51 protein-coding genes and 1 pseudogene (1 of these 52 running past the window's edge) are annotated in these 56411 nt (G+C 60.1%); 24 read left to right on the forward strand and 28 right to left on the reverse strand.

Going from position 1 to position 56411, the window contains the following annotated elements; translation table 11 throughout:
* Window positions 1-179: 179 nt before the first annotated feature.
* Window positions 180-1130 carry a DUF1853 family protein gene (locus tag ACIP1X_RS03745; protein WP_159815315.1) on the reverse strand — a complete coding sequence of 317 codons (951 nt, stop codon included), beginning with the start codon at window positions 1128-1130 and terminating at the stop codon, window positions 180-182.
* A gap of 115 nt (window positions 1131-1245) precedes the next feature.
* Between ACIP1X_RS03745 and ACIP1X_RS03750 the strand changes: the two genes are divergently transcribed.
* From ACIP1X_RS03750 to pepN, 6 genes are read left to right on the forward strand one after another with little or no spacing between them, the layout of a single operon-like run.
* A complete protein-coding gene (locus tag ACIP1X_RS03750; RefSeq protein ID WP_003224174.1) occupies window positions 1246-2136 on the forward strand; it encodes an NAD(+) kinase in 891 nt (296 codons plus the stop codon).
* A complete protein-coding gene (locus tag ACIP1X_RS03755) occupies window positions 2136-3107 on the forward strand; it encodes a metallophosphoesterase (RefSeq protein WP_053119407.1) in 972 nt (323 codons plus the stop codon). The genes ACIP1X_RS03750 and ACIP1X_RS03755 overlap by 1 nt, the downstream gene beginning before the upstream one ends.
* Window positions 3104-3973, forward strand: coding sequence for a rhomboid family intramembrane serine protease (locus tag ACIP1X_RS03760; protein WP_400749454.1), 870 nt, complete (start codon window positions 3104-3106; stop codon window positions 3971-3973). Before ACIP1X_RS03755 ends, ACIP1X_RS03760 begins: the two co-directional genes overlap by 4 nt.
* Before the next feature lie 33 nt (window positions 3974-4006).
* The gene (locus ACIP1X_RS03765) at window positions 4007-4267 is read left to right on the forward strand and encodes a YeaC family protein (RefSeq protein ID WP_007919229.1); all 261 of its coding nucleotides are present in this window, start codon (window positions 4007-4009) and stop codon (window positions 4265-4267) included.
* On the forward strand, window positions 4264-5094 hold the full coding sequence (locus ACIP1X_RS03770) for a DUF2797 domain-containing protein (protein ID WP_053119411.1): 831 nt from the start codon (window positions 4264-4266) through the stop codon (window positions 5092-5094). Before ACIP1X_RS03765 ends, ACIP1X_RS03770 begins: the two co-directional genes overlap by 4 nt.
* A gap of 10 nt (window positions 5095-5104) precedes the next feature.
* On the forward strand, window positions 5105-7762 hold the full coding sequence (gene pepN, locus ACIP1X_RS03775) for an aminopeptidase N (RefSeq protein WP_400749456.1): 2658 nt from the start codon (window positions 5105-5107) through the stop codon (window positions 7760-7762).
* Window positions 7763-8289: 527 nt separating this feature from the next.
* On the opposite strand, the gene katG is transcribed toward pepN, so the two are convergent.
* On the reverse strand, window positions 8290-10563 hold the full coding sequence (gene katG / locus ACIP1X_RS03780) for a catalase/peroxidase HPI (RefSeq protein ID WP_400749459.1): 2274 nt from the start codon (window positions 10561-10563) through the stop codon (window positions 8290-8292).
* A gap of 273 nt (window positions 10564-10836) precedes the next feature.
* Between katG and ACIP1X_RS03785 the strand changes: the two genes are divergently transcribed.
* On the forward strand, window positions 10837-11208 hold the full coding sequence (locus tag ACIP1X_RS03785) for a hypothetical protein (RefSeq protein ID WP_400749462.1): 372 nt from the start codon (window positions 10837-10839) through the stop codon (window positions 11206-11208).
* A gap of 148 nt (window positions 11209-11356) precedes the next feature.
* Here ACIP1X_RS03785 and ACIP1X_RS03790 read toward each other — a convergent pair.
* Window positions 11357-11539 (reverse strand): annotated as a pseudogene (locus ACIP1X_RS03790) (hypothetical protein); the annotation flags it as partial.
* A gap of 233 nt (window positions 11540-11772) precedes the next feature.
* On the opposite strand from ACIP1X_RS03790, the gene ACIP1X_RS03795 reads away from it, so the two are divergent.
* Window positions 11773-12144, forward strand: coding sequence for a hypothetical protein (locus tag ACIP1X_RS03795; RefSeq protein WP_400749464.1), 372 nt, complete (start codon window positions 11773-11775; stop codon window positions 12142-12144).
* A gap of 143 nt (window positions 12145-12287) precedes the next feature.
* Here ACIP1X_RS03795 and ACIP1X_RS03800 read toward each other — a convergent pair whose 3' ends face one another.
* The 13 genes from ACIP1X_RS03800 to paaF all read right to left on the reverse strand — a co-directional run bounded on the left by ACIP1X_RS03800 (window position 12288) and on the right by paaF (window position 27979).
* Complete coding sequence (locus ACIP1X_RS03800; RefSeq protein ID WP_400749467.1) at window positions 12288-14498, reverse strand: LTA synthase family protein; 2211 nt, start codon at window positions 14496-14498, stop codon at window positions 12288-12290.
* A 357-nt stretch (window positions 14499-14855) separates the two neighbouring features.
* Window positions 14856-16919, reverse strand: a complete 2064-nt coding sequence (gene paaZ / locus ACIP1X_RS03805) for a phenylacetic acid degradation bifunctional protein PaaZ (protein WP_400749470.1) — start codon at window positions 16917-16919, stop codon at window positions 14856-14858.
* Between the two features lie 783 nt (window positions 16920-17702).
* Window positions 17703-18779 (reverse strand): 1,2-phenylacetyl-CoA epoxidase subunit PaaE, encoded by a 1077-nt coding sequence (gene paaE, locus ACIP1X_RS03810; RefSeq protein WP_400749473.1) that lies wholly within the window; start codon window positions 18777-18779, stop codon window positions 17703-17705.
* A 30-nt stretch (window positions 18780-18809) separates the two neighbouring features.
* The gene (paaD, locus tag ACIP1X_RS03815; protein WP_400749476.1) at window positions 18810-19343 is read right to left on the reverse strand and encodes a 1,2-phenylacetyl-CoA epoxidase subunit PaaD; all 534 of its coding nucleotides are present in this window, start codon (window positions 19341-19343) and stop codon (window positions 18810-18812) included.
* Entirely contained in the window at window positions 19330-20091 is a 762-nt protein-coding gene (paaC, locus tag ACIP1X_RS03820) for a 1,2-phenylacetyl-CoA epoxidase subunit PaaC (protein WP_400749479.1), read from the reverse strand. Before paaC ends, paaD begins: the two co-directional genes overlap by 14 nt.
* Before the next feature lie 8 nt (window positions 20092-20099).
* The gene (gene paaB, locus ACIP1X_RS03825) at window positions 20100-20381 is read right to left on the reverse strand and encodes a 1,2-phenylacetyl-CoA epoxidase subunit PaaB (protein WP_008079627.1); all 282 of its coding nucleotides are present in this window, start codon (window positions 20379-20381) and stop codon (window positions 20100-20102) included.
* Window positions 20382-20543: 162 nt separating this feature from the next.
* On the reverse strand, window positions 20544-21533 hold the full coding sequence (gene paaA, locus ACIP1X_RS03830) for a 1,2-phenylacetyl-CoA epoxidase subunit PaaA (RefSeq protein ID WP_400749482.1): 990 nt from the start codon (window positions 21531-21533) through the stop codon (window positions 20544-20546).
* 268 nt (window positions 21534-21801) lie between these two features.
* Window positions 21802-23127: a phenylacetate--CoA ligase PaaK gene (gene paaK / locus ACIP1X_RS03835; RefSeq protein ID WP_400749485.1), complete on the reverse strand. Its 1326-nt coding sequence runs from the start codon at window positions 23125-23127 to the stop codon at window positions 21802-21804.
* 99 nt (window positions 23128-23226) lie between these two features.
* Window positions 23227-24438, reverse strand: a complete 1212-nt coding sequence (pcaF, locus tag ACIP1X_RS03840) for a 3-oxoadipyl-CoA thiolase (RefSeq protein WP_400749487.1) — start codon at window positions 24436-24438, stop codon at window positions 23227-23229.
* Window positions 24431-24880, reverse strand: a complete 450-nt coding sequence (gene paaI, locus ACIP1X_RS03845; RefSeq protein WP_400749489.1) for a hydroxyphenylacetyl-CoA thioesterase PaaI — start codon at window positions 24878-24880, stop codon at window positions 24431-24433. The genes pcaF and paaI overlap by 8 nt, the downstream gene beginning before the upstream one ends.
* A complete protein-coding gene (gene paaH / locus ACIP1X_RS03850; RefSeq protein ID WP_400749491.1) occupies window positions 24867-26381 on the reverse strand; it encodes a 3-hydroxyacyl-CoA dehydrogenase PaaH in 1515 nt (504 codons plus the stop codon). Before paaH ends, paaI begins: the two co-directional genes overlap by 14 nt.
* 2 nt (window positions 26382-26383) lie before the next feature.
* A complete protein-coding gene (paaG, locus tag ACIP1X_RS03855; protein WP_400749494.1) occupies window positions 26384-27175 on the reverse strand; it encodes a 2-(1,2-epoxy-1,2-dihydrophenyl)acetyl-CoA isomerase PaaG in 792 nt (263 codons plus the stop codon).
* Between the two features lie 33 nt (window positions 27176-27208).
* The gene (gene paaF / locus ACIP1X_RS03860; protein ID WP_053119440.1) at window positions 27209-27979 is read right to left on the reverse strand and encodes a 2,3-dehydroadipyl-CoA hydratase PaaF; all 771 of its coding nucleotides are present in this window, start codon (window positions 27977-27979) and stop codon (window positions 27209-27211) included.
* A gap of 370 nt (window positions 27980-28349) precedes the next feature.
* Between paaF and paaY the strand changes: the two genes are divergently transcribed.
* From paaY to feaR, 3 genes are all read left to right on the forward strand, one after another.
* Window positions 28350-28946, forward strand: coding sequence for a phenylacetic acid degradation protein PaaY (gene paaY, locus ACIP1X_RS03865; protein ID WP_400749497.1), 597 nt, complete (start codon window positions 28350-28352; stop codon window positions 28944-28946).
* 146 nt (window positions 28947-29092) lie between these two features.
* On the forward strand, window positions 29093-30016 hold the full coding sequence (gene paaX, locus ACIP1X_RS03870; protein ID WP_008079637.1) for a phenylacetic acid degradation operon negative regulatory protein PaaX: 924 nt from the start codon (window positions 29093-29095) through the stop codon (window positions 30014-30016).
* Between the two features lie 84 nt (window positions 30017-30100).
* Complete coding sequence (gene feaR, locus ACIP1X_RS03875) at window positions 30101-31015, forward strand: transcriptional regulator FeaR (protein ID WP_400749500.1); 915 nt, start codon at window positions 30101-30103, stop codon at window positions 31013-31015.
* A gap of 3 nt (window positions 31016-31018) precedes the next feature.
* Here the strand turns inward: feaR and ACIP1X_RS03880 are convergent, their stop codons facing one another.
* The 5 genes from ACIP1X_RS03880 to ACIP1X_RS03900 form a co-directional block, all read right to left on the reverse strand.
* Window positions 31019-31540, reverse strand: a complete 522-nt coding sequence (locus tag ACIP1X_RS03880) for a cytochrome C (protein ID WP_282357852.1) — start codon at window positions 31538-31540, stop codon at window positions 31019-31021.
* Window positions 31541-31675: 135 nt separating this feature from the next.
* Window positions 31676-32197, reverse strand: coding sequence for a methylamine dehydrogenase light chain (locus tag ACIP1X_RS03885; protein WP_008079640.1), 522 nt, complete (start codon window positions 32195-32197; stop codon window positions 31676-31678).
* A 13-nt stretch (window positions 32198-32210) separates the two neighbouring features.
* Window positions 32211-32837, reverse strand: coding sequence for a methylamine dehydrogenase accessory protein MauD (gene mauD / locus ACIP1X_RS03890; protein ID WP_400749502.1), 627 nt, complete (start codon window positions 32835-32837; stop codon window positions 32211-32213).
* Window positions 32838-32840: 3 nt separating this feature from the next.
* Complete coding sequence (locus ACIP1X_RS03895) at window positions 32841-33380, reverse strand: MauE/DoxX family redox-associated membrane protein (protein WP_400749505.1); 540 nt, start codon at window positions 33378-33380, stop codon at window positions 32841-32843.
* A gap of 12 nt (window positions 33381-33392) precedes the next feature.
* On the reverse strand, window positions 33393-34541 hold the full coding sequence (locus ACIP1X_RS03900) for an amine dehydrogenase large subunit (protein ID WP_400749507.1): 1149 nt from the start codon (window positions 34539-34541) through the stop codon (window positions 33393-33395).
* A gap of 345 nt (window positions 34542-34886) precedes the next feature.
* On the opposite strand from ACIP1X_RS03900, the gene ACIP1X_RS03905 reads away from it, so the two are divergent.
* Both ACIP1X_RS03905 and ACIP1X_RS03910 read left to right on the forward strand, forming a co-directional pair.
* On the forward strand, window positions 34887-35279 hold the full coding sequence (locus tag ACIP1X_RS03905; protein WP_400645906.1) for a c-type cytochrome: 393 nt from the start codon (window positions 34887-34889) through the stop codon (window positions 35277-35279).
* The gene (locus tag ACIP1X_RS03910) at window positions 35276-36766 is read left to right on the forward strand and encodes an aldehyde dehydrogenase family protein (RefSeq protein WP_400749510.1); all 1491 of its coding nucleotides are present in this window, start codon (window positions 35276-35278) and stop codon (window positions 36764-36766) included. The genes ACIP1X_RS03905 and ACIP1X_RS03910 overlap by 4 nt, the downstream gene beginning before the upstream one ends.
* Before the next feature lie 54 nt (window positions 36767-36820).
* On the opposite strand, the gene ACIP1X_RS03915 is transcribed toward ACIP1X_RS03910, so the two are convergent.
* The 4 genes from ACIP1X_RS03915 to ACIP1X_RS03930 all read right to left on the reverse strand — a co-directional run bounded on the left by ACIP1X_RS03915 (window position 36821) and on the right by ACIP1X_RS03930 (window position 38613).
* On the reverse strand, window positions 36821-37018 hold the full coding sequence (locus ACIP1X_RS03915; RefSeq protein ID WP_212549283.1) for a helix-turn-helix transcriptional regulator: 198 nt from the start codon (window positions 37016-37018) through the stop codon (window positions 36821-36823).
* The gene (locus ACIP1X_RS03920) at window positions 37015-37389 is read right to left on the reverse strand and encodes a hypothetical protein (RefSeq protein ID WP_400749512.1); all 375 of its coding nucleotides are present in this window, start codon (window positions 37387-37389) and stop codon (window positions 37015-37017) included. Before ACIP1X_RS03920 ends, ACIP1X_RS03915 begins: the two co-directional genes overlap by 4 nt.
* 139 nt (window positions 37390-37528) lie before the next feature.
* Window positions 37529-38008, reverse strand: a complete 480-nt coding sequence (locus ACIP1X_RS03925) for a copper chaperone PCu(A)C (RefSeq protein WP_159814508.1) — start codon at window positions 38006-38008, stop codon at window positions 37529-37531.
* On the reverse strand, window positions 38008-38613 hold the full coding sequence (locus ACIP1X_RS03930; RefSeq protein ID WP_053119469.1) for an SCO family protein: 606 nt from the start codon (window positions 38611-38613) through the stop codon (window positions 38008-38010). The genes ACIP1X_RS03925 and ACIP1X_RS03930 overlap by 1 nt, the downstream gene beginning before the upstream one ends.
* A 327-nt stretch (window positions 38614-38940) precedes the next feature.
* On the opposite strand from ACIP1X_RS03930, the gene ACIP1X_RS03935 reads away from it, so the two are divergent.
* The 6 genes from ACIP1X_RS03935 to ACIP1X_RS03960 all read left to right on the forward strand — a co-directional run bounded on the left by ACIP1X_RS03935 (window position 38941) and on the right by ACIP1X_RS03960 (window position 44683).
* Window positions 38941-39921: a quinone oxidoreductase gene (locus tag ACIP1X_RS03935; RefSeq protein ID WP_053119471.1), complete on the forward strand. Its 981-nt coding sequence runs from the start codon at window positions 38941-38943 to the stop codon at window positions 39919-39921.
* A gap of 14 nt (window positions 39922-39935) precedes the next feature.
* Window positions 39936-40784: a TauD/TfdA family dioxygenase gene (locus tag ACIP1X_RS03940; RefSeq protein WP_053119473.1), complete on the forward strand. Its 849-nt coding sequence runs from the start codon at window positions 39936-39938 to the stop codon at window positions 40782-40784.
* Between the two features lie 83 nt (window positions 40785-40867).
* Window positions 40868-41920 (forward strand): 3-keto-5-aminohexanoate cleavage protein, encoded by a 1053-nt coding sequence (locus ACIP1X_RS03945; protein ID WP_400749516.1) that lies wholly within the window; start codon window positions 40868-40870, stop codon window positions 41918-41920.
* Between the two features lie 92 nt (window positions 41921-42012).
* Window positions 42013-43341 carry an MFS transporter gene (locus ACIP1X_RS03950; protein WP_400749519.1) on the forward strand — a complete coding sequence of 443 codons (1329 nt, stop codon included), beginning with the start codon at window positions 42013-42015 and terminating at the stop codon, window positions 43339-43341.
* A complete protein-coding gene (locus ACIP1X_RS03955) occupies window positions 43338-43676 on the forward strand; it encodes a Rieske 2Fe-2S domain-containing protein (protein ID WP_053119479.1) in 339 nt (112 codons plus the stop codon). Before ACIP1X_RS03950 ends, ACIP1X_RS03955 begins: the two co-directional genes overlap by 4 nt.
* Window positions 43673-44683 (forward strand): YeiH family protein, encoded by a 1011-nt coding sequence (locus ACIP1X_RS03960; protein ID WP_159814516.1) that lies wholly within the window; start codon window positions 43673-43675, stop codon window positions 44681-44683. The genes ACIP1X_RS03955 and ACIP1X_RS03960 overlap by 4 nt, the downstream gene beginning before the upstream one ends.
* A 61-nt stretch (window positions 44684-44744) precedes the next feature.
* Here ACIP1X_RS03960 and ACIP1X_RS03965 read toward each other — a convergent pair whose 3' ends face one another.
* Window positions 44745-45779 (reverse strand): AraC family transcriptional regulator, encoded by a 1035-nt coding sequence (locus tag ACIP1X_RS03965; RefSeq protein WP_053119483.1) that lies wholly within the window; start codon window positions 45777-45779, stop codon window positions 44745-44747.
* A 369-nt stretch (window positions 45780-46148) separates the two neighbouring features.
* On the opposite strand from ACIP1X_RS03965, the gene ACIP1X_RS03970 reads away from it, so the two are divergent.
* The 5 genes from ACIP1X_RS03970 to ACIP1X_RS03990 all read left to right on the forward strand — a co-directional run bounded on the left by ACIP1X_RS03970 (window position 46149) and on the right by ACIP1X_RS03990 (window position 53877).
* Window positions 46149-46715: an RBBP9/YdeN family alpha/beta hydrolase gene (locus ACIP1X_RS03970; RefSeq protein WP_400749522.1), complete on the forward strand. Its 567-nt coding sequence runs from the start codon at window positions 46149-46151 to the stop codon at window positions 46713-46715.
* Window positions 46716-46842: 127 nt separating this feature from the next.
* Window positions 46843-48855: a DUF1302 domain-containing protein gene (locus tag ACIP1X_RS03975; protein ID WP_400749524.1), complete on the forward strand. Its 2013-nt coding sequence runs from the start codon at window positions 46843-46845 to the stop codon at window positions 48853-48855.
* Window positions 48856-48896: 41 nt separating this feature from the next.
* A complete protein-coding gene (locus tag ACIP1X_RS03980; protein WP_053119489.1) occupies window positions 48897-50255 on the forward strand; it encodes a DUF1329 domain-containing protein in 1359 nt (452 codons plus the stop codon).
* Window positions 50256-50265: 10 nt separating this feature from the next.
* The gene (locus ACIP1X_RS03985) at window positions 50266-51339 is read left to right on the forward strand and encodes a WD40/YVTN/BNR-like repeat-containing protein (RefSeq protein WP_400749526.1); all 1074 of its coding nucleotides are present in this window, start codon (window positions 50266-50268) and stop codon (window positions 51337-51339) included.
* A 30-nt stretch (window positions 51340-51369) separates the two neighbouring features.
* Complete coding sequence (locus ACIP1X_RS03990; RefSeq protein ID WP_400749528.1) at window positions 51370-53877, forward strand: RND family transporter; 2508 nt, start codon at window positions 51370-51372, stop codon at window positions 53875-53877.
* Here ACIP1X_RS03990 and ACIP1X_RS03995 read toward each other — a convergent pair.
* A complete protein-coding gene (locus tag ACIP1X_RS03995) occupies window positions 53849-56287 on the reverse strand; it encodes a TonB-dependent siderophore receptor (RefSeq protein ID WP_400749530.1) in 2439 nt (812 codons plus the stop codon). The genes ACIP1X_RS03990 and ACIP1X_RS03995 overlap by 29 nt on opposite strands.
* Window positions 56288-56387: 100 nt before the next feature.
* Window positions 56388-56411 carry the final stretch of a FecR domain-containing protein gene (locus ACIP1X_RS04000; protein ID WP_400749532.1) on the reverse strand. 945 nt of this gene lie beyond the right edge of the window, so only the last 24 of its 969 coding nucleotides appear in the window; its start codon lies beyond the right edge, outside the window; the stop codon is at window positions 56388-56390.

Genomic DNA, 56411 nt, shown 5'->3' on the forward strand with positions numbered 1-56411 from the left:
GGGAGCGGGCTTGCTCGCGAAGAGGCCATTTCAAACACCAAAAATCTTAGGCCTGCCCCGGCACATTCGGCCAAAGATCCGACACCAGAAACAACCGCTCCGCCTCTCCCACAGGGGAATGCATTCCAAATGTGGGAGCGGGCTTGCTCGCGAAGAGGCCATTTCAAACACCAAAAATCTTAGGCCTGCCCCGGCACATTCGGCCAAAGATCCGACACCAGAAACAACCGTTCCGCCTCTTCCCAATCGCCCCGCGCATTCTCGGTCAGGCGCACCAGCAATTGCGCCGGCGCCATCGGTTCCAGTTCCTCCAGCCACGCCTGCAAATGCACTTCGCTCCAGGTTTGATCCGCCGGGTAATGCGCCGGCGCCAGCCACGCGTGACGGGGCAGGGGCTGCCAGCGACCGGCCGGGCGTTGCGCGACGAACGCTGGCCAATCCTTTTGATGCAACCAACTGCCGCGCAGATGCTGCGGGTGCGCGCCGCTTGGCGACTCAGCCTGACCGGGCCACGGATACAGCAGATAGCCGCCCAGCCACAATTGCGCGCTGAACGACTCGATATCCAGCGCCGCCAAGGCTTCACGGCTTTCCGGTCGCGCCGAGATCGGCAGCTGGTGACCGGCCAGGTGCGCCAGTTTGCGATCCAGCCGATCATGACAACCCGGCCCCAGCCATTGCGCCGAATCACGCCCGTCGCCCTGTTGCGGGCCGAGGTACAGCTTGATCGCCAGCTCCAAGTGATGCACGCCATCACGGTCACGCAGCAGCATGTCCAGTTCGCCGAGCGTATGGCCTTCGCGGCGGATCGGCAGGTTAGCGGCAATCAACTCGATCCCCGGAGCCTGCGCCACGGCAAATTGCCACAGCCGCTCGTAATACAGGCCCAGACGCCGCGTGCGCGCCTGCGATAACCAATGCAGCAAACCGTAGCTGTCGCGGTCGAGTTGGCGCAGCCAATGTTCGAGGCGATGCGGGTCATTCACCCAGTCGCTGCCGGCCAGCGGATGACGTTGCGGCCACGGCGTGGTGGCGAGCATCGGCGGGGCGAGGATCACCCACGCCAGATCCCGCACTTCCGGATGGCGCAATTGGTGAGGCAACTGGAGCAGGTCGGGAAATAGGATCATCTTGCGAGCATAGCCGTAAACACGAGCGCGCCCTTGAGGCTGAAAGGATTTTGTCTATCTGGCGCTTTCGCCCATAATCCTGTTTTTCGCGTTTTCGATTGTGCGCAGAGGTCCCATGGAGCAATTTCGTAATATCGGCATCATCGGTCGCCTGGGCAGTTCCCAGGTGCTGGATACCGTCCGCCGACTGAAACGGTTTCTGCTCGATCGTCACCTGCATGTGATCCTCGAAGACACCATCGCTGAAGTGCTGCCGGGCCACGGCCTGCAAACCTCGTCGCGCAAGATGCTCGGCGAAGTCTGCGACATGGTCATCGTCGTCGGCGGTGACGGCAGCCTGCTCGGCGCCGCGCGCGCGCTGGCCAAACACAATATTCCGGTGCTGGGCATCAACCGTGGCAGCCTCGGCTTCCTCACCGATATTCGCCCGGATGAACTGGAAGTCGAAGTCGCCAAAGTGCTCGACGGCCACTATCTGGTGGAAAACCGCTTCCTGCTGCAAGCCGAAGTGCGCCGTCACGCCGAAGCCATTGGCCAGGGCGACGCGCTCAACGACGTGGTGCTGCACCCCGGCAAATCGACGCGGATGATCGAGTTCGAGCTGTACATCGACGGCCAGTTCGTTTGCAGCCAGAAGGCTGACGGCCTGATCGTCGCGACGCCGACCGGTTCCACGGCTTACGCGCTGTCCGCCGGTGGCCCGATCATGCATCCCAAGCTCGACGCCATTGTGATCGTGCCGATGTACCCCCATATGTTGTCGAGCCGGCCAATTGTGGTCGATGGCAACAGTGAGCTGAAAATCGTCGTGTCGAAAAACATGCAGATTTACCCGCAAGTCTCCTGCGACGGGCAGAACCACTTCACCTGCGCGCCGGGCGACACCATCACCGTCAGCAAGAAAGCGCAGAAGCTGCGCCTGATTCACCCGCTCGACCACAACTACTATGAAGTCTGCCGCACCAAGCTCGGCTGGGGCAGCAAGTTGGGTGGTGGAGGCGACTGATGCTCGATCCCGCGCGCAGTTATGACCTGATTGGTGACGTGCACGGATGCGCCCTGACCCTCGAACACTTGCTTGACCGACTCGGTTATCACAAGCAAGGCGGGGTCTGGCGGCATCCATCGCGCATGGCCGTGTTCGTTGGCGACATCATCGACCGTGGCCCGCGCATTCGCGAGGCGCTGCACATCGTCCATGACATGGTCGAGGCCGGTCAGGCCTTGTGCATCATGGGTAACCACGAATTCAACGCACTCGGCTGGAGCACCCCGGCGCCACCGGGCAGCGGCAAGCAATTCGTCCGCGAGCACACCAAGCGCCACGCGCGGTTGCTCCACGAAACCCTGACGCAGTTCGAAGGCCATCCCGGCGACTGGCACGATTTCCAGCGCTGGTTCTATGAGCTGCCGCTGTTTGTCGACGCCGGACGTTTCCGCGTGGTTCACGCCTGCTGGGATGCCGGCCTGATCGAACCGCTGCGCGCGCTGTTCCCCAATGGCTGCATCGATGAGCATTTCCTCCAGGCCTCGGCGGTACCGGACAGCTTCGCCTGCACCGTGTTCGACCGTTTGCTGCGTGGCACCGACATGCGCCTGCCCGATGGTTTGACCATGACCAGCGGCGACGGTCTGGTGCGTTCGTTCTTCCGCACCAAGTTCTGGGAAGACGACCCGAAAACCTACGGCGACATCGTCTTCCAGCCCGATGCCTTGCCGGAACCGGTGGCGCAAACGCCGCTGACCTCCACTGAAAAGAATTCCCTGCTGCGCTACGGCGTCGACGAGCCGTTGCTGTTTGTCGGCCACTACTGGCGCAGCGGCAAACCGGCGCCGATCCGGCCGAACCTCGCGTGTCTGGATTACAGCGCCGTGCTCTACGGCAAACTCGTTGCTTATCGCCTGGATCAGGAAACCTTCCTCGATCCAAATAAATTTGTCTGGGTCGATGTTGAGCGGCCGGAGGTGCTGCAATGAGTTCGGTAGCGGTATTACGTCTGCCTTTAGGCGTGGATCTGAGCGGTTTCGTCAAACTGCTGCAACGCATGCAAGTGCCGCATCGCGTCAGTGAAGAGGCGGGCGAGCAAGTGTTGTGGGCGCCGTCGGAAATCAGCGAAGACGTGCGCTCACTGTACGAACGCTTCCCAGCAGGTGATCCCGATCAGCAACTGGACATTCCCGTCGCGCCGACCGTCAAACGCCCGAGCTTCGCCGAACAACTGAAATACGCCAAGGCCACCGGCTTCATTCTGCTGCTGTGCCTGATCGTCGGCGGCCTGACTTACCTCGGTGAAAACCTGCAAACCCTGCGCTGGCTGACCTTCCTCGATTTCCAGGTGGTCGGCGAGTACATCCATTTCACGCCGTTGTCCGACAGCCTGGCGGCGGGGCAGTGGTGGCGTCTGGTCACGCCGATGCTGATCCATTTCGGCATCCTGCACCTGGCCATGAACGGCATGTGGTATTGGGAGCTGGGCCGGCGCATCGAGTCGCGGCAGGGCAGCATCAACCTGATCGGCCTGACGCTGCTGTTCAGCCTGGTCTCAAACTATGCGCAATACATCTGGAGCGGCGCGACTCTGTTCGGCGGCCTCTCTGGCGTGCTGTACGGTTTGCTCGGGCATTGCTGGATCTTCCAGCTGCTGGCGCCGAACCCGGCTTATCGCCTGCCGCGCGGCGTGCTGGTGATGATGCTGGTGTGGTTGCTGGTGTGCATGTCCGGGGTGATCTCGGTCATCGGTTTCGGCGAAATCGCCAACGCCGCCCACGTCGGCGGGTTACTCATCGGATGCTTCACCGGTTTGTTGGGTGGTTTGTATAACCGCCGTAAACTGGCCGCCTGAATTTTTTTGTAGATAAAGAGCACGGAGACCCTGATGTCCTCTTTTAACGACATGATCAACAACATCACCCCGGACATCTACGAGAGCCTGAAACTGGCCGTGGAAATCGGCAAATGGTCGGACGGTGGCAAACTCACCGCCGAGCAGCGCGAGCTGTCGTTGCAGGCGATGATCGCCTGGGAAATCCAGAACCTGCCTGAAGATCAGCGCACCGGTTACATGGGCCCGCAAGAATGTGCATCGAAGTCGATCGAAGTGCCGAACATCCTGTTCAAGTCGGATGCTATCCATTGATCGAGATTGGCCGCGGTGCAATCAGCAAAATGTCGGCGCGCCTCGACGGGCCGAACGTGCAATACGCGTTTCGTCTGGATGACGTCGAGGTGCCGGTCAATCCCATGATCGGCACCACGGTGCGCCTGGAGTACCTGGGGGCGATCCACTGTACCCATTGCGGGCGCAAGACCAAAACCAGTTTCAGTCAGGGCTATTGCTACCCGTGCATGACCAAACTGGCGCAATGCGACCTGTGCATCATGAGCCCGGAGCGTTGCCACTATGACGCCGGCACCTGCCGCGATCCAGCGTGGGGCGAGCAGTTCTGCATGACCGATCACGTCGTGTATTTGTCCAATTCGTCGGGCATCAAGGTGGGCATCACCCGTGCAACGCAACTGCCAACGCGCTGGATCGATCAGGGCGCGTGTCAGGCGTTGCCGATCATGCGCGTGTCGACGCGGCAGCAGTCGGGCTTCGTGGAAGACCTGTTCCGCAGCCAGGTCGCGGACAAAACCAACTGGCGCGCGTTGCTCAAGGGCGATGCGGCAACGGTGGATCTGGCGCAGGTGCGCGATCAGCTATTTGAAAGCTGCGCCGAAGGCCTGCAGGGTTTGCAGGAGCGATTCGGCCTACAAGCTATTCAGACGATTGCCGATGTAGAACCTCTCGAAATCCGCTATCCGGTCGAGCAATACCCGGCCAAAATCGTCAGCTTCAACCTGGACAAGAACCCGATTGCCGAAGGCACGTTGTTGGGCATCAAAGGCCAGTACCTGATCTTCGATACCGGAGTGATCAATATTCGCAAGTACACGGCTTATCAGCTCGCCGTGCATCAATAAGGACTCCAGCATGCGCACCGAACAACCGAAGATGATTTACCTCAAGGACTATCAGGCGCCCGAGTACCTGATCGACGAAACACACCTGACCTTCGAGTTGTTCGAGGATCACAGCCTGGTGCACGCGCAGTTGGTCATGCGCCGCAACCCGGCGCGTGGCCCGGGCCTGCCGCCGCTGGTGCTCGACGGCCAGCAACTGGAACTGCTCTCGGTGACCCTGGCCGATAAAGAGCTGGGCGCTGCTGACTATCAATTGTCCGAGAACCATCTGACCCTGCAGCCGACCGCCGAAACCTTCACGGTCGACACCAGCGTCAAGATCCACCCGGAAACCAACACCGCACTGGAAGGCCTGTACAAGTCCGGCACGATGTTCTGCACCCAGTGCGAGGCCGAGGGGTTCCGCAAGATCACTTATTACCTCGACCGCCCGGACGTGATGAGCAAGTTCACCACCACCGTGGTCGCCGAACAGCACAGCTATCCGGTGCTGCTCTCCAACGGCAACCCGATTGCCTCGGGCCCGGGCGAAGACGGCCGGCACTGGGCAACGTGGGAAGACCCGTTCATGAAACCGGCGTACCTGTTCGCGCTGGTGGCCGGTGATTTGTGGTGCGTTGAAGACACCTTCACCACCATGACTGATCGCACCGTCGCGCTGCGCATCTACGTCGAGCCGGAAAATATCGACAAGTGCCAGCACGCGATGAACAGCCTGAAGAAGTCGATGCGCTGGGACGAAGAGGTTTACGGTCGCGAGTACGATCTCGACATCTTCATGATCGTCGCCGTCAACGACTTCAACATGGGCGCGATGGAGAACAAGGGCCTCAACATCTTCAACTCCAGCGCCGTGCTCGCTCGCGCCGAAACTGCGACCGATGCTGCGCATCAGCGCGTTGAAGCGATCGTCGCTCACGAATACTTCCACAACTGGTCGGGCAACCGCGTGACCTGCCGCGACTGGTTCCAGTTGTCGCTGAAAGAAGGCTTCACCGTATTCCGCGATTCCGGCTTCTCCGCCGACATGAACTCGGCCACGGTCAAACGTATTCAGGACGTCGCGTATCTGCGAACCCACCAGTTCGCCGAAGATGCCGGCCCGATGGCTCACGCCGTGCGCCCGGACAGCTTCATCGAGATTTCCAACTTCTACACCCTGACCGTGTACGAAAAGGGTTCGGAAGTGGTCGGCATGATCCACACCTTGCTCGGCGCCGAAGGCTTCCGTAAGGGCAGTGATCTGTACTTCGAGCGTCACGACGGCCAAGCGGTCACCTGCGACGATTTCATCAAAGCGATGGAAGATGCCAACGGCGTCGACCTGACTCAGTTCAAGCGCTGGTACAGCCAGGCCGGCACGCCGCGTCTGGCGGTGAGCGAGTCGTACGACGCCGCCGAAAAAACCTATAGCCTGACCTTCCGCCAGAGCTGCCCGGAAACCCCGGACAAAGTTGAAAAACTGCCGTTCGTGATTCCGGTCGAATTGGGCCTGCTCGACAGCAAAGGCAACGAAATTGCCCTGCGCCTGAGCGGCGAAGCATCGGCGCTAGGCACCACCCGGGTGATCTCGGTGACTGAAGCCGAGCAGACCTTCACTTTCGTTGACATCGCTGAACAGCCGCTGCCATCGCTGCTGCGCGGTTTCTCGGCGCCGGTGAAACTGAGCTTCCCGTACAACCGCGATCAACTGATGTTCCTGATGCAGCACGACAGCGACGGTTTCAACCGCTGGGATGCCGGTCAGCAACTGTCGGTGCAAGTGCTGCAAGAACTGATTGGCCAGCAGCAGAAGGGCGAAAGCCTCAAGCTCGACCCGCGTCTGGTGTCGGCGCTGCGTACCGTGCTGTCGGACGAATCGCTGGATCAGGCAATGGTCGCCGAAATGCTTTCGCTGCCGGGTGAGGCTTACCTCACTGAAATCAGCGAAGTGGCGGATGTTGATGCGATCCATATCGCCCGTGAGTTCGCGCGCAAGCAATTGGCCGAAGGCTTGTTCGAGGCGCTGTGGCTGCGTTATCAGGCCAACCGCGACCTGTCGAAGAAGACCCCGTACGTGGCCGAAGCCGAACACTTCGCCCGTCGCGCGCTGCAGAACATTGCCCTGTCTTATCTGATGCTCAGCGGCAAACCGGAAGTATTGGCGGCGGCACTGGAGCAGTTTGAAAACGCCGACAACATGACCGAGCGCCTGACTGCGCTGGCGGTGTTGGTCAACTCGCCGTTCGAAGAGCAGAAAGCGCTGGCGCTGACGAGTTTTGCCGAGCACTTCAAGGACAACCCGCTGGTCATGGATCAGTGGTTCAGCGTGCAGGCGGGCAGCACCTTGCCGGGCGGTCTGGAGCGTGTGAAGGCGCTGATGCAGCATCCGGCGTTCAACATCAAAAACCCGAACAAGGTGCGTGCGCTGGTCGGTGCGTTCGCCGGGCAGAACCTGATCAACTTCCATGCGGCCGATGGTTCGGGTTATCGCTTCCTCGCGGATCTGGTGATTGAGCTGAACGGCTTCAACCCGCAGATCGCTTCTCGCCAATTGGCACCGCTGACGCGCTGGCGCAAATACGACGATGCGCGCCAGGCGTTGATGAAGGGCGAGCTGGAGCGGATTCGAGCGTCGGGGCAGTTGTCGAGTGATGTGTTTGAGGTGGTGAGCAAAAGCCTGGCGTAACGCCGATCCCTGTAGGAGCTGCCGAAGGCTGCGATCTTTTGATCTTTAACATCAAGATCAAAAGATCGCAGCCTTCGGCAGCTCCTACAGGGTTTAGATGGCCTGCACGTTAAAATGTGGGAGCGGGCTTGCTCGCGAAAGCGCAGTGCCAGAGACGAAGATGTCATCTGATACACCGCATTCGCGAGCAAGCCCGCTCCCACAGTTGGTTTTGCGTTCTGTAGGAGCTGACGAGTAAAACGAGGCTGCGATCTTTTGATCTTAATGTTTAACATCAAAAGATCGTGGCGTGCCGCAGGTCCTGCCGGGTTTAGATGGCCTGCACGACAAAATGTGGGAGCGGGCTTGCTCGCGAAAGCGGAGTGCCAGAGACGAAGATGTCATCTGATACACCGCATTCGCGAGCAAGCCCGCTCCCACAGTTGGTTTTGCGTTCTGTAGGAACTGACGAGTAAAACGAGGCTGCGATCTTTTGATCTTAATGTTTAAGATCAAAAGATCGCAGCGTGCCGCAGCTCCTACATATTTCAGTTTTTCAGGTCGAAACGGTCGAGGTTGGTGACTTTGGTCCAGGCAGCGATGAAGTCCTTAACAAACTGCTCCTTCGCATCCGAACTGGCATACACCTCAGCCAATGCCCGCAACTGCGCATTGGAACCAAACACCAGATCAACCCTTGTCGCCGTCCACTTCACATTGCCGGTCTTGCGATCGCGTCCTTCAAACTCATCCGCATCCCGCGATGTCGGCTTCCACTCCACGCCCATGTCCAGCAGGTTGGTGAAGAAGTCATTGGTCAACGCTTCAGTCTGCGACGTAAACACGCCATGACGGGTTTGCCCGACATTGGTGTTGAGCACCCGCAAACCACCCAGCAACACGGTCATTTCCGGCGCGGTCAACGTCAGCAGTTGCGCCTTGTCGATCAACAGCGCCTCAGCCGATACCGTGTATTTGCCCTTGCTGTAGTTGCGGAAACCATCGGCAATCGGCTCAAGGAAACCAAACGACTCGACGTCGGTTTGCTCCTGCGTGGCATCGGTACGCCCCGGATGGAACGGCACGCTGACCGAATGACCGGCGTTTTTCGCCGCTTGTTCGATGCCCGCGTTGCCTGCCAGCACGATCAAATCCGCCAGCGAGACTTGCTTGCCGGCTGCGCCGCCATTGAACTGGTTTTGAATCCCTTCAAGGGTGCTCAGCACTTTATCCAGTTGCTCAGGCTGGTTGGCCTGCCAGAACTTTTGCGGTGCCAGACGCAGACGACCCCCGTTGGCGCCACCGCGTTTGTCCGAACCACGGAACGTCGAGAGTGCCGCCCAAGCGGTCGAGACCAGTTGCGAAACCGATAGACCCGACTCAAGGATTTTGCTTTTCAGCGCGGTGGCGTCGCTGTCGTCGATCAGCGGGTGCGTGACGTCTGGAATCGGATCCTGCCAAAGCAGTTCTTCGCTCGGCAGTTCCGGGCCGATGTAGCGCGACAGCGGGCCCATGTCGCGGTGGATCAGTTTGTACCAGGCGCGGGCGAAGGCGTCGGCCAGTTGCTCAGGATTGGCGAGGAAGCGCCGGGAGATTTGCTCGTAGGCCGGATCGAAACGCAGCGCCAGGTCAGACGTCAGCATGGTCGGCGAAAGTTTTTTGCTCGGGTCATGGGCATGTGGAACCGTGCCGGCACCGGCGCCGTTTTTCGGGATCCACTGGTGCGCACCGGCGGGGCTTTTACTCAGTTCCCACTCGAAGCCGAACAGGTTTTCCAGATAGTTGTTGCTCCACTTGGTCGGCGTGGTCGTCCAGGTCACTTCGAGGCCGCTGGTGATGGTGTCGGCGCCTTTGCCGGTGCCGAAAGCGTTGCGCCAACCGAGGCCTTGCTCTTCCAGCCCGGCCGCTTCCGGTTCCGGCCCGACATTGTCGGCAGGCCCGGCGCCGTGGGTTTTACCGAAAGCGTGACCGCCGGCGATCAACGCCACGGTTTCTTCGTCGTTCATGGCCATGCGGCCGAAGGTTTCGCGGATATCGTGGGCGGAGGCGACGGGATCGGGATTGCCTTCAGGGCCTTCCGGGTTCACGTAGATCAAACCCATCTGCACGGCGGCGAGGGGATTTTCCAGATTGCGTTCGCCCTGATCGGTACGGCTTTCTTCTTTACCGTGCAAATCCGGCTCCGCCACCAGCGTGCCGTCACCGGGCTCCTGCATCGGTGCGTTGTCTTTGCCATAGCGACTGTCGCCGCCGAGCCATTCGTGTTCCGAACCCCAGTAAACGTCCTCGTCCGGTTCCCAGACATCGGCGCGGCCACCGGAATAGCCGAAGGTTTTGAAGCCCATCGATTCCAGCGCGACGTTACCGGTGAGGACAATCAGATCCGCCCAGGAAATATTGCGGCCGTATTTCTGCTTGATCGGCCATAGCAAGCGGCGGGCCTTGTCGAGGCTGACGTTGTCCGGCCAACTGTTGAGCGGGGCAAAACGCTGTTGACCCGAGCCAGCGCCACCACGGCCATCCGCGGTTCGATAGGTGCCGGCGCTGTGCCAGGCCATGCGCACGAAGAGCGGGCCATAATGGCCGAAGTCTGCCGGCCACCAGTCTTGGGAGTCGGTCATCAGCGCGGTGAGGTCTTGTTTCAGGGCTTGAAAATCGAGGCTTTTGAAGGCGCTGGCGTAGTCGAAGTCCTTGCCCAACGGATCGGACTTGGGCGAGTGCTGACTCAGAATTTTCAGGTTGAGTTGATTCGGCCACCAGTCACGGTTCGTCGTACCACCACCGGCGGCGTGGTTGAACGGGCATTTCGATTCGTTTGCCATGTTCGAGTCCTTATCAGGTCTGCTACGGCCGGCTCGTGCCGACTTCGGACTAGTAAGGCTAGACCCGACTTGGAGAGTCGGCTAATAGGCCGACTATTGGGGGGTGATAGGAGGAGACTTTCAGAGTCACGGTTTTTAGTCAGGCAGCCCGTTAGTTATTTCGAAAGCATCTAAAAAACTGTCAAATATGACAGTGCACGTATGGCAGCGCGGTCGCTTAAGGTGGACATGCATTTACTTACATTTTTATAAACAACCACGGAAGAAATGATTATGACCGCAAACGAAGAGAAACTTAGCTTTGGTAGTTTTACCGCCTCTGTGGACGGTAAACCCTTTCTTGTAAGCAACAGCGTGACCTTTCATGACGCGAGTTCGAATTACTTTTTATGGGGGACTAATGGTAATGCCAATAGCGTGTATTTTTGTGTTCACAGTTCTTTGGAAAGCGAAACACCTGAAGTCGTAAAGCACTACACGGGTGCGCTTGAATGGACCGTATTTATTAATGATGTGAGTTATCCCGTTGTTGGAGGCTCAGCGACGGTGACTATTGGTAAGTCTCGTCGAGACGCACATGGAACGATAGACTTTAAACTAGAAGGCGGCAGGGTAGTAACTGGGAATTTCGATATTAAAAGGTAATATGTGATTTTGTACCTCACCTGTAGGAGCTGACGAAGGCTGCGATCTTTCGATCTTATTCTATGAAATATCAAAATCAAAAGATCGCAGCCTTCGGCAGCTCCTACAATGGCATCCAAGAGATATCAGTAAGTATCGGGCGCTAGGTTCAAGTGGATTGTGCGGTGTCGTCCTCTGGCACTTCGTCCAACAGGTCTTCCTGTCCAGGCAGTTCGGTCACTACGCTGAAATCCGTTACCTCAACCGCTCCCTGCCCATACCCCAACAAATGAAAGGAAAACGCCTTTCGCTGCTGCGGGTTATCAACACTGAAATTCATCTCCAGAGGTTGTGGAATTTCAGGTGCTGCGCGCCGATCAGGTTGTCAGCCATGTCGGCCATGTCGGCTATTGAGGGGCGATAGGTAGGAGCGTGTAGATTGAGCTATTTGAGAATAAAAAATGATTTATTTACTTCGAATGCGCCTAAAGAACTGTCAGAAGTAACAGTGGTTGTGTCGGACGGATTAATTTAACGTTGATTCTCAAAGTCGTATTACACAGTTAACTGACGGAGCATTGATTTATGGGTGTTAATGAGATGAATAAGGGCAAGGGTGAACTCATTGCTCATATTGATGGTCAGCTTTATTTTTCGGCCGAAACGTTCATTTTTCACAGGCTGGACAAAGATCTAGTTATTCGAGGGGAAACGAAAGGCAAGCCATTTCTTAATGTGATTTTTTGCGTTCCATACATTTTGTCCGTAGAAGTTCCGCATAAAATTTCTCTTTATAAGGGCGAGCATGGTTGGGGTACTACTGCTGGTGGTTTAATTGAAGCTTTGGCCTCAGTGACGATTACCCTTAATAGAGGACGAAATGGGGCTTCTGGAACTGTCGACTTTCCTATGGTAGATGGAAGAAAATTAACTGCGGATTTTAGTGTTTGGGAATGACTTTTGTAGACTCCTCTGTAGGCGCTGCCGAAGGCTGCGATCTTTTGATCTTGCTTTATGAAATATCAAGATCAAAAGATCGCAGCCTTCGGCAGCTCCTACATTGGCATCCAAGTGATATCAGTAAGTATCGGGCGCCATGTTCAGGTGGATTGGGGGGTGTCATCTTCTGGCACTTCGTCCAGAAGGTCTTCCTGGCCCGGCAGTTCAGTAATCACGCTGAAATCCGTGACCTCAACCGCGCCTTCCCCATATCCCAGCAGATGAAAAGAAAACGCCTTTCGCTGCTGCGGGTTATCAAAGCTGAAATCCATCTCCAGCGGTTGATCCGCCGTGGCGACCATTTCCGAGGGCAGACCCAACTGCACGTCTTTCTCGAATTCCTTGGCCTTGAGCTGAATAAACGCCGTTTGCTGCGGATCAACCGCACGCACCGTCAGGCGTACGCGGGTATAAGAGCCTTTGGGCATTTCCAGGTATTGCGCGCCGATCAGGTTGTCGGCCCAGTCGTCCTTGATCTGCGCTTGCAGCGGGATGACGTTGGTGCTGCCGAACTGATAGCGCTGATTGAGTGGGGTGCGCAGCAGTGACAGGTCGAGTGCGTTGGCACGCGCAGCAATTTGTCGGGCCGGGTGGCCGCTGTATTTACCTTTGTACGTGGCGCTATCGGCAATGAACCCGGCGCTTTCGTAGTAACGGCAGCGGCGCGGCATATCGCATTCGGAGAAGATGCCTTGGCCATTGTGGTAACGCAGTTTGCCGTTGGTGAAGGACATGATTTCGCGACCGGAATCGTAGTCGCGGAACAGCGAACGACCGCTGAGTGCCGTGGGTACCGGCAGGTCGAAATAGTCGAGGATCGACGTGCTCAGGTCGACGTGGCCATACACGCCTTTGTTCAGCCGTGGCAGTTTTTCGTGCTCGGGCGCCAGCGTCAGGTTGAAACCCCAAGAGGAGGCCAGGCGTACACCGTCGATGCCATGGGATTCATCCGAAGTAATCACTACCAGCGTGTCTTTCAACACGCCTTGGCGTTCGAGACCGCTGAGGAACTGCTCCAGCGCGTCATCGAGATAACCGACGGCGGCTTGTTTGGGGGTTTCATAACGCTCCAGATATTCCTCCGGGGCGGAGTAGGGCTGGTGCGTGCCAACGGTCAGTAGCGTGAGCATCCATGGCTGTTTCTGCTTCTTCAGTTCACCGACGTAATCCAGCGCGCCCTCGAAGAAGGCCTTGTCGTCCTTGCCCCAAGGGAATTCCAGGTAGTTGCTGTTGGTGAACCATTCCAGACCATGGGTCGCATCGAAACCGATGTGCGGCATGATTTTGTCTTTGGCCATAAAACGCAGCCCGGCACCTTGCAGGTAATGCGTGCTGAAACCGTGCTGGCGCAGTTGCGCCGGCAGGCAGGCTTGATTGCGTTCATGAAGGGTGAGCATTTCCACGCCTTTGGGCGTGCCGTTGTTGAGCTTGTCATAATCGCCGCAGAGCATCGCGTACAGGCCGCGAATGGTCTGGTGCGTGTGCAGCACGTAATCCGGAGTGTTCATGCCGCGCTCGGCCCAGCGGCTGAGGTTGGGCATCAGGTCTTCCTGATAATGGCTGCCAATGGCTTCGCGGTTAGCGCGGAGGTAGGCGCCGGGAATGCCTTCCAGCGCGATGATCAGTACGTTGCGCGCCTGGCCCGGCGCGGCCAGCAGTTTGTGGCCATTGAGGTCGACGTCGGTGAGCCCGGCCATCGCCGGCGCGGGTTCTTCAATATCGCCGTCGAGCCATTCTTCGCCCTGAATCTGCAGATCGGCGACTTCGCTGGCGAGCAGTTGGTGTGGCAGGTTGTACAGCCGCCACGGATCAGCTTCGTTCGGCCACAGATTCTGTGCGCCCCAATGCGCGGCGAACAACACCAGTGGCACGCTCCACACCGCGCGGGGCAGGGCTGGGCGAGTGACGCCGCGCCCGAGATACCGGGTCAGCAGCCAGACCATCAGCGCCAACAGCAAAACAACGCCCACCGCCGGATGCGCCAAACCGCCGCCGGTAGAGTTTTCGACAAATTGCGGATCGATCAGGTAATGAATGTCGGAAGGTGTCGGCAACCGGCCGACTGCGCTCACCAGTTCAGCAGTCGCCACCGCCAGCAGGCTCCAGAACAACAGCACCGGCAGCGCTAGCCACCAGGCGCGACGATGCAGCAAAACCACCAGCGAACTGCCAATGGCCAGATCCGACAGATACCCCAGCGGTGACGACCAGCCGAGTGCCGCACGCAGGCACACCGGCACAATCAGCACCAGTACAATCAACGAGACGAGGCGGGCATGCGGATGCCGCAAACGGTGAAAAAGAGCGCTCACAAAAAAAAGACCTTACCGTCATTAAAACGTCAAAAAAGTGTGGGCGATGATACCAAGGGTGGGCGGACTGATCGCCCTTTTAAACTATTGGGGGATCTGGTTTGGGCAGCTGCTGAATGGCTTGAAGCCCAGAGCGGCTCTAGAGTTGCCCAACAATCGTCGATATTTCTATCGGCGTGTTTATTGTTTCAGTCTGTTTAATAACTCCGAAACCAATCAATTCCCCTGTGAAAGCGGGCTTGCTCGCGAAGGCGTCGGATCAGTCAATTCATACGTGGCTGATACACCGCTTTCGCGAGCAAGCCCGCAGGTGGATTTGTATGGGAAAGGGGCAACCTTGCGCTGCCCCTTTATTCGTTACGCTGCGACTTCTTCGCGCTTCACCACCAAGGTCAAAATGTCATAGCTGGCCACCAGTTCACCGAGCTGGTTGGTGACTTCCACGTCCCACGCCACCACGCCTTGCGGAATACCTTGCGGGCTCTTCTTGCCCTGGTCGATCTTGCGTTTGCAGGTCAGGCGCGCCTGAATAGTGTCGCCGATACCGACCGGGTTGATGAAACGCAAAGTGTCGAGGCCGTAGTTGGCCAGCACCGGGCCGGGCGCAGCGGAGACGAACAGGCCGGCGGCCGCCGACAGCACGAAATAGCCGTGGGCGATACGCTTGCCGAACTGCGATTCCTTGGCGGCGATGTCGTCGAAGTGCATGTAGAAGTGGTCACCGGACAGACAGCCGAAGTTGACCAGATCCGCTTCGGTGACAGTGCGGCGGTGAGTCAGCAGCGACTCGCCGATCTGCAGATCCTGGAAGTGTCGACGGAATGGATGCACTTCGGTCTCGATGACTTTTGCGCCGCGCACGTGTTCACCGGTGACGGCAGCAAGCATGGTCGGCGAGCCCTGCACGGCGGCGCGTTGCAGGTAGTGTTTGACCGCGCGCAAGCCACCCAACTCTTCACCACCACCAGCGCGACCCGGGCCGCCGTGTTTCAGTTGTGGCAGTGGCGAACCATGGCCGGTGGATTCGGCAGCGGATTCGCGATCCAGCACCAACAGACGCCCGTGCCAGGCCGCGGCGACCGGAATGGCTTTGGCGGCGATTTTCGGATCCTTGGTCACCAGGCTGGCAACCAGACTGCCCTTGCCGCGCGCGGCCAGCACCAGCGCTTCATCGAGATCGTCGTAGGCCATCAGTGTGCTGACCGGGCCGAAGGCTTCGATGTCATGCGCGCCACCTTCGGCGTGCGGATCACGGGCCAGCAACAGCGTTGGAGCGAAGAATGCGCCTTGGCTGACGTTTGCGCCGCGCGGTTCGAAACCGTCCTCAGCGCCGAACAGCTGATCGCAGCTTTGCAGCAAGCTTTGCAAGCGTTCGCCGACGTCCTTCTGCTGATCATGGGAAGCCAATGCACCCATGCGCACGCCTTCCACGGATGGATCGCCGACGACGACTTTCGCCAAACGATCGCGCAGACGTGTGGCGACGGCGTCGATGTGTTGCTTGGGCACGATGGCGCGGCGAATCGCGGTGCATTTCTGCCCGGCCTTGGTGGTCATCTCGCGGGCGACTTCTTTGATGAACAGCTCGAACTCTTCGTCGTCCGGGGTTACGTCAGGGGCGAGGATCGCGCAGTTCAGTGAGTCGGCCTCGGCGTTGAACGGCACCGAGTTGCGGATCAGGTTCGGGTTGACGCGCAGCTTGGCGGCGGTGTCGGCGGAACCGGTGAAGGTCACCACGTCCTGGCCTTGCATGCGGTCAAGGAGGTCGCCGGTGCTGCCGATCACCAGTTGCAGGCTGCCGGTCGGCAAAAGACCCGAGGCATCCATCATGCGTACCACGGCCTCGGTCAGATAACTGGTGGCGCTGGCCGGTTTGACAATGCACGGCATGCCCGCGAGGAAGCACGGCGCGAATTTTTCCAGCATGCCCCAGATCGGGAAGTTGAACGCGTTGATGTGCACCGCGACGCCGCCGCGCGGCACCAGAATATGTGTGCCGGCAAAGGTGCCGAGTTTGCCCAAGGGCAGCGCCGGGCCTTCGTGGACGATGTTGCCCGACGGCAACTCACGCGCGCCGAGGCCGGCGTAGGTGAACAGCGTGCCGTTGCCACCCTCGATGTCGATCCAGCTGTCGGCGCGGGTGGCGCCGCTGTGGTGCGAGAGCGCGTAAAGCTCTTCCTTGCGTTCGCTGAGGTACAGCGCCAGGGCTTTGAGGCGTTGCGCGCGTTGCTGGAAGTCGAGCTTCATCAGTTCGGTGACGCCTTGGCGGCGACCGAAGTCGATAGCTTCGGCGAAGTCCGGGCGCTCTTCATGCGTGCGCGCCAGCTCGTGGCCGTCGATGGCGCTGCGCAGGATTTGCGCGCCGTGTTGGCCGATCCAGCGGCCGGCGAGGAAGCTTTGCAGGGTAGGGGCGTGGGACATGAAATAAGCTCCTGTGCTTGAAATTAGTGTTGGCTGGCGCCGGACGCGCCGATGCCGGTCATCGAACGGATGAACTGAGTAAGCCCGCTCCCACATTGGTTCGTGTTGATGCCTGGCTCATTGAGCACCACCATTCCCCTGTAGGAGTGAGCCTGCTCGCGAAAGCGGTGTGTCAGGCAACTTCCGTGTTGAATCTGATGACGCCTTCGCGAGCAGGCTCGCTCCCACATTGTTTTGTGTTGATGCTTGGTTCATTGAGCACCACCATTCCCCTGTGGGAGCGAGCCTGCTCGCGAAAGCGGTGTGTCAGGCGACATCAATGGTGAATCTGATGACGCCTTCGCGAGCAGGCTCGCTCCCACATTGTTTTGTGTTGATGCCTGGCTCATTGAGCACCACCATTCCCCTGTGGGAGCGAGCCTGCTCGCGAAAGCGGTGTGTCAGGCGACATCAATGTTGAATCTGATGACGCCTTCGCGAGCAAGCCCGCTCCCACATTGTTTTGTGCTGATGCCTGGCTCTGTGAGCACCACCATTCCCCTGTGGGAGCGGGCTTGCTCGCGAAAGCGGTGTGTCAGGCAACTTCAATGGTGAATCTGATGACGCCTTCGCGAGCAAGCTCGCTCCCACCTTGTTTTGTGCTGATGCCTGGCTCTGTGAGCACCACCATTCCCTTGTGGGAGCGAGCCTGCTCGCGAAAGCGGTGTGTCAGGCAACTTCAGTGTTGAATTTGATGACGACTTCGCGAGCAGGCTCGCTCCTACAGGGGTGGGTGTGAATCCTTTAGAACTGGTCGAAATCGAGGACGACTTTGTCGCTCACCGGGTACGCCTGGCAAGACAGCACATAGCCCGCCGCGACTTCGTAATCTTCCAGCGCATGGTTGCTGTCCATGTCGACTTCGCCTTCGATGACTTTGCACTTGCAGGTCGAGCACACGCCGGCCTTGCACGAATACGGCAGCTCCAGGCCTTGCGCGTTGCCGGCATCGAGCAGGCTCTGGCTGTTGCGTGGCAGTTCGAACGCCACAGCGCGGCCGTCGCTGATCACGGTGATCTGGCTGACCCCGGCGTCGAGCATCTGCGCGGCCTCGCGGGCTTCGCGTTTGTGCTGGCTGCCGGCCGCGGCGAACAGTTCGAAGTGGATGCGCTCGGCGCCCATGCCTTTGGCCTTGAGGCTGTCGCGCACGGTTTCGGTCATCTCCTGCGGGCCACAGATAAACGCGGCGTCGAGGGCTTTGACGTCGAGCCAGCGGCTGAACAGTTGCTCGCATTTCTGCGCGTCGATGCGACCGTTGTAGAGGTCAACATCCTGCTGCTCGCGACTGAACACGAAGATCAGATTGAGGCGTTGCAGGTAACGGTTTTTCAGATCCTCCAGCTGTTCACGGAACAATGCACCGGAGCTGGAACGGTTGCCGTACAGCAACGTGACGCGGCTGTGCGGTTCGTTCTCCAGCGTGGTTTTGATGATCGACAGAATCGGCGTGATACCCGAACCCGCTGCCACGGCGAGATAATTACCGTGCCGCGCCGGATCCAGATCAACATGGAAATGCCCGGCCGGCGGCATCACTTCCAGCGTGTGCCCAGCCTGCAATTGCTCATTGGCAAACGCCGAAAACCGCCCGCCGGCCACGCGTTTGATCGCAATGCGCAGTTCGCCGTCATTCACCCCGGTGCAGATCGAATACGAGCGACGTACTTCTTCGCCGTCCATCTGCGTGCGCATCACCAAGTGCTGGCCCTGAGTGAACTGAAAACTGTCCTGCAAATGCTGCGGAATGTCGAAGGCGATGGACACGGCGTCACGGGTTTCGCTGCGCACGTCTTTGATGGTCAGGCTGTGAAATTTGCTCATTATTGTTCTCCCGACACGGCGCTGTGCCGTTCAGATGCACTTGAAATAGTCGAAGGGCTCGCGGCAATCGCAGCAGCGGTACAAGGCTTTACACGCGGTCGAACCGAACTCGCTGAGCACTTCGGTGTGGGCGCTGCCGCACTGCGGGCAGAGCACCGTCGGACTCTCGCCGAGCAGCGTGCGTTTGCTTGCGCTGCCATCGGGCGGGGCGATGCCGTAAGCGCGCAGGCGTTCGCGGCCATCGGCGGTGATCCAGTCGGTCGACCACGCCGGGGTCAATTTGCGCTCCAGTTTCGGCGCATTGAATCCGGCCTGTTCCAGCGCGGTGCGGATGTCATCCTCGATCACTTCGGTGGCCGGGCAACCGGAGTAGGTCGGCGTGACCACCACGTGCAGATGCCCGGCCTGCCAGTCGAGATCGCGGACGATACCCAGATCGACCACGCTGACCACCGGCACTTCCGGATCCATGACTTCGGCGAGGGTCGCCCAGGCCTTGTCCAGCTCGCCCAGCAGCGCCGGCCGGGCGCCGCGATCGCTGGTGATCAGCTCACCAGGTTGCATCGGGGTACGCTCGGGGCAGGAACTGCATTTCTGCGAGCAAAATGCCCAAGTGTTCGCTGTGCAGACCGCGACGGGCATTCAGATAGAAGTAACTCGGCGCCGCCGGGACGGGCAGGGTGGCGCGAGTGAACACGTCTTTGACCGTGGCTTGCCATTGCGCAGCGACGCTGGCGATGTCCGGCGAAATACCGGCCGCGCACAGACGTTGTTCGCTGTCGTCAGCGGCGATCAGTTCGACGGTAAAACGCCAGACTTCCGGAATCGCCGCGAGCATGCGCCGATGGCTTTCTTCGGTGCCGTCGCCCATGCGTTCGATCCACTCGCCGGAGCGGCGCAGGTGATAGGTGACTTCCTTGACCGCTTTGGCGGCGATCCCGGCAATGCGTTCGTCGCTCGACTGGCTCAGGCCCTGCAACACCGGCAGGTGCCAGGCGTCGTAGAGGAATTGCTTGAGCATGGTCACGGCGTAATCGCCATTCGGTTGCTCGACCAGCAGCAGATTGCGGTAGGCACGCTCGTCGCGGCGGAAGGCCAGATTATCGGCATCGCGGCCGTCATCCAGCAACTCGGCAGCGTATTCCAGCCAGTGCCGCGCCTGGCCGACGAGGTCGAGGCCGACGTTCATCAGCGCCAGTTCTTCTTCCAGCGCCGGCGCCTTGCCGCACCATTGGCACAGACGCTGGCCCTGAATCAGGGCGCTGTCACCGAGGCGCAGCAGGTATTCGATCAGATCGGTTTTATCGTTCATGGTCGACCTCACATGTGCCCGACTTCGGCCGGCAGTTCGTAGAAACTGGCGTGGCGATAAACTTTGTCGTCAGCCGGATCGAACAGCGGATCCTTTTCATCCGGCGACGAGGCGGTGATCAGCGCCGAAGGCACCACCCACAGGCTCACACCCTCGCTGCGACGGGTGTAGAGCTCGCGGGCGTTTTCGATGGCCATGGTGGTGTCGGCGGCATGCACGCTGCCGACGTGTTTGTGATTGAGGCCGTGCTTGCTGCGCACGAAAACTTCGAAAAGGGTCCATTGGGACATGTCATTCACTCCACATCAGTTCGGTTAGTGCGGCTGACAATCGATCGTTCCCACGCTCCTGCGTGGGAATGCAGCCCGTGACGCTCCGCGTCACTGGACGCAGAGCGTCCCTTGAGGCGTTCCCACGCAGGGCGTGGGAACGATCAGCAGTCGTGCCTTGGGTCAGGCGGCGTTCTTGTTGTGTTTTTTACGGGCGTGGGCGACGGCGGCTTCGCGTACCCAGGCGCCGTCTTCAATGGCTTTGCGGCGGGTGGCGACGCGCTCCTGATTGCACGGGCCGTTGCCCTTGAGCACTTCGTAGAACTCGTTCCACTGGATTTCGCCGAAGTCGTAGTGGCCGCGCTCGGCGTTCCACTTCAAGTCAGGGTCGGGGCAGGTGCAGCCGAGCAGTTCGAGCTGCGGGATGGTCTGGTCGATAAAGCGCTGGCGCAGTTCGTCGTTGCTCTGGCGTTTGATCTTCCAGGCCATCGATTGCGCACTGTTTGGCGAGTGCTCATCGCTCGGGCCGAACATCATCAGCGACGGCCACCACAGGCGATTGATCGCGTCCTGCACCATGTCTTTTTGCGCCTGAGTGCCGTGACGCATCATGGTCAGGAGGATTTCGTAGCCCTGGCGCTGATGGAAACTCTCTTCCTTGCAGATGCGCACCATGGCCCGCGAGTAAGGTCCGTACGAAGTGCGCTGCAGCACCACCTGATTGACGATCGCGGCGCCGTCGACCAGCCAGCCCACCGCGCCCATGTCGGCCCAGTTCAGCGTCGGGTAATTGAAGATGCTCGAATACTTGGCTTTGCCGCTGTGCAGCTTGGCGATCTCTTCATCGCGGTCGGCACCGAGGGTTTCCATCGCGCTGTAGAGGTACAGACCGTGGCCAGCCTCGTCCTGAATCTTCGCCATCAATTGCAATTTGCGTTTGAGTGACGGTGCGCGAGTCACCCAGTTGCCCTCCGGAAGCATGCCGACGATTTCGGAGTGGGCGTGCTGGGAGATCTGCCGGATCAGCGTCTGGCGATACGCATCGGGCATCCAGTTCTTCGCTTCGATCTTGATTTCTGAATCGATTTTTTCCTTGAAGGCGCGTTCCTCTTCGGACATCTCCGAAAGGTCTTTGATGCGCTTGACGCCGGTTTCTACAAGCTGTGCGTACATTATTGTTCTCCTGCCTCAGGTTTATCGAAGGCATGTTCGAGGGCATGGAGAACTTTATAAGTGATACGGAAATTAATATCAAACACAAAATAACGTGTCGTATGTTTTTTCTGTATCGCTTCGGATGAATGGTGAGCGTTGCCGCGCATTTGCAAAGCGGAAAAACGCGCACGGCGATGCTCGGCAGAGCATCGCCGTGGTTTTGCAGGGGGAGGGAGGGATTGCAGCGAGCAGCGAAGGCCTTGCACCTTCGCCGCTGTTATTGCTTTTAAGCTTTCACGCGTTTGTCGATCACATGGCAAGCCTTGCCTTCCGAGCGTTTGATCGAGAACGGCGGCTGCAGCAGCACCCGTGAACTGATACCGATATACGTCTTGATGTGCTTGCTCAGCTCCCCGCACAAGGCCTTCTGCTGTTCATCACTCAAGCCTTGATGCTCGGCCTTGAGCTCGACGTGGACATCGACGCTGTCGAGATTGCCGTTGCGATACAGGTGAATCTCGTATGACTCCGACAGCTGTTTGACTTTCAGCACCTGCTCTTCGACCTGGGTCGGGAACACGTTGACGCCACGGATGATCAGCATGTCGTCGCTGCGGCCGGTGATCTTGTCGATACGGCGCATCGGGCGTGCGGTGCCCGGCAGCAGGCGAGTGAGGTCGCGGGTGCGGTAGCGGATCATCGGCAGGGCTTCTTTGCTCAGCGAAGTGAACACCAGTTCGCCCATCTGTCCGTCCGGCAGCACTTCGCCGGTGATCGGGTCGATGATTTCCGGGTAGAAATGGTCTTCCCAGATCGTTGGGCCGTCGCGGCTTTCCGCGCATTCCATGGCCACGCCCGGGCCCATGATTTCCGACAAGCCATAGATGTCGAGCGCAGTGATGCCCAAGCGTGCCTCGATGGCGCTGCGCAGTTCGGCAGTCCACGGCTCGGCGCCGAAGATGCCCAGGCGCAGGGCCAGTTTGTGCGGGTCGATGCCCTGACGTTCGATCTCGTCGGCGATGTTGAGCATGTACGACGGCGTGACCATGATGATGTCGGGCTGGAAATCCTTGATCAATTGCACTTGTTTTTCGGTCTGGCCGCCGGACATCGGAATCACCGTGCAACCCAAGCGTTCAGCACCGTAATGCGCGCCGAGGCCGCCGGTGAACAGGCCGTAACCGTAAGAGATGTGCACCTTGTCACCGCGGCGGCCGCCGCCGGCGCGAATCGAGCGGGCAACGATGTTGGCCCAGGTGTCGATGTCGTTCTGCGTGTAACCGACCACGGTCGGTTTGCCGGTGGTGCCGCTGGACGCGTGCAGGCGCACGACGTCATGCATCGGTACGGCAAACATGCCGTAGGGATAGTTGTCGCGCAGGTCGGATTTGGTGGTGAACGGAAACTTCGCCAGATCATCCAGCGAGCGAATGTCGTCCGGGTGCACGCCCAGGGCATCGAAGCGTTGACGGTACAGCGGCACATTGTTGTAGGCGTGGTTGAGGCTCCAGCGCAGGCGCTCGAGTTGATGCTGACGCAACTGGTCGACGCTGGCGGTTTCCAGCGGATCCAGTTCAGGTTTGAGCACGGCTTGGGCAATTGGCATGTTCATGACTTCACTCGAATTATTTTTGTGTTTCAGCCCCGCCTGCGCAGGGCTCTGAGTGCATGCCCCAAGGATACCTGTCGGCACCTCGGGAATCGCGGTTCTTTAGTCGGATAAACGCTCGATCACCAGTGCGATGCCTTGACCGACACCGATGCACATGGTGCACAGCGCATAGCGGCCGCCGCGTTCTTCCAGTTCTTGCAGGGCGGTGGTGACCAGTCGCGCGCCGCTCATCCCCAGCGGATGGCCGAGGGCAATGGCGCCGCCGTTCGGGTTGACGCGTGGGTCGTCATCGCCCAGACCGAGTTCACGCAGCACCGCCAGACCTTGCGCGGCGAAGGCTTCGTTGAGTTCGATGACGTCCATGTCGGCGAGGCTGAGGTTGGCCAGCTCCAGCACCTTGCGCGTGGCCGGCACCGGGCCGATGCCCATGATGCGCGGCTCGACGCCGGCGGTGGCCATCGCCACGACCCGGCCGCGTGCCTTCAAACCGTAACGCTGTGCGGTTTGCGCATTGGCCAGCAGCAAGGCACAAGCACCGTCATTCACGCCCGAGGCATTGCCGGCAGTGATGCTGCCGCCCTCGCGGAACGGCGTGCCGAGTTTTTGCAGTTGTTCCAGCGTGGTGTCGGCGCGCGGGTGTTCGTCATGCTCGACGACTTTGGCCGGGCCTTTGCGCTGGGGGATTTCCACGGCAACGATTTCTTTCGCCAAGCGTCCGCTGGCCTGCGCGGCCGAGGCGCGTTGCTGGCTGCGCAGGGCGAAGGCGTCCTGGTCGGCGCGGGAGATGTTGAATTGTGCGGCGACGTTTTCTGCGGTCTCGGGCATCGAATCAATGCCAAAGGCTTTCTTCATCAGCGGATTGACGAAGCGCCAGCCGATGGTGGTGTCGTACATCTCTGCCGAACGGGAAAACGCCGTCTCGGCCTTGCCCATCACCAGCGGCGCACGCGACATCGATTCGACGCCGCCGACCAGCATCAGCCCGGCCTCACCGCTGCGAATCGCCCGTGCGGCAGTGCCGATCGCATCCAGCCCTGAACCGCACAAACGGTTGAGCGTGGTGCCCGGCACGCTGACCGGCAGCCCGGCCAACAGCGCCGACATGCGCGCAACGTTGCGGTTGTCTTCGCCGGCCTGATTGGCGCAGCCGTAGATCACGTCGTCGACCTGGCTCCAGTCGACTTGCGGGTGGCGGCGCAACAGTTCACGCAGCGGCACGGCGCCGAGGTCGTCGGCGCGCACGCTGCTCAAACTGCCGGCGTAGCGACCGATCGGGGTGCGCACGGCGTCGATGATCAGAGCGTCATTCATGGGGAGTCTCCGGCGTCAGCACGGTGCCGCGCACTTTGTAGGATTTGCCGTGGAACAGGGCGATCAACTGGCCCTGCTGGTTTTCAATGCGCACGTCGTAGTTGCCAGTGCGGCCCGAGCGCGATTGCTCGGTGCAGCGTGCGGTGAGCGTGTCGCCCGACTGCGCGGGCGCGATGTAATCGATGCTGCAACCGATCGCCACGGTGGCGTCGTTGTAACTGTTGCAGGCGAAGGCAAACGCCGAGTCGGCGAGGGCGAAGAGGAAACCGCCGTGGCAGGTGCCGTGGCCTTGAATCATGTCGGCGCGCACGCCCATGCCCAAGGTGCAGCTGCCGGGCGCGGCGCTGATCAGGCGGATGCCCAAACCTTGGGTGGCGGCATCGCGGTCGAACATGGTTTGCGCGCAACGGCTGGCGAGGCTCATGGCTTCAAGGCTGGTCATGGAATGTGCTCCCTTCGGCGACTTTGCGGCGCAACAGCAGCGATGGCCGATAGCGTTCTTCGCCGTAACTGGCTTGCAGGTGGTCGAGGACTTGTGTGATCTGCGCCAGGCCGATGCGCTCGGCCCAGGCCAATGGGCCTTGCGGGTAATTCACTCCAGCGCGCATGGCCAGATCGATGTCTGCTGCCGAAGCAACGTCGTGCAGCACGGTGTCGGCGGCTTCATTGGCGAGCATGGCGACGGTGCGCAGCACGGCGAGGCCTGGTGTGTCGCTGAGCAGACTGACCTGCAGGCCGGCGCCTTGCAGCAGGGCGATGCCTTGTTCGCGGGCGTCAGTGCTGATGTCCGCCGAGCAACTGATGGCGATGCGTTTGGCGCTGGCGTAATCGAAAGCCAGGTCAATCAGGATCAGATTGCGTAGGCCATCTTCCTTCGCGCGTTGGCTGGCCATGCGCCCGTCGCTCAGGGCCAATACCGCTTCGCCGACCCTTAACAGGCCTTTGCCATCGCGCGTGATCACGCTGGTTTTCAGGCGTGGCAGCAAATCGTTAAGGACGCCGAGATCGCCTTCGACCACGCAGCTATCGACGCTCGCATCGCTGCTGATTTGTTGCGGCTGCGGACGTTGCGCGCCTTCGCTGTAATCGTAAAAACCACGACCGCTTTTACGGCCGAAGCGTCCGGCGTCGACCAGTTCTTTCTGGATCAGCGACGGCTGAAAACGAGTGTTGCCGTAATAGGCGTCGAACACCGAACAGGTCACCGCGTAATTCACATCGTGGCCGATCAGATCAGTGAGTTCGAAGGCGCCCATCGCAAAGCCGCCAGCCTCACGCATCAGCGCGTCGAGGGTGGCGCAATCGGCGGCGCCTTCCTGCAACAGGCGCAGACTTTCGGCGTAGAACGGCCGGGCCACGCGATTGACGATGAAACCCGGCGTCGAACGGGTGTGCACCGGTTGCTTGCCCCAGGCTTTGGCGGTGTCGAACAGAGTGCGGGCGAGGGCGGGATCGCTGGCCAGGCCGGAAACGATTTCCACCAGTGGCATCACCGGCGCCGGATTGAAGAAGTGCAGTCCGAGCAGACGTTCCGGGCGTTGCAGCCCTGCAGCAATGCTGGTGATCGACAGTGAAGAGGTGTTGCTGGCGAGAATGCAGTCGTCGCCGCAAAGACCTTCCAACTGTTTGAACAACCCGCGTTTGACTTCAAGGTTTTCGACAATCGCTTCGATGATCAACGTGCAGTCGGCCAGCGTTTCGATGGCTTCTACCGCGTGCAAGCGAGCGACGATGGCGCCGCGCTCATCCGCCGCGAGTTTGCCTTTCTCCACGCGTTTACCGAGCTGGCGGTCGATACCGTCGATGGCTTGCGCGGCGGCGCCCGGACGATTGTCCAGCAGCAACACCGAATGCCCGGCTTGCGCCGCGACTTGCGCAATGCCGGCGCCCATGGCGCCGGCACCGATCACGGCGATTTTTGCGTTGCGGTCGAGTGCGCTCATATTCAGCGACCCTTGAACGCTGGGGTGCGTTTGTCCATGAAGGCGCTGACGCCTTCGCGGTAATCCTCGCTGCGCCCGGCCAGCCGTTGCAGGTCGCGCTCCAGCTCAAGCTGTTCATCGAAAGTGTTGCTGAGGCTGGCGTTAAGGCTGCGTTTGATCAGCGCCAGACCATAAGTCGGTTGCGTGGCCAGGTGGCGGGCGAGGGTCAGCGCTTCGTCGCGCAATTGCGCGTCATCGATGCAGCGATAGATCAGCCCCCATTGCTCGGCCTGTTCGGCGCTCAAACGGTTGCCGAGCAAGGCCAGAGCTTTGGCGCGGGCCATGCCGACCAGTCGCGGCAACGTCCAGGTGCCGCCGGAATCCGGGATCAGGCCGATTTTGCAGAACGCTTGAATGAAGCTCGCCGAACGCGCCGCCAGCACCAGGTCGCAGGCCAGCGGAATGTTCGCGCCGGCCCCGGCCGCGACGCCGTTGACCGCGCAAATCACCGGCATCGGCAGATCGCGCAATTGGCGGATCAGCGGGTTGTAGAAGGTTTCGATCGACACGCCGAGATCCGGCGCTTCAGTGCCTGGCGCGACATTGCGGTCGCTGAGGTCTTGCCCGGCGCAGAAACCACGACCTTCACCGGTCAGTAGCAGCACGCGCACTTCCGGGCTCTGCCGCACCTGCTTCAGCGCTTCCTTGACCTCCAGGTGCATGGCGGTGTTGAAACTGTTCAGTTGCTCGGGCCGGTTGAGGCTGAGCAGGGCGACGCCGGCCTCGATGGAAAACAGGATGTGTTCGAAGTTCATGGGCAAGGCTCTCCGGGAGATCGTTCGATTCGATTACTGGCCGCGAAACTGCGGCGCACGCTTGTCTTGAAAGGCGCGAATGCCTTCATCGCGGTCGGCGGTGCCGGCCAGCAACGTAAAGGCGTGGCGCTCGAAACGCAGGCCGCTGGCCAGATCGGTGTCCATCGCCTTGAGCAGCGCTTCCTTGGCCAGACGCACGGCCAATGGCGCTTTCGCGGCGATGGCGTGGGCGATCTGCAGGGCGCGTTCGACGGTGAATTCCGGCTGGGTGATTTCGCTGACCAGACCGGCGCGCAGGGCGTGGCGGGCGTCGATGGCTTCGCCGGTGAGCACCATTTGCATCGCCAGGGATTTACCCACGGCACGCAGCAATCGTTGGGTGCCACCGGCGCCGGGCATGATCCCGAGGTTGATTTCCGGCTGACCGAAGCGCGCGTCTTCGCCGGCAATCAGGATGTCGGCATGCATCGCCAGTTCGCAGCCGCCACCGAGGGCGAAGCCGTTGACGGCGGCGATCAGCGGCTTGCTGAAGCGGGTGATGGATTGCCACGAGGCTTGGCGCGGATCGTTAAGGATGCCGACCAGATCGCGCTCGGCCATTTCCTTGATGTCGGCGCCGGCAGCGAAGGCTTTGCGGCTGCCGGTCAGCACCACGGCGCGGGTGTCGGGGTCGGTTTCGGCGGCGCTCAGTGCAGCGGCGAGTTCGCCGAGCAGTTCGGTGTTGAGGGCATTCAAGGCCTGCGGACGTTGCAGGGTGATCAGGCGCACAGCTTGCAGCTGTTCAACGGCCAGGGTTTGAGGCATGGCAAAGGCCCTCGCGGAGCACGCTCGGCTAATGCCGGCTTGTTGTTGGTTCGACGTCAGGCGTCGGTTTTGCCGGAGTATAGGCTTAACGTGATACGTAAATGCAAGATTGAAATGTGATTAACGTGTCTTAAATGGAAGGTTGTGGAATTTGCTACAGCTCGTTGGTTCTTGGTTGGAGTTGAATAACTGATTGAAATAACTCAAATATTGGTAGGTTTTAAGGGATCGAGATTGTCGATGAACGGTGTTCGACAAAAGCGATACGCTTTTCTCTCTTCACTGCATCGAAATGATGTGATACAAATCAAGCCTGGTTACGCATCGCTTTGCGTATCTCACCGCACAACGTCCACCAAAGGAGCCTGCGATGACCTGTTACAGCCTTGATGGACTGACCCCGGTGGTTGACCCTTCGGCCTATGTGCATCCGTCAGCGGTGTTGATCGGCGACGTGATCATTGGCCCGCATTGTTATGTCGGGCCGCTGGCCAGTTTGCGCGGCGACTTCGGCCGCATCGTGCTGGAAGAGGGCGCTAACTTGCAGGACACCTGCGTGATGCACGGCTTTCCCGACAGCGACACGGTGGTCGAGCGCAATGGCCATATCGGCCACGGCGCGGTGTTGCACGGTTGCCGGATCGGCGCTGACGCGCTGGTCGGGATGAATGCGGTGGTGATGGATAACGCACGAATTGGCGCACGCTCGTTTGTCTCGGCGGCGGCGTTCGTCAAAGCGGGTTTTGAATGCCCGGAACAGTCATTGGTGATGGGCGCACCGGCGAGTATCAAGCGCGTATTGAGTGATCAGGAAGTGGCGTGGAAACAGGCCGGCACTCGCGAGTACCAGGCGCTGGCCCAGCGCTGCCTGACGCAGATGCAGGTGTGCGAACCGCTGAGCGAACCTGAAGCGAATCGCCCGCGGATCAGCGACAGCGGCTTGCGCCCCAAGAACCAAACCGCATGAGCACCACATCTCTACTGTGGGAGCGGGCTTGCTCGCGAAAGCGGTGTATCAGAGAAACAAATATTGACTGACACGACGCCTTCGCGAGCAAGCCCGCTCCCACAGGATTCGGTATATTCCATTCTTTTTTTCAACCCGGTACGCCCATGTCATCGCTGACACCTTTGAACCACCTCATCACCCGTTTCCAGGAGCAGACGCCGATCCGCGCCAGTTCCTTGATCATCACGCTGTACGGGGATGCCATCGAGCCCCACGGCGGCACGGTGTGGCTGGGCAGTCTGATCCAGTTGCTCGAACCGATCGGCATCAACGAACGGCTGATCCGTACTTCGATTTTTCGCCTGACCAAAGAAGGCTGGCTGACCGCCGAAAAAGTCGGCCGCCGCAGCTACTACAGCCTCACCGGCACTGGTCGCCGGCGCTTCGATAAGGCCTTCAAGCGCGTGTACAGCTCAACCGTGCCGGCGTGGGATGGTTCGTGGTGCCTGGCGATGCTCACGCAATTGAGCCAGGACAAGCGCAAGCAAGTGCGCGAAGAACTCGAGTGGCAAGGTTTTGGTGCGATTTCGCCGGCCGTACTGGCGTGCCCGCGCAGTGATCGCGCTGACGTCAACGCGACGTTGCAAGACCTCGGCGCGCTCGAAGACACCATCGTTTTCGAAACCACCGCGCAAGACGTATTGGCCTCCAAAGCCCTGCGTGCACAGGTGCGCGAGAGCTGGAACATCGAGGAACTGGCGGCGCATTACAGCGAGTTCATCCAATTGTTCCGACCGCTCTGGCAAGCACTGCGCGAGCAGGAAAACCTGCTGCCGGCCGACTGCTTCATGGCACGTCTTCTGCTTATTCATGAATACCGCAAACTGCTGCTGCGCGACCCGCAACTGCCAGACGAATTGCTCCCCGGCGATTGGGAAGGCCGTGCCGCCCGCCAGCTGTGCCGCAACATTTACCGATTGATCTACGCCAAGGCCGAAGAGTGGCTGAACACTGCGCTGGAAACCGCGGACGGGCCGTTGCCGGATGTCGGCGAGAGTTTCTATCGACGTTTTGGCGGCTTGAAATAAGCGCCACAACGAGGGAGCCGCACTGTTCAGGAAGAACGCTTGGATTGACGTAGATAATAAAAACAAGCCTGCGTGAGGCCAGACATGATTTCTTCAACTGCACAACGCCGTGACGGCTTCGATCAATGGATCCATCAGATCAATCAGATCTGTGGCGCCTTCAACGCGCAAACCCTCGGCGCCGATTTCTCCGGGCGCATTCGCGAGTACCAAAGCGGTGCGCTCAAACTGAGTTTTGTCGACGCCTGCCAGGCGCGGCTGTATCGCACGCCAACAGAAATCGCTGCCGGCGAGGGCGGTAAATATTTTGCCGTGTTCCAGCTCGAAGGCTCGGCGGGCATGGCCCAGGGCGACAACAAAGCCTTGCTCTCGGCGGGCGACATCACCCTGATCGACGCCTCGCGCCCGAGCGATTTCACCTACCACGAGAACTCGCGGCAACTGTCGCTGATCCTGCCGACGCATCTGGTCGAGAAGACCTTGCGCTTCAATCAGGTCAAGTGCGGCCACCGCATCCCGGCGAGTTCGCCGATGGCCATGCTCTCGCACCATTTGATTCTCGACGCGACGCGGCAGAAGAACCTCAGCCTGAGCGAAAGCGAAGCGACGCTGGAGGCGATTGTCAGCCTGCTGCGCCCGGCGATCAGCCACAGCGAAGATTGCAGCGATCTGCATGAACGGATCTTTCAGAAGACCCTGGCGTGCATCGACGAGCACATTCGCTGCGAAGAGCTCTGTCCGGAATGGCTGGCGCGAGAAGTCGGGATGTCGGTGCGCGGGCTGTACCGGATCTTTGCAAAAAAGGGTTTGGTGGTGGCGCGCTACATCAAGAATCGGCGGCTGGATTTGTGTGCCGAATCGCTGCGTCAATCCGGGGCTGAGCAGAAGCTCTCGGTGCTCGGTTATTCCTGGGGCTTTTCCGATTCGAGCCATTTTTCCACGGCATTCAAATCACGTTTCGGCATTGCGCCGGGGGAGTACCGCAGGCAGCACGCCTGAGGCTCAGTAGTGCATGCCGTCATCGATGGCGATGCCTTGCGCGCGCATGGCTTTGATCAGCTCCGCCCGGGTGCCGGGCAGGTTGAGCATGGTTTCGTGGCGCAACTGCGCAATCTCGTCAGCGCTGTACGGCTGATAGTGCGCAGGCGTGCTTTTGCCAGCCATGCCGTCCTCGCGAATCAGCCAGTTGAGCAGGTCGGCCAGTTGCGCGTTGTTCAGCGCTGATTGCGACATGCCCGGCACGCGCACCAGAAACTCCCGGCCACCGGGCACCTTCAGGAAGTTGCCGACGAAACCGGTCAGACGCGGCGTGTCGTTGGCGGCTGAGCCGCTGCCGTCGGGCAAGTGGCAGCCAGCGCATTGCAATTGGTAATTCACGCCGACGCTGTAACCCGCCTGGGCGATGGGCGTTTGCGGCGATTCGTTGCCCGGCGCATGCCGCTGGTTGGGGTTGGGAATGGCCCGGGCGTAAACCGCTGGCGCGGCCAACACCAAAGCCAGACCCATCACGAACAAATGACGCATAACACCACCCTCAAAATTTACACAAAACCCCGTAGGAGCTGCCGAAGGCTGCGATCTTTTGATCTTGATCTTGAAAAACAAAGTCAAAAGATCGCAGCCTGCGGCAGCTCCTACAGGGGGTTTTTGGTGATCAGGTCAGACGGCCACACCGCGAATAATCGAAACCGTGCAGTGGTAGATGTGCGATTTCGCCGCCAAACACCAGTTCACGTCGTTGTTGTTGAACGGCCGGTACGCCGGCTCTTCGCTGTCGTTGCGCGTACAGGCGCACTGCGCGCAGCTCTGCTTACCGCAGCAATCGTTGTACGAAATGATGTAATCCTTGCCGTCCGCCGGGTTGCGGCAGGTGCCGATCCACGTCACTTGCGAGGCTTCGGTGCCGGGTGGGCACGAGGTCACCGAGCCGCCGCAGCAACTGCACAGAAAGCCGTCGATCGAGCAGTAGCGCCAGTAGTCGCAGCTGTTCGGATCACCCGGATCGCCCGCTTTGGGATTGTCCGCCGCCAGCGCCTTGCTGGTGCGATCCAGCGGCAACAACAGCGGCAGTGCGGCGCCGGCGACCATCAGCGAGCCCATGCGCGCCAGCAATTTGCGTCGCGATGTGGTGTCGGCCACGCGGCGGGTCGAGCGCTCAAAGAGCAGATCCAGCAGTTTCATAAATGTCTCCTGCTCAGTGGCTGTGGCTATGGCCGTGACTGTGGTCATGCGGTTGCGGCTGGTTGTTGAGGTATTCCTGCAGCGTGGCGCTGTGCAGGTGTTCGACCTCGAACAGGCTGTCCAGATGCTCGCGGGAATTGACCAGACCTTTGGCGCGCAAGGTGCCGGATTTGTCGATCAGCGCGGCGTACGGCAGCTTGCCGATCTGGTAGGTCATGCCGACTTCCGGGCCGACCACGTAGGTCATGTCATCGAGTTTGTGTTCGCGGATCAGCGCTTGTTGGGCATCCATGTCGCCGTCGCTGATAAACACCACGTCGAGGCGATCGGCTTGTTGTTTGGCGATGGATTTGATCGCCGGCAGCAGCGATTTGCAGATCGGGCAGGTCGGCGAGAGGAAGAACAGCAGCTGGTTCTTTTCCCCGGCATAACCAAAATTGACCGGACGACCATGACGATCAGCAGCGGTCACTTGCGGCGCCGCTTCGTTGACCGCCACACCCTTATCGACCATCAGCGCACCGGCCGGAGCAATGCGCCCGTGCAGCACGCCGATCTGCCGCACCAGGCCCATCACCGCGAACGCCAGCGCAATCAGCAGCACCCACAACAGCACGTTGGAAATCATCAGACCTTGCATAAATCACCTACCAATCAATTTGAGCAGAAGAGGGGAGTTGGCCAGCAAGCCGTCGGCGGCCGCGTAGATCAGCAGCGCAACAGCACTGGCGGCGACGGTGACAAAACCGTCGAACAAACCAAGGTCGCGAACGATCGGTGTGGTGCTCGCCAGTAACGCCAAAGCCACTAACACCGCGTTGCGCGTCAGCAGAATCGGGCGCAGTGGCTGTGCTTGATCCGGCCCGGCACAGCCGCAGTCGATGTCGCGGCGACCGCGCCACAGGTTGATGCCGATGGCGGAGGCGTACAGCGCGATCAACGCAGCTGCGCAGACCGCTGCAATGGCGCGGCTGAACGGCACCAGCAGGGCAAAAGCGATGAGCAACTCCAGCAGCGGAATCACTCGGCCAATCGGCCGCACCAACGCTTCAGGCAGCAGTTGATAGTCCGCCAGTTGCTTGGCAAACCGGCCCGGTGCGCGCAGCTTGTGCGTCGCCGCGCTGGCCAGCAGCACGGCGACGGCCAGCGCACTGGCGATGATGAAAATCGGGTCAAGGGTCATGACTGAACCTCCTCAGTAGCTCATGACTTGCGTCGCGGTTTTCGCAACTTTCGGCATGCTCGATTGAAGCTTGTTGGTGCTCAGATCGAAGACCTGCAAACCGCCCTCGACGTCAGCGCCGAGCAGCAACGGTTTGTCGTCGCCGGTGGCTTGCAGGCTCCAGACCGGTGTAGGTGCTTCGAGGGTCGCGACCTTCTTGCCGGTCTTGATATCGAAGGCCCAGATCAGCGTGCTCGGGTCTTCCCACTTCATCGCTTCGTGGGCGTCGTGCATCAACACGTACAAACGATCGAGCTTCGGTGCGACCGCCATCAACTGCCAGCCGCCGGGGGCCCAACCGGTTTTCTTTTCGGCGTCGTTGACCAGCGACCACGACGGCAGAATCTTCGGCGCGTCGCCAGCGAAATCGACCGGGCGCACGGTGCCGGTGGTGGTGACGAAGTAGTAGGTGTCGCCGACGTTGACCGCGCGCTCGTTGAGCTTCTCGGCATTCGGGTCGAAGAACGGCGTGCGGCTGCGCGCGGTTTCCTGGCCCTGATCATTGAGGGTGACCACTTGCAGGCTGCCGTCGCCGCACAACGAGGCGAAGCGGCGGTTGCCGACCGGGTAATTGAGCACGCAACCGGGGATGGCGATTTCACTGCTGACCGCGTGGGACTGGGTGTCGACCACGGTCACCGAAGTCGATGGGGTGAAGTTGTAGACGTAGACGAAGCGGTCATCGCCGCTCGGTTTCAGGCCGTAGCGCTGGGTCAGGGATTCGGCGCGTTTGCTTGGAATCACCACTTCCCACGAGGGCGACAGCGTCGAGGTGTCCCACGCGGTGAGTACGTCGGTGCGCGTGCCGCGAGTGCCGCGTGAATAGAACAGGTCGGCGCTGTACAGGGTTTTGCGGTCGTGGCTCAGGGCCGATGGCGCGGCAAAACCGGTCGGCACCATGCCGAGGATTTTCTTCTTGTCGGGATCGACCACGGTGACGCGGCCCATCACGAAACTTTCGAATTCGACGTCGACCACATAAGCGCGGTGCGCTTCGGGCGGGAACGCCAGCGTGGTCTGGCCGATGGTGTCGGGCGGCAGATCGGCATGGGCGCTGTTCAAGCCGAGCATCAGCAGGCTCAAGCCCAGCGCTGACGGTACGGTGATCCGGTTGGTTCGCATTGAAGGGGGACTCCCTGACTGGTGCCCTGAAAAGTGGGTGCCAGTGGATTCTGCCTCTGCGGCGAAACCGGGGAATTGCTGTGTCTGCCAAGTGCTTGTGTGTCTGTGCCAGTCGCAATTGGCAGCCTTGCCAACACGACTGGCAGGCAGGGCAAAACCTGCTTTGGCGGCAGGCCAGACAATCTCCATCAGCTCCCGTCGCCACCAATCCCTGTAGGAGCTGAGCTTGCTCGCGAAAGCGGTGTGTCAGGCAACCCCTGTTCTGAATGTGCTGACGTCTTCGCGAGCAAGCTCGGCTCCTACAGGGATTGGTGTGTATTCACTGTTTTTTTGGATGTGTCTTCTATGTCCCTGCTCAAATTCGCCTGTGCTTCGTTGTTTTCTCTGACACTCGCCCAAGCCGCTGTCGCCGCCGATTGCGCGGCGGATTCATCCCACGGCGCACAAATTTTCAACACCGAATGCGGCGTCTGCCACGCGGTTAAAAAAGACGTCACCGGCATGATGGGCCCCAACCTTAACGGCGTGATCGGGCGCAAATCCGGCTCGCTGGCAGGCTTCAGCTATTCCCAGGCGATGCGCAACAAAGACGTCACCTGGCAGGCCGAGACCATCGCCGAACTGATCACCCAACCCCAGGCCTACGTGCCCGGCACCTACATGCCCTACATGGGCCTGGCCTCGAAAGATGACCGTGAGGCCGTGGTGTGTTTCCTCAAATCCAAGGAGGCTTTATGAGCAACGTTGCAATGCTGTCGCAAGTCGCGGCGTTCATTGATCGTCGACATGGCTGCTTTATCGATGGCCAGTGGCAATTCGCTGACGGGCCGACGATTGCCGTGGTCGATCCGGCCACCGGCCAGACCTTGTGCGAAACCCTCGATGCGCCCGCCGAATTGGTCGAGCGCGCGGTGCAGTCTTCGCACGCGGCGTTCAAGTCTGGCGTGTGGTCGGGGCTGCGCCCGGCCGATCGCGAGCGCATCCTGCTGAATTTCACCCGCCTGGTCGAGGAGCACGGCGAAGAGCTGGCGCAACTGGAAACCCTCAGCCAGGGCAAGTCGATCAACATGGCACGCGCGCTGGACGTCAACGCCACGGTGGAATTCATGCGCTACATGTCGGGCTGGGCGACCAAGATCGAAGGGCAGACCTTCGACGTGTCGATTCCGCTGCCACCGGGGACAAAATTCACCACGTTCACCAAACGCGAACCGGTGGGTGTGGTGGTCGGCATCGTGCCGTGGAATTTTCCATTGATGATCGCCGCGTGGAAGTTGATGCCGGCGCTGGCCACCGGTTGCACGGTGGTGATCAAACCGGCGATGGAAACTCCGCTGACGGCCATGCGTCTGGCTGAACTGGCGTTAGAGGCGGGCATTCCGGCAGGCGTGTTCAACGTGGTCACGGGCGGCGGGGCTTCGGTCGGCGGCGCGCTGACGGCGCATCCACTGGTGAGCAAGGTGTCGTTCACCGGTTCGACGGTGGTGGGCAAAACCGTTGGTGTCGCGTGCATGGCCAACATGACCCGTTTTGCGCTGGAACTGGGCGGCAAGAACCCGATGATTCTGCTGGCGGATGCCGATGTTGAAAAAGCCATTCAAGGCGCGATTCTCGGTGGCTTGCTGAACAACGGTCAGGTGTGCGCGGCGGCGTCGCGCTTCTATGTGCATCGTTCGATTCACGACCAGTTTGTCGAAGGTCTCGCGGCAGTGGTTTCGGCCATGCCGATTGGCGCGGGGATGAACTGCGAGGCGGCCATCAATCCGCTGGTGTCACGCAAGCAGCAACAAAGCGTGCTCAAGCACATCGAACTGGCCAAGCGTGAAGGCGCGCGAGTGGTGTGTGGCGGTGAGCTGTTGGAAGGCGAGGGTTTCTACGTGCAGCCGACGGTGCTGGCGGACGTTGATCACAGCATGGCCGTGGCCCGTGAAGAAGTGTTCGGCCCGGTGTTGGCGGTGATTGCGTTTGATGATGAAGACGCGATGATCGAGTTGGCCAATGACAATCCGTATGGTTTGGCCGCGAGTTTGTGGACGAATGATTTGAGCAAGGCGATGAACCTGGTGCCGCGTATTGAAGCGGGCACGGTGTGGGTGAATGCGCATGTGCTGCTGGATCCGGCGATGCCGTTTGGCGGGGTCAAGCAATCGGGGATGGGGCGGGAGTTTGGCAGGACGGTGATTGAGGCCTACACCGAACTGAAATCCGTGTGTATCGCCCATTGATCCCCCGTCGCACCTTTTACATTTGAAATGCATCCCCCCCTGTGGGAGCGGGTGTTAACTTTCGCGGTCGTCGAAGATGTCTTCAATGGGCATTTCGAACGCCCGGGCAATCTGGAATGCCAGCGGCAAGCTCGGATCGTAGCGTTCGTTTTCGATCGCATTGATGGTCTGCCGCGACACGTTCAAGCGTTCTGCCAGATCAACCTGCGACCACTTGCGCTCGGCGCGCAGTGCCTTCAGACGGTTTTTCATTGGTAACGGCGTCGCGCAATCTGCAGCCCAACAATCCACATCAGACCCATCACCGGCCACACGCACGTCCACGGAATGTGCGGCGCGCCGACGTTTTCTAGAAACCCGTAACTGAACGTCAGCAGCGCCGAGGCGGCGAAGGCAAAACCGAGGGCTTCAAACTGGATACGCAGATGCATTTCATCCATGCGCCGCATGTTGCGCACGATCGCCCAGCACATCAGGCCTGCCGGAATGACCGGGGTCAGGGCCACCACGGATCGCAGAAAAATGTTGGCGTCCAGCAGGGATTGGCTGGCGATCAGGGAAAGGCTCAACACCAGCACGTAGAGAACCAATGCGGCGCCCATTTCGAGGTAGTAGCGGTTCATGCTTCACTTCCTGTGTAAAAGACCCTTTACATCCTCGCCGAAGAATTTGCCGATGTAAAGCACGCTTTCCATGAGCTCAAAAAAACGGGGCGGCATGATCGTTAATCAGGCCGCCCCGCAGGTGTTTCAGTCAGTCAGATCAGTGCATTTTGCTGTGATCGTGACCTTCCATGTTGGTCAGCGAGCGAACCGGTGCTTTGACCTCGAGGGTTTCTTTCTCGCCCTTGGCGTTCTCGACGGTCAGGGTCAGCGGCACGGTTTCGCCTTCTTTCAGCTGCGCGCTCAGGCCCATCAGCATCACGTGGTAGCCGTTCGGATCAAGCTTTACGGCTTTGCCAGCCGGCAGTTCGACGAACTTCACCGGGCCCATGCTCATGACGTCATTCTTCATGGTCATTTCGTGGATCTGCACGTCTTTGGCGATCGGTGTGGCGACGCTGAGCAGCTTGCTGTCGCTGTCGGCCGTGACGGTCATGAATGCGCCGCTGGCGGTCTGGGTCGGCACGGTGGCGCGAACCCAGGCGTCGTCGACTTTGGTCTGCGCGGAGGCCTGAAACGCCAGGCCCATCAGCGACAGGGCAATCGCAGCACGTTTGATGTTGTTCAGAACAGGGTGCATCAGCAAACCTCCATAACGGTAAGCAAGTCTTCCGTGCATTCTTCTGCCGAAAGCGAGGTGGACAGGCCCAGGCGCAGGCCGCCACGGGAGTCGTAGACGTAACTGGTCGACGTGTGCGAGATGGTGTAGGTGTCGCCGGCCGGGACTTTTTCGTAGAACACGTCGAATTCCTTGGCGGTGGCCTTGGTTTCCTCAACGGTGCCGTACAGCGCGACGAAGCTCGGGTCGAAGGCTTTCATGTAGGCGTCGAGGATTTCTGGCGTGTCACGTTCGGGGTCGAGGGTGATGAAGATCACCTGCAAACGATCGCCGTCCTTGCCCATCAGTTTCTTGATTTTCGCCGCGCGGGCGAGGGTGGTGGGGCAGACCGCCGGGCATTGAGTGAAGCCGAAGAAGATCATCGGCATCATGCCGCGAAAGCTCGACAGCGACATGGTTTCGCCGTCGGTGTTCTTCAGCTTGAAAGTGCGTCCCAGGATCTTGTCGCTCAGATCTTTGCCGTACTTGTACGACAGTTCGCCGCGGGTGTCGCAGCCGGCGAGCAGGCCGAGCCCGAGTACGCCCATTCCCGCAAGCACCTTGCGGCGAGTCAACAAAGCCGTCATCTAATACCGCCTTTTGCAGCCCGCCCGTCGACAGGACGGGCGGTGGTTAACCGTAAAAGCGGCGCATGATACCAAACTGACGGCAACGACCGGCTCCGGATCGCCGTACGGCGTAGGATCTGGCGACAAAAGGTGTAAGAAAAAGTGACCGGTAGCGCGTGAGCGTCGGAGAGGGCGGCCCGTCGGACGCCTGTTTGTCTTGCCGCCCGTTGTCATCAAATGAAAAGCCATTGTCGCCTGATGCGAAGCGATTGCCTGGCGCGCGACCTAGAGTCAGGTCAACGCCAATCGAGCGATACGCCCAACCTTGCAGGGAGAATAAGAAAAATGGCCAAAGCAGTGCGCTTCTACGAATCCGGTGATCCCGACGTGCTTCGCTATGAAGATGTCGACGTTGGCGATCCCGGCCCAGGCCAGGTGCGTCTTCGTCATGTGGCGGTGGGCCTCAACTACGCCGACACCTACTTTCGCAACGGCACTTACCCGATCCCGCTGCCTAACGGCATGGGCGTTGAAGCCTCCGGCGTGGTGCAGGCCATCGGCGAGGGCGTGAGCAATGTGCGGGTGGGCGATCGTGTCACCTACACCGGGTTTCTCAACACCTTGGGCGCCTACAGCACTGAGCGTCTGATATCCGCCGCTCCGCTGATCAAACTGCCGGAAACCATCAGTTTCGAGACGGCTGCCGCGATGACCATGCGCGGGCTGACCTCGGCTTACTTGATGCGGCGTATCCACGACTTTAAAGCGGGCGACAGTATCTTGCTGCACGCTGCTGCCGGTGGCGTCGGTCTGATCGTTTCGCAGTGGGCGAAGTTGCTCGGGCTGACGGTCATCGGCACCGTCTCCACCGAGGCCAAAGGCGAAATCGCCCGTGCCCATGGCTGCGACCATGTGATCAATTACAGCCACCAGGACGTCGCGCAACAGGTTCGCGAATTGACCGACGGCGTTGGCGTCAACGTGGTGTTCGACAGCGTTGGCAAGAACACCTTCATGGGCTCGCTGGACTCGCTCAAACGTCGCGGTCTGATGGTGTGCGTCGGTACGGCTTCCGGGCCGATTCCGCCGGTCGATCCGATGTTGCTGGCAATGAAGGGCTCGCTGTTCATGACCCGCCCGGCCTTGGCTGACTACATCGCCGACCCCGAGGAAAAAGCCGCGCTCGCTGGCGAGCTGTTCGACCTGGTCGGCAGTGGCCGGATCAAGATCGAAATCAACCAGCACTACGCGTTGCAGGATGCCGTTCAGGCCCACCGTGACCTGGAATCGCGCAAGACCACCGGCTCATCGATTTTCGTCATCTGAAGGAGTCGTCAGCCATGAGAGTCGAACAACTGACGTGCAGCATTGGCGCCGAGCTTGAGGGCGTCAGCCTTGCCGACGCGGTACATGACGACGGTCTTTTTGCCGAAATTCGCGCGCAATTGCTCAAGCACCGCGTGTTGTTCCTGCGTAATCAGGACATCAGCCGTGCCGATCACGTGGCCTTTGCCCGGCGCTTCGGTGAGCTTGAAGATCACCCGATGGTTGGCAGTGATCCGGATCATCCCGGGCTGGTGCGGATCTACAAGAGCCCGGAGCATCCGCCGGAACGCTATGAAAACTCGTGGCACACCGACGCCACCTGGCGTGAGGCGCCGCCGATGGGTTGTGTCTTGCGCTGTGTCGAATGTCCGCCGGTGGGCGGCGACACCATGTGGGCCAATATGGTCGAGGCGTATGCGCGCTTGCCGGAAGACGTGAAGATCAAGATTGCCGATCTGCGTGCCCGGCACAGCATCGAAGCCAGCTTCGGTGCTGCACTGCCGATCGAAAGACGCCTGGCGCTAAGAGCGACGTACCCCGATGCCGAGCATCCGGTGGTGCGCACGCATCCGGACACGCTGGAAAAAGTGCTGTTCGTCAACGCCTTCACCACACACTTCAGCAATTACCACACCCCCGCTCGGGTGCGATTCGGCCAGGACGCCAACCCCGGCGCAAGTGAGTTGCTGCGCTACCTGATCAGCCAGGCGTACATCCCGGAATACCAAGTGCGCTGGCGCTGGAAACCCAACAGCATTGCGATCTGGGACAACCGCAGCACCCAGCATTACGCCGTGATGGATTACCCGTTGTGCCATCGCAAGATGGAGCGTGCCGGGATCGTCGGCGACAAGACTTACTGATCGACCCTTACTGCATTCGCACTCGAAAACGCCAGCCCGGTGCGAACCCGGCTGCGCGGACAATCATAAAAAAGGAGTACCCCATGCAATTTCTCGACGATTCCCTGCACCCGGAAAACATGGGAAAAGTGGTGATCACCGTGGCCCCGTATGGCCCCGAGTGGATGCCGGAAGATTTCCCCGAAGACATCCCGCTGACCATGGATGAACAGGTGCAGAAAGCGGTCGATTGCTACGAGGCGGGCGCCACTGTCTTGCACCTGCATGTGCGTGAACTCGACGGCAAGGGTTCCAAGCGTCTGTCGAAATTCAATGAGCTGATTGCCGGTGTGCGCGAAGCGGTGCCGGACATGATTATCCAGGTCGGCGGTTCGATTTCCTTCGCCCCGGAAAGCGATGGTGAAGCTGCCAAGTGGCTGTCCGATGACACCCGGCACATGCTCGCGGAGCTGACACCGAAACCGGATCAGGTCACGGTGGCGATCAACACCACCCAGATGAACATCATGGAGTTGCTGTACCCGGAATACCTTGCAGGCACCTCGCTGGACAACCCGGCCATTCATGCCGCATACAGCGAAATGACCGTGCCGGCCGGCCCGGCCTGGGTCGCCGAACATTTGCGCCGGTTGATGGCCGCAGGCGTCCAGCCACACTTTCAACTGACCGGCATGCATGCCCTGGAAACCCTGATGCGTCTGGTGCGCAGCGGTGTGTACATGGGCCCGCTGAACCTCACCTGGATCGGCATCGGCGGTGGTTTCGACGGGCCGAACCCGTTCAACTTCTTTAACTTTATCCATCGCGTGCCGGACGCTTGCACCCTGACGTCCGAGTCGTTGCTCAAGAACGTGCTGCCGTTCAACACCATGGCATTGGCGATGGGCTTGCATCCGCGAGTCGGCAATGAAGACACGATCATTGATCACAAGGGCGATCGCTTCGGGTCGGTGCAACAGATTCAGCAGACCGTGCGCATTGCCCATGAACTGGGGCGCGAGATTGCTACCGGCAAGGAAGCCCGCGAGATTTATCGCATTGGCGTGGCGTATCAGAGCATCGAAGAAACCTTGTTGGCCAACGGCATGGCGCCCAACCGCAAGGCCGGGCAAAAAGGCCTGCCGCAACGCGGCTGACTGAACCGGGCGAGGGGCCGCTGGCCTCTCGTTCGTTGCGTTACCCCAACAGCTCGATAACAACAAATACAACAAAGTTTCGAGGAGGCTGCATGGCCTATCACCCCAGCGCCAGCGATGACGACGATAACGCCGTCGGTGTTGCGCGCACATATGCCTGGATCGTTTTTGCCCTGACGTTCGGCTTGTTGATTTCCGATTACATGTCGCGTCAGGTGCTCAACGCGGTGTTTCCGATGCTCAAGGTCGAGTGGGCCTTGAGCGACAGTCAACTGGGCTTGCTCAGTGGCATCGTCGCGTTGATGGTCGGGCTGCTGACCTTTCCGCTGTCGCTGCTGGCCGACCGTTTTGGTCGGGTGAGAAGTCTGGCCTTTATGGCTTTTCTCTGGAGCGTGGCCACACTGGGTTGCGCGGTGGCGCAGGACTATCCGCAGATGTTCATTGCGCGGTTTATGGTCGGTGTCGGCGAGGCGGCTTACGGCAGCGTCGGCATCGCGGTGGTGATTTCGGTGTTTCCCAAACACATGCGCGCCACCCTGGCCAGCGCGTTTATGGCCGGTGGTATGTTCGGCTCGGTGCTAGGCATGGCGTTGGGTGGGGTGATCGCTGCGAAGATGGGGTGGCGCTGGTCGTTCGCCGGCATGGCGTTGTTCGGTCTGGTGCTGGCGCTGCTGTACCCGCTGATCGTCAAGCAAGCGCGGATTGCGCCGCAGTGCGCAACCCGTGCGGCGAGTAAAGCCGCGGCGGCGATCAAGCGTCCGCTGAGCACCTTGTATTCCAGTCGCTCGGTGGTGGCGACGTACATCGGCAGCGGTTTGCAGTTGTTCGTCTGCGGCACGGTGATCGTCTGGATGCCCAGTTACCTCAATCGTTATTACGCCATGGGCACCGACAAGGCCGGTGCGGTGGCGGCGGTCATTGTGTTGTGCAGCGGCGCGGGAATGATTGTCTGCGGGATGATCAGTGATCGGCTGTGCCGTCATGCGCCTGAGCGCAAAGTCGCATTGGCCATCGCTTATTGCCTGGGCAGTTGCTTGCTGCTTTCGGCGGCCTTCGCCTTGCCGGCTGGGCCCGCGCAATTGCTGCTGATCGGCCTGGGCATGTTGATCGCCACGGGCACCACCGGACCTGCCGGGGCGATGGTTGCCAACCTGACGCATTACTCGGTGCACGGCACAGCTTTCGCCACACTGACCCTGGCCAATAACCTGCTGGGGCTGGCGCCCGGGCCCTTCATCACCGGCAAATTGTCCGATCTGATCGGCCTGCACGCAGCTTTTCAATTCGTACCGCTGGTGAGTATCGCGGCCGCCGCAGTGTTCTTCTACGCGCGCAGTCATTACCTCAAAGACATTGCCCGGCTGGCGGGCGAACGCGTCAGCGACCCGGTCAATGAAATCGCCTGCGAGGTGAAAGTATGAGTCGTCTTCCTGCGTTGCGCGTTGCTGTACCAGACAACAAATGCCCGCCGAGAGGAGGGCGGTCACTGTTTGAGTTCGCCGATAAAAGCCTGGCGCTGTTCAACGTTGACGGTGAGTTGCTGGCCATCGACGACAGCTGTCCCCATCAGGGTGCATCGCTGTGTGGCGGTCGGCTGGAGGGCCAGGTCATTCAGTGTTGCGCGCATGGTTTGCGCTTCGATCTGCGCAGCGGCTATTTGCTCAATTCGAAGCAGGTCAAAGTCACACGCTACCCGGTTGAAGTCATTGATGGTCAGGCGTTTATCGTCCTCGCTTGCGAGGAGTCTGTGGCATGAGCACCGTTGCGCTTACCCGTATTCATAGCCAGACACGCGAGTTGGCACCGGGGTTTATCGTCAGCCTGATCGTCGCCGCGGCTGCTTCGTTTTTGTCCGAGCATTACGGTGCACCGGTGATGCTGTTCGCGTTGCTGCTGGGCATGGCGCTGAATTTTCTGGCCGGTGATGGCGTGTGCAAGGCCGGCATCGAATTTACTGCGCGCACGGTGTTGCGCATTGGCGTGGCGTTGCTGGGTATGCGCATCACCCTTGAGCAAATTGCCGCGCTGGGCTGGAAGCCTGTGGCACTGGTGGTGTTTTTGGTGGTGGTGACCATTGGCGTGTCAGTCGTGGCCGCGAAGGCGTTGGGCTTTCAGCGCTTGTTCGGCATGCTCACCGGCGGCGCCACGGCAATTTGTGGCGCTTCGGCGGCGTTGGCGCTGGCGGCGGCGCTGCCCCATCACCCGCAGAAAGAGCGGGCCACGCTGTTTACCGTCATCGGCGTTTCGGCGTTGTCGACCACGGCGATGATTGTCTACCCGATGATTGCCAAGTGGCTGGAACTCTCGCCGCAAGTGGCGGGCGTGTTTTTGGGCGCGACCATTCATGACGTCGCGCAGGTAGTGGGTGCCGGTTACAGCTTGTCGACGGAAACCGGTGACACCGCCACGGTGGTGAAATTGATGCGCGTGGCCATGCTGTTGCCGGTGATTGTCTGCGCGGCGATGGTCACACGATTGCAGGGTGCTGATACGTCAGGGAAACGTCCGCCATTGCTGCCTTGGTTTGCCGTCGGTTTTCTGCTGCTGGCCTGTATCAACAGCACCGGTTGGGTAGCGCCGGCAGTGCAAGGCGCGGTCAATGAGCTGTCGCGCTGGAGCCTGGTGATTTCCATCAGCGCACTGGGCATGAAGACACAGCTCAAGGAGCTGGCCGCCGTTGGCATCAAACCGATTTTGCTGATGGTCGGGGAGACGGTGTTTCTCGCGGTGCTGGTGCTTCTGGTGTTGCACTGGGGTTTCTAAGGTAAGGCAGGCCGCACCGTGCAGACTCGTCGGCCCGGTGCGGTAGTTAAACCGGTGCCAATCACACCGGTTTTTTCGCGGCGACTGTACCAGCAGTCGCCGTTTTTTTTGCCCGCCAGGTGGCGGGCGGCATGTCGAACTGGGTAATGAACCAGCGGGTGAAGGAGCTGGCCATGGAGTAGCCGAGCAAGTCGGCGATGCGGCTCAGCGAGTAGTTGGGATTTTCCAGGTAGCGCAACACCAGATCGCGTCGCACTTCATTGATCACATCGTTGAAAGCACAGCCGTCGTCCTTGAGGCGACGTTGCAGCGTGCGCACGTTCATGCCTTGGGTCTGAGCAATTTGCTCGATGGTGGCGCGGCCCATCGGCAACAGCAGATAGATAGCCTTGCGCACTTCAAGCAGCAGCGAATGGCTTTCATGACCTTGCAGAGAATCCAGATAACTCTGCGCATAGCGCGCCATGGCCGGGTCGGCGTTAGGGTTGGTGACGTCGAGGCTGGCATCGGAACAGACGATGCCGTTGAACTCGCTGCCGAACTCCAGCGTGCAGCCGAACAGGCGTCGATGCAGTTGCAGATTGTCGGGCGCCTGATGCGTGAAGTTGACGCTGTAGGGATGCCAGTGCGTACCGAGCAGCGCCGAGCACAGACGGAACATCACGCCGATGGCCAACTCGGTGGCCTGTCGGCTGGGCATCGGCGTTTGCGTGACCACTTCTTCGCGAATGATCACCATCTTGCCGGCCTCTTCAACGAAGATCGCCAGCGAGTCATTCATCAAATGCCGGTATTGCACAACCACCTGCAGGGCGTCACGCAGCGTGCGCTGATGGCTGAGCAGCAAACTGACCACGCCGAAATCTGAAAGCTGACGGGATTCGGCCATGCTCAGGCCGAACGTCTGGCAGCCGCTGGCGGCCGCCGAGTCTTCCAGTAGCCGCACCGCCGAATCAATCGGAATGCGCTGCTCGGGCGCCAGCAGCTGTGCTTTGCTCAGGCCGACCGCCGCCAGTACATCACGCGGATTGAAGCCAAGGTATTGCGTGACCTCCAGGTAGTTGGTCAGGACAGCGGCGCGAACAAGCGTGGGCATGCTGGGTTCTTTCCTGGTTCGATAACGATAAGGAAGTACTGGGTGACTATATCCAGAGCATCTGCAATTGAACAGTTGCGACAGCGGCTGTGTTAACGCTGTCGCAAAGTCGTGAACAGCGATCCGTGTAGGAGCTGCCGAAGGCTGCGATCTTTTGATGTTGTCTTTCAAAAACAAGATCAAAAGATCGCAACCTGCGGCAGCTCCTACGGGGGCGGCATCCGTCCGGCGGAGGAAATTCTGTCATCAAAAGAAAAGTGCCTGACGTCCAATGAAAAGCACCCCGGCCGAGCGCTCTTTAATGTCGACACAACAAAAAGATTCTGGCGATACAGCCAGTCGAGTCATCGAGACAGCGAAGGTGTTGACGTGGACAAATTGCAGACTGCCGCAACCGTTCTGATCGTACCGGGCCTGCGTGAGCATGTGGCCGAACATTGGCAGACGCTGCTTGAGGCGCGCCTGGAAAAAGTCCGCAGTGTGCCGCCGCTGACCACCGACAAACTCGACCTCGCTGCGCGCATTCGGGCGATTCAGCAGGCACTGGAGCAGATCGACGGCCCGGTGATTCTGGTCGCCCACAGCGCCGGTGTGTTGATGGTGGCGCACTGGGCGGCGCAGCACTCGCGTGCAATCAAAGGTGCATTGCTGGCGACGCCACCGGATCTCGATGCTCACTGGCCGGCGGGCTATCCGTCAGCGCAGACCCTGCAAGCGCAGGGCTGGAACCCTCTACCCCGTGGCCCATTACCGTTTCGCAGCCTGGTCGCTGCCAGCACTAACGATCACCTCGCCAGCCTCGAAGCCGTCACCCACCTTGCCGAAGGCTGGGGCGCTGAGCTGCGCTCGCTGGGAGCTGTGGGTCATCTCAACCCGGCCGCCGGTTTTGGCGCGTGGCCGGACGCCGAACTGTTGATCCAGGAACTGGATCGTTGATTCAGACGCCGGCTGGCTGAACGCCTGCCGGCACGTGCCCTCATTTCTGAAAACGTCTTCCCGCACACCGGGAAAGCGCGAGGGCGGCTGCGCTTAAAAACAACTACAAAAAAGCGGAGAAGACACGATGCACATCACCAAGCGCCATGGCCTTGCGCCTTCGCGTTACACCTTGCTGGCCTCGGCCATTCTGGCCGCAGCGCTACCGAGCGCCCATGCGGTCGAGATCGATACGGGCAACCCGGACTGGACGGCGCGGCTGGATAACACCGTCAAATACAACTACGGCGTACGCACGGAAAGTGCCGACAAACGGATGTTGGCCACGCCGAACAACAACGACGGCGATTACAACTTCCGCAAGGCCGGCACCAACATCAGCAACCGCATCGACCTGCTGACCGAGATGGACGTGGTCTACAAAAACTCGATGGGCTTTCGCGTCAGTGCGGCCAGTTGGTACGACCAGGCCTATGAAAATACCGGCTCCAATTCCAATCCTTTCGTCAATGGCAACGACGCACGATCGGGTCTGGTCGCCAATGACCCACGTCTGGCCGGCGTCAGCCAAGACAACGTCGGCAACGGCAGCCCGCACCTGAGTCGCTACGCCCAGCGTTATTACACCGGGCCTTCCGGGGAAATTCTCGATGCTTTTGTGTTTTACAACACGGAAATCGGCGAGCAATCGCTGCTGAGCCTCAAGGCCGGTCAACACAACGTGTTCTGGGGCGAAACGCTGCTCAACCCGGTGCATTCGGTCAGCTACGGCCAGTCCGGCCTGGATCTGGCGAAACTGTCGGCGTCCCCTGGCACTGAAGCCAAGGAGCTGTTCGTCCCGCGCAAGCAATTATCGACGTCATTCACCGTCAACCCTGAACTGACGCTGGGCGCTCAGTATTTTCTCGATTGGGACGCTGCCCGTTTGCCGGAGGCCGGCACTTACTACGGCGGCTCCGATCTGGTTGGTTTCGGTGCGCAGTCTTTTCTGCTCGGCAACACCAATGGCGTGGTGCCCGGCAGCCCGTTGGGCTGCGGCGTCGCTCCGTGCAACGGCCTGACCAATGTGCGTCGCGGGCATGACCTGACGCCGGGCAGCAGCGGTGACTGGGGCGTCATGGCCAAGTGGTCCCCTGCGTGGCTCGACGGCACGCTCGGCTTTTACTACCGCAAGACCTCCGACATCCTCCCTCAAGCCTGGTTGAACGCCACCGGCCTGACATCGCTGAATGCCAACGGCAGCCGCCCGGCGGGGCAGGTGCCGGGCGTCGTCAACATCCTCAACTCATTGAGCACCAGCAGTTACCAACTGGCGTACGCCGACAACATTCAGATTTTCGGCCTGAGTTTGTCCAAAGACGTGGGCGGAGTGAGCGTCGGCTCGGATCTCAATATCCGGCACAACATGCCACTGGCGAGCATTCCGGCGATTGTCAGCTCGACCAGTCCTGCGGGGTTGGGCGCAGGTTTAGGGCTGTTGCCGGCACGCACCGCCGAGACGGGCGTGATCTACGACACGCCAAGCCGTGGCGACAGCATGAGCGCCACGGGTGACACGCTGCACTGGACGCTCAATGGTTTGATGTCACTGCCGAAGACGCCGCTGTTCGATTCGGCAACCCTGCTCTCCGAGCTGTACTACAGCAATCTGCTCAAGCTCGATGACAAGAACAAAGCGCTCTACAAAGGCGAGGACAGTTATCGCGGCATCGACGCGCCCACCCGGGATAACTGGGGCATCGCGATCAACTTCACGCCGACCTGGTATCAGGTGCTGCCAGGTGTTGATTTGAATATGCCGCTGTCGATCAACGCCGGTCTGGCCGGGGTGTCGCCGGTGTCCGGTGGCGGTGCGAAAAACACCGGTAACTATGCGGTCGGCCTCGGTGCCGTGGCGTACAACAAATACTTCATCGACCTCAAATACGTCGACGCTTTCGGCAAGACCGACAAGTGCGACAACAGCGGCCTGAGCACCGGCGCCGACCAGGCCGGCAAGGGCGATGGTTCGACCCCTAACGCGTTCAGTGGCAACCAGAACTACGCCTGTTACGGCGGCGGCTACTCGGCGTTTTCCGGTGGCGGCGCGACCACGGCTGACCGTGGCGCCGTGTACCTGACGATGAAAACCACCTTCTGATTCAACCTTGGCTCAAGTCTCACAGACAGGAGAACCACACGATGAAATTCGTCCATACAATGCTCGCCGTTTCACTGACCATGGCGATCGCCGCGCAAGCGCAGGCCGCCGTTTCGGCGCAGGATGCGGCCAAACTGGGCAATAACCTCACCCTGGTCGGCGCGGAAAAAGCCGCCAATGCCGACGGTTCGATACCCGCTTATACGGGCGGGCTGACCACGCCGCCGGCCACCTACAAAACCGGCGACAGCATGCGCCCGGATCCTTTCGCTGACGAGAAACCGCTGCTGGTGATCGATGGCAAGAACGTGGATCAGTACAAGGGCGAGCTCTCGGCGACGGCGGTCGAACTGGCCAAGCGTTTTGCCACGTTTCACATCAATGTCTACCCGACGCACCGCACCGTCTCGCTGCCTAAAGCGGTGCTGGACAACGGTGTGAAAAATGCCACGGGCGCCAAGTCGCTCGAAGGTGGTCTGGCCGTCGACAATGTTCTGCCGGGTGTACCGTTTCCGATTCCGCAATCGGGCAACGAAGCGATGTGGAATTTCCTGCTGCGCTATCAGGGCGTCAACATCAGCTCAAAATACGACTCATGGAATGTCGACGCTGCCGGGGTTGCCAGTCTGGCTATCACCGGGCAGGCGTTCATCTCCTACCCGATCTATGAAAACCTCGCGCAACCGATCAGCAGCGCTGACGTGTATTACCAGATGAAGCTGACGTACACCGGCCCGGCGCGCCGTGCGGGTGAAGCAATGATGCTCAAGGACGCCGCCAACCCGTTGCAACAACCGCGTCGCGCCTGGCAATACCTGCCGGGGCAGCGCAGGGTCAAACTGGCACCGAACCTGGCGTACGACACGCCGAACCCGGGCACTGCCGGTGCGGGTACTTATGACGATGTGTTCGTGTTCAACGGCGCACTGGATCGCTACGACTGGAAGCTGGTCGGCAAGCAGGAAATGATCGTGCCGTACAACACCTACAAACTGACCTATGCGCAGGATCCCAAGGCGTTGACCACCGCCAATCATGTGGCGCCTGACTACGTGCGTTGGGAGAAACACCGGGTCTGGGTGGTGGAAGGCAATCTCAAGCCCGGCGCCCGGCACATCTATCAGAAACGCCGCTTCTATCTCGATGAGGACAGCTGGACAGCGCTGGCCTCCGACCAATATGACGCCCGTGGACAGCTTTATCGCGGCTCGTTTGCCTTTCTCAGCCAGAGCTACGACAAACAGGTGCCGGACTCGACCCCTTTCATGATCTACGACCTGGTCGGCGGCACCTACAACATCAACGGCGTCGTCGGGCCTTACGGCGGCATCAAGTACATCGATCCGCTTTCGAAGGCGCAATGGTCGTCGGAGTCGTTGGCCGGCAGCGGTATTCGCTAGAGGGCGCGGTATGCATTGGCAGAAAAAATCCCGCAGTGTGACGCTCGGCATGTGCCTGCTGCTGTTGCAGGGCGTCGCCCGCGCGGACGGCTATTTCGATGTGCTGGATCAGCCTGCCAGGGTCAGTGCCCTGGCAGCCAGCAGTGCGCTGTCCGGCGTGGCCCGGGCAGGGGCACGCCTGGTTGCTGTCGGCCAGCGCGGGCACATCGTTTACTCCGATGATGGCGGCCAGCATTGGCAACAGGCCGCCGTGCCGGTGAGCTGCGACCTCACGGCGGTGAATTTTTCTTCGCCGTCACAAGGCTGGGCGGTCGGTAACGACGGGGTGATTTTGCACAGCAGCGACGGCGGGGTGACGTGGCGCAAACAGCTCGACGGGCGCCAGATCGGGCCGTTGCTGATCGAGCATTATCAGGCACTGGCCCGCGCTGAACCGGCTAACGAGCAATGGCCGTTGCTGGTTGCTGAAGGCCGGCGGCAGGTGGAGCAGGGCGCGGATAAACCGTTGCTCGACGTCTGGTTTGCCAATGATCAACTCGGCTATGCGGTCGGTGTCTTCAACCTGATCCTGCGCACCACGGACGGTGGCAAACACTGGATGCCGTTTCAGGATCGCACCGACAACCCGCAGGGTTTTCACCTCAATGCGATTGCCGCCACGGGTGATGCGCTGTACATCGCCGGCGAGCAGGGGCTGTTGCGTAAATGGGATGAAGCGCAACAGCGCTTCGTCGCCGTGCCCACACCCTATCAGGGCAGTTTTTTCGGCGTGCTTGGCAAGCCGGGTGAAGTGATTGCTTACGGACTGCGCGGCAACCTTCTGCGCAGCACCGATGGCGGACGCAACTGGATCGCGCAGGACAGTGGCTTGCACACGAGCATTACCGCCGGGCTTGTCGACACTGACGGGCATTACCGATTGTTCACGCAGGGCGGGCAGATGCTGGTCAGCCAGGGCAATGGTGCGCAGTTGCAATGGCGGCATGAGCCCGAACCATTACCGGTGACCGGCGCAGCACAGACGGCCGATGGCGCGATGCTGGTCGTTGGTACCCGTGGTGTTTCGACACTGCGCAAAGAATAAGAAAACAACCCTAAAAGCGAGAACCCGGATATGGGCAATATCGAACAAGACAGCATGCCGGTGATCCGTGATGTACGTGATTTCGAGTGCAACTCCGGCAGTCGGCTGGAGCGCATGGTGTTCAATTTTCGCCCGCTGTTCATGTTGCTGATGGCCATGATCACCGTGCTGCTCGGTTACATGGCCGTCACCCGTCTGGAGCTGAAACCGAGCTTCGAAAAAATGATCCCGCAGAGTCAGCCGTACATTCAGAATTACCTGGAAAACCGCCAGGCGCTGCGTGGTCTTGGCAACTCGGTGCGGGTAGTGGTGGAGAACACCCGGGGCGATATTTTCGATCCTGCCTATCTGGACGTGCTCAAACAGGTCAACGATCAGCTGTTCCTCACGGCAGGCGTCGACCGCGCCTGGATGAAGTCGTTGTGGAGCCCGGCGGTACGCTGGACGGAGGTCACCGAAGAAGGCTTTCAAGGCGGCCCGGTGATGCCCGACGCCTATCAGGGCACCCCCGAGCAAATCGAGCAGTTGCGCCAGAACATCTCCCGCGCCGGCATCATCGGCAGTCTGGTGGCGAGTGATTTGAAGTCGAGCATGCTCGTGGTGCCGTTGCTGGACAAGGCTGGCGCCGGCGCTCAGCCAATCAACTACCGTGACTTCTCGCAGATGCTGGAAGAGCAATTGCGCGACAAGATCGAGTTCGCCGGTGACAGCGCTGCGCGTAAGGCCGGCAAAGAGGGCGATGGCCCTTACAAAGTGCGCGTAATCGGCTTTGCCAAGCTGATGGGCGACCTGATCGATGGCCTGATTCAGGTGATGATGTTCTTCGCGCTGGCGGTGATCACATCGCTGCTCATCATTTATCTCTACACCCGGTGTGTGCGCAGTACTTTGCTGGTGGTGGGTTGCTCGTTGGTCGCAGTGGTCTGGCAACTGGGCCTTGTCGCGTGGCTGGGTTATGCCATCGATCCATACTCGGTGCTGGTGCCGTTTCTGATCTTTGCCATCGGCGTATCCCACGCCGCGCAAAAAATGAACGGCATCATGCAGGACATCGCCCGGGGCACGCACAAACTGGTCGCCGCGCGCTATACCTTTCGCCGCTTGTTCATCGCCGGTGTCACTGCGTTGTTGGCGGATGCTGTCGGGTTTGCCGTGCTGATGCTGATCGACATTCCGGTGATCAAGGATCTGGCGATCACCGCCAGTATCGGTGTCGCGGTGCTGATCTTTACCTCGTTGCTGCTGATGCCGGTGGCGCTGTCTTATGTCGGCGTGGGCGCGAAAGCCGCCGAGCGTGCGCTGAAAATCGATACCCGCGCTGACCGCCACAAAGGTTTCGGCAGGTTATGGGACTGTCTCGACCGCTTCACCAGCGTCAACTGGGCGACGGGCGCGGTGCTGGTGGCGGTGTTGATGGGGATCGGCGGATTCGCGATCAGCCTGCATCTGAAAGTCGGTGACCTGGAAAGCGGTGCGCCTGAACTGCGTGCCGACTCCCGCTACAACCGCGATAACGCCTGGATCACTGCGCATTACGCACTGTCCAGCGACCTGTTCGCGGTGATGATCAAGACCCCGCCCGAGGGCTGCCTGAGTTACAAAACACTGATCCTCGCCGATCGGCTGGCGTGGGAACTGCAGCAGTCTTCAGGGGTACAGGCCACTGTTTCGCTGGTCAACGCGGTTCGGCAGATCACCGCCGGTACCTATGAGGGCAACCCGAAACTCAGCAGCATCCAGCGCAATCAAGATGTCCTCAACTATGCCGCGCAGCAGGCTTCGGTCAACTCGCCAGAACTGTTCAACACCGATTGCTCGGTGATGCCGGTGATTGCTTTTCTCAAGGATCACAAGGCCGAGACCCTCGACGAGGTGGTCGCGATTGCCGACCGCTTTGCCCGTGAAAACAGCAGCGACGAGCGCCAGTTTTTGCTAGCGGCGGGCAGTGCCGGCATCGAGGCGGCGACCAATATCGTCGTGCGCGAGGCCAATCGCACCATGCTGCTGTACGTGTACGCCGCCGTCACATTGTTCTGTCTGGTGACCTTCCGCAGTTGGCGCGCGACGCTGGTGGCGTTGTTGCCGCTGGTGCTGACGTCGATTTTGTGTGAAGCGTTGATGGTGGTCATGGGCATTGGCGTGAAAGTCGCGACGTTGCCAGTGATCGCTTTGGGCGTAGGCATTGGCGTCGATTACGCGCTGTACCTGCTCAGCGTGCAGTTGCACTATCAGCGTCAAGGCCTGCCGTTATCCGCAGCGTATCGCAACGCCGTGGCGTTCACCGGGCGCGTGGTTGGGCTGGTCGGGATCACCTTGGCGGCGGGCGTGGTGTGCTGGGTCTGGTCGCCGATCAAGTTTCAGGCGGACATGGGGATTTTGCTGACGTTCATGTTTCTGTGGAACATGCTCGGAGCACTGGTGTTGATTCCAGCGTTGTCGCATTTTCTGTTGCGCGGGGTGTCGGTCAAGCAATGGGTTCAGCCGCCAACCGCTGAACCCATTGAGTGCCTTAAAACTCAGGCGTGTACTTCACGCTGAACATCACATTGCGCGGGTCGCCGAAGTTGTTGTTGCCGTTGAGCTGGTTATACGCGGAGGTGTAATAGCGTTTGTCGAACAGGTTGTTGGCGTTCACTGCCAAGCCGATTTCCTTGCTCAACTGGTAGCCGAGGCGAGCGCTCCACACGGTGAAACCCGCCACGTCGTAAGTGTGCTCGTAACCCAGCGTATGGCTTTGCGTGGTGAAACCGAGGCCGGTGCTGACGCGTTCCCAGTCGCCGCTGAACTGGTAATCGCCCCACACGCGCAGCATGTGTTTCGGTGTCCAGGTGCTGAAGACTTTGCCTTCGTTGTCCGGGTCATCGAGGTACTTGGTGGTGTTGTAGGTGTAGCCGGCGAACAGTTGCAGGTTGGTCAGCACTTCGCCGCTGATCTCGGCTTCGATGCCTTGGCTGCGGACTTTGCCGGCGGCGTTGGAGCAATACCAACCGTCGCAGATCATGCCCGACGCGAGGTCGTTGACCGCGCGGTTTTCCTGGTCGTAGCGGAATACCGCCAGCGAGGTGTTGACCCGGCCGTCCATCAATTCGCCTTTGAGGCCGACTTCGTAGTTGCTGCCGACCACTGGTTTCAGCGTTGAACCGCTGGCGTCGCGATTGGTTTGCGGTTCGAACACGTCGGTATAGCTGGCGTAGACCGCCCATTCGCGGCTGAGGTCATAGACGATGCCGGCGTACGGGGTGACTTCGCCGGTTTCGTTCGCGGTGCTTTCCGGCTGCTCGACCGCCGCACCGAAGGCTCTCTGTGTCGCGTACTTGTAACTGTAGTCGTACCAACTGACGCGCGAACCGAGCACCAGGGTCAGCGAGTCGATCGGTTTGACCCGCCAACTGCCATACAAACCCTTCTGGCGAATGTCGTACTTACTCGGCGTGGCTTGGCCGCCCGGCGTGTTGAGAATGCCTTCATAGCTGATTTCCGGACGATCGTGGTCGATGTCAAAAATCGTGTCAGTGGCGCTGCTGTTAAAGGTGCGAGCGATTTTGTCGTCGCTGGTGTATTTCGCGTAGTTGCCGCCGAGCATTACTTCGTGGGCCATGGACAGCGCGTCGAACTTGCCAGTGACGTTCATGTCCAGACCGAGTTTGGTCGCGTCGAAATCGGTGACGAAGTCGGCGTACTGAATGCCACTGCCATCGGGGTTGATACCTTCGTCGGTGGTTTGCAGGCGCTGGCTTTTACCCTTGTTGGTTTCGTCCATGCGCACCGCGCCGACCTTGAACGCCCAATCGTCGTTGAAGCGGTGCTCGAGATCGGCGTACAGCGTGGTGACGTCGATGTCCAGATGGTTCCAACGCGCGCCGCCGTAGGTCGAGCGCGGCACATTCAGCGGCTTGCCGTCGGAGTAGCGGGGCAGGCCACGGATCATCGGGCGTGACTCGCCATCGGAGTTGCTGATCGCCAGACCGAGTGTGGTGTCGTCACGCAGATCAAAGTCCAGCGCGCCGTACAGCGAGTGGGTTTTGCTCCATTCGTAATCGACGAACGATTGGCTCTGGTCTTCGTCGGCAACGAAGCGACCGCGCACGTTGCCCGTCGAATTCAACGGGCCGCCGGCGTCCAGTTGCAGGCCGTAGTGATCCCACGAACCGGCCTTGCCGGTGATGGTCACGGTCGGCGTGTTTTGCCCGCGCTTGCGCACCAGATTGATCGCGCCGCCGGGGCTGCCGGTGCCTTGCAGCAGGCCGGAAGCACCACGGAGGATTTCCACGCGGTCGAAGAAAATCAGATCCTGCGTCGCCCAGTTGCCTAAGGCGTAAGTGTTGCGTGGGATCGGCACGCCGTCGTACTGCCAGTCATCGATCTGAAAACCGCGCGAGGTAATGATCATGCCTTTACCCACGCCCTGAACGCCGACCAGACCGGTGGTTTTGTTGACCGCGTCTTTCAGATCAACCAGATCCTGATCATCCAGCTGCTTGCGCGTCATCACGGTGATCGACTGCGGAATTTCCTTGAGCGTGTGCGTGCCTTTGCCGATGGTTACGGCGCGTGCAGCGTAAGAACCGGAGCCTTCAGTCGTGGTGCTGTCGAGGCTGCGTTCAACGATGTTGGTGGCGTCCAGTTGCAGCGAAGCGCTGTTGTCGCTGGCCGGCTCGACACTGAAGTTGCCTTGCCCCGTCACGCGCAACTGCAAACCGCTGCCCGCGAGTGCCTTTTGCAGCGCCTGCTCGGCTGGCATCTGCCCGATTACCGCCGGCGCGCGCTTGCCCTGCACCAGCGCGGGTTCCAGCGAAATGATCTGCCCGCTCTGGCCGGCAATCGCGTTTAGCGTACTGGCGAGCGGGCCGGCCGGCAGGTTGAACGATAAGTCTTGCGCCAGCGCTGAGGTGCTCAGTGTCACCAAGGCAACGGCTGCAGAAAGGTTACGGGGCCATGTGTTGAACACAACAATCTCCTGTTTTTGTTAAAGCGTCAGGAGATAGGTCGGATGAGAAATGAAAACCGGACACAAACAAGAATGATTTCCATAAAATATTTTTTCGCATTCATCGTTTGCTGATCATGGTCAG

It is taken from the genome of Pseudomonas sp. NPDC088885, from assembly GCF_044750025.1.
GTDB classification, from domain to species: Bacteria; Pseudomonadota; Gammaproteobacteria; order Pseudomonadales; family Pseudomonadaceae; genus Aquipseudomonas; species Aquipseudomonas rustica.

What these genes read in the sequence shown, in the direction of transcription:
- ACIP1X_RS03910 (WP_400749510.1), top strand. Translation starts at nt 35,276, where the DNA reads ATGAGCAACGTTGCAATGCTGTCGCAAGTCGCGGCGTTCATTGATCGT.
- ACIP1X_RS03785 (WP_400749462.1), top strand. Translation starts at nt 10,837, where the DNA reads ATGACCGCAAACGAAGAGAAACTTAGCTTTGGTAGTTTTACCGCCTCT.
- ACIP1X_RS03960 (WP_159814516.1), top strand. Translation starts at nt 43,673, where the DNA reads ATGAGCACCGTTGCGCTTACCCGTATTCATAGCCAGACACGCGAGTTG.
- ACIP1X_RS03750 (WP_003224174.1), top strand. Translation starts at nt 1,246, where the DNA reads ATGGAGCAATTTCGTAATATCGGCATCATCGGTCGCCTGGGCAGTTCC.
- ACIP1X_RS03755 (WP_053119407.1), top strand. Translation starts at nt 2,136, where the DNA reads ATGCTCGATCCCGCGCGCAGTTATGACCTGATTGGTGACGTGCACGGA.
- paaB (WP_008079627.1), bottom strand. Translation starts at nt 20,381, where the DNA reads ATGTCCCAATGGACCCTTTTCGAAGTTTTCGTGCGCAGCAAGCACGGC.
- katG (WP_400749459.1), bottom strand. Translation starts at nt 10,563, where the DNA reads ATGGCAAACGAATCGAAATGCCCGTTCAACCACGCCGCCGGTGGTGGT.
- pepN (WP_400749456.1), top strand. Translation starts at nt 5,105, where the DNA reads ATGCGCACCGAACAACCGAAGATGATTTACCTCAAGGACTATCAGGCG.
- ACIP1X_RS03990 (WP_400749528.1), top strand. Translation starts at nt 51,370, where the DNA reads ATGGGCAATATCGAACAAGACAGCATGCCGGTGATCCGTGATGTACGT.
- ACIP1X_RS03965 (WP_053119483.1), bottom strand. Translation starts at nt 45,779, where the DNA reads ATGCCCACGCTTGTTCGCGCCGCTGTCCTGACCAACTACCTGGAGGTC.
- ACIP1X_RS03895 (WP_400749505.1), bottom strand. Translation starts at nt 33,380, where the DNA reads ATGACCCTTGACCCGATTTTCATCATCGCCAGTGCGCTGGCCGTCGCC.
- mauD (WP_400749502.1), bottom strand. Translation starts at nt 32,837, where the DNA reads ATGCAAGGTCTGATGATTTCCAACGTGCTGTTGTGGGTGCTGCTGATT.
- paaZ (WP_400749470.1), bottom strand. Translation starts at nt 16,919, where the DNA reads ATGTCCCACGCCCCTACCCTGCAAAGCTTCCTCGCCGGCCGCTGGATC.
- ACIP1X_RS03900 (WP_400749507.1), bottom strand. Translation starts at nt 34,541, where the DNA reads ATGCGAACCAACCGGATCACCGTACCGTCAGCGCTGGGCTTGAGCCTG.
- ACIP1X_RS03980 (WP_053119489.1), top strand. Translation starts at nt 48,897, where the DNA reads ATGAAATTCGTCCATACAATGCTCGCCGTTTCACTGACCATGGCGATC.
- ACIP1X_RS03955 (WP_053119479.1), top strand. Translation starts at nt 43,338, where the DNA reads ATGAGTCGTCTTCCTGCGTTGCGCGTTGCTGTACCAGACAACAAATGC.
- ACIP1X_RS03925 (WP_159814508.1), bottom strand. Translation starts at nt 38,008, where the DNA reads ATGCACCCTGTTCTGAACAACATCAAACGTGCTGCGATTGCCCTGTCG.
- paaY (WP_400749497.1), top strand. Translation starts at nt 28,350, where the DNA reads ATGACCTGTTACAGCCTTGATGGACTGACCCCGGTGGTTGACCCTTCG.
- paaG (WP_400749494.1), bottom strand. Translation starts at nt 27,175, where the DNA reads ATGAACTTCGAACACATCCTGTTTTCCATCGAGGCCGGCGTCGCCCTG.
- ACIP1X_RS03945 (WP_400749516.1), top strand. Translation starts at nt 40,868, where the DNA reads ATGCAATTTCTCGACGATTCCCTGCACCCGGAAAACATGGGAAAAGTG.
- ACIP1X_RS03915 (WP_212549283.1), bottom strand. Translation starts at nt 37,018, where the DNA reads ATGAAAAACCGTCTGAAGGCACTGCGCGCCGAGCGCAAGTGGTCGCAG.
- paaD (WP_400749476.1), bottom strand. Translation starts at nt 19,343, where the DNA reads ATGCAACCTGGTGAGCTGATCACCAGCGATCGCGGCGCCCGGCCGGCG.
- ACIP1X_RS03760 (WP_400749454.1), top strand. Translation starts at nt 3,104, where the DNA reads ATGAGTTCGGTAGCGGTATTACGTCTGCCTTTAGGCGTGGATCTGAGC.
- paaA (WP_400749482.1), bottom strand. Translation starts at nt 21,533, where the DNA reads ATGTACGCACAGCTTGTAGAAACCGGCGTCAAGCGCATCAAAGACCTT.
- pcaF (WP_400749487.1), bottom strand. Translation starts at nt 24,438, where the DNA reads ATGAATGACGCTCTGATCATCGACGCCGTGCGCACCCCGATCGGTCGC.
- ACIP1X_RS03935 (WP_053119471.1), top strand. Translation starts at nt 38,941, where the DNA reads ATGGCCAAAGCAGTGCGCTTCTACGAATCCGGTGATCCCGACGTGCTT.
- ACIP1X_RS03905 (WP_400645906.1), top strand. Translation starts at nt 34,887, where the DNA reads ATGTCCCTGCTCAAATTCGCCTGTGCTTCGTTGTTTTCTCTGACACTC.
- paaE (WP_400749473.1), bottom strand. Translation starts at nt 18,779, where the DNA reads ATGAGCAAATTTCACAGCCTGACCATCAAAGACGTGCGCAGCGAAACC.
- paaC (WP_400749479.1), bottom strand. Translation starts at nt 20,091, where the DNA reads ATGAACGATAAAACCGATCTGATCGAATACCTGCTGCGCCTCGGTGAC.
- paaI (WP_400749489.1), bottom strand. Translation starts at nt 24,880, where the DNA reads ATGACCAGCCTTGAAGCCATGAGCCTCGCCAGCCGTTGCGCGCAAACC.
- paaX (WP_008079637.1), top strand. Translation starts at nt 29,093, where the DNA reads ATGTCATCGCTGACACCTTTGAACCACCTCATCACCCGTTTCCAGGAG.
- ACIP1X_RS03930 (WP_053119469.1), bottom strand. Translation starts at nt 38,613, where the DNA reads ATGACGGCTTTGTTGACTCGCCGCAAGGTGCTTGCGGGAATGGGCGTA.
- ACIP1X_RS03745 (WP_159815315.1), bottom strand. Translation starts at nt 1,130, where the DNA reads ATGATCCTATTTCCCGACCTGCTCCAGTTGCCTCACCAATTGCGCCAT.
- paaK (WP_400749485.1), bottom strand. Translation starts at nt 23,127, where the DNA reads ATGAACATGCCAATTGCCCAAGCCGTGCTCAAACCTGAACTGGATCCG.
- ACIP1X_RS03880 (WP_282357852.1), bottom strand. Translation starts at nt 31,540, where the DNA reads ATGCGTCATTTGTTCGTGATGGGTCTGGCTTTGGTGTTGGCCGCGCCA.
- ACIP1X_RS03975 (WP_400749524.1), top strand. Translation starts at nt 46,843, where the DNA reads ATGCACATCACCAAGCGCCATGGCCTTGCGCCTTCGCGTTACACCTTG.
- ACIP1X_RS03940 (WP_053119473.1), top strand. Translation starts at nt 39,936, where the DNA reads ATGAGAGTCGAACAACTGACGTGCAGCATTGGCGCCGAGCTTGAGGGC.
- ACIP1X_RS03920 (WP_400749512.1), bottom strand. Translation starts at nt 37,389, where the DNA reads ATGAACCGCTACTACCTCGAAATGGGCGCCGCATTGGTTCTCTACGTG.
- paaH (WP_400749491.1), bottom strand. Translation starts at nt 26,381, where the DNA reads ATGAGCGCACTCGACCGCAACGCAAAAATCGCCGTGATCGGTGCCGGC.
- ACIP1X_RS03765 (WP_007919229.1), top strand. Translation starts at nt 4,007, where the DNA reads ATGTCCTCTTTTAACGACATGATCAACAACATCACCCCGGACATCTAC.
- ACIP1X_RS03885 (WP_008079640.1), bottom strand. Translation starts at nt 32,197, where the DNA reads ATGAAACTGCTGGATCTGCTCTTTGAGCGCTCGACCCGCCGCGTGGCC.
- paaF (WP_053119440.1), bottom strand. Translation starts at nt 27,979, where the DNA reads ATGCCTCAAACCCTGGCCGTTGAACAGCTGCAAGCTGTGCGCCTGATC.
- ACIP1X_RS03795 (WP_400749464.1), top strand. Translation starts at nt 11,773, where the DNA reads ATGGGTGTTAATGAGATGAATAAGGGCAAGGGTGAACTCATTGCTCAT.
- feaR (WP_400749500.1), top strand. Translation starts at nt 30,101, where the DNA reads ATGATTTCTTCAACTGCACAACGCCGTGACGGCTTCGATCAATGGATC.
- ACIP1X_RS03950 (WP_400749519.1), top strand. Translation starts at nt 42,013, where the DNA reads ATGGCCTATCACCCCAGCGCCAGCGATGACGACGATAACGCCGTCGGT.
- ACIP1X_RS03985 (WP_400749526.1), top strand. Translation starts at nt 50,266, where the DNA reads ATGCATTGGCAGAAAAAATCCCGCAGTGTGACGCTCGGCATGTGCCTG.